The 53851-nt window shown below is 70.8% G+C and carries 61 protein-coding genes and 1 pseudogene (1 of these 62 cut by a window edge); 39 read left to right on the top strand and 23 right to left on the bottom strand.

The window, feature by feature from the left end:
* Window positions 1–24: 24 nt before the first annotated feature.
* The 3 genes from NBT67_RS06500 to pdhA all read left to right on the top strand — a co-directional run bounded on the left by NBT67_RS06500 (window position 25) and on the right by pdhA (window position 2569).
* Entirely contained in the window at window positions 25–630 is a 606-nt protein-coding gene (locus tag NBT67_RS06500; RefSeq protein ID WP_251344035.1) for a J domain-containing protein, read from the top strand.
* 37 nt (window positions 631–667) lie between these two features.
* A complete protein-coding gene (locus NBT67_RS06495; protein ID WP_251344034.1) occupies window positions 668–1369 on the top strand; it encodes a metallophosphoesterase in 702 nt (233 codons plus the stop codon).
* Window positions 1370–1468: 99 nt separating this feature from the next.
* Window positions 1469–2569, top strand: a complete 1101-nt coding sequence (pdhA, locus tag NBT67_RS06490; RefSeq protein ID WP_425498919.1) for a pyruvate dehydrogenase (acetyl-transferring) E1 component subunit alpha — start codon at window positions 1469–1471, stop codon at window positions 2567–2569.
* Here pdhA and NBT67_RS06485 read toward each other — a convergent pair.
* Both NBT67_RS06485 and NBT67_RS06480 read right to left on the bottom strand, forming a co-directional pair.
* Window positions 2539–3168 carry a PH domain-containing protein gene (locus NBT67_RS06485; RefSeq protein ID WP_251344032.1) on the bottom strand — a complete coding sequence of 210 codons (630 nt, stop codon included), beginning with the start codon at window positions 3166–3168 and terminating at the stop codon, window positions 2539–2541. The genes pdhA and NBT67_RS06485 overlap by 31 nt on opposite strands.
* Window positions 3165–3785: a PH domain-containing protein gene (locus NBT67_RS06480; protein ID WP_251344031.1), complete on the bottom strand. Its 621-nt coding sequence runs from the start codon at window positions 3783–3785 to the stop codon at window positions 3165–3167. Before NBT67_RS06480 ends, NBT67_RS06485 begins: the two co-directional genes overlap by 4 nt.
* Before the next feature lie 80 nt (window positions 3786–3865).
* Between NBT67_RS06480 and NBT67_RS06475 the strand changes: the two genes are divergently transcribed.
* Complete coding sequence (locus NBT67_RS06475; RefSeq protein ID WP_251344030.1) at window positions 3866–4540, top strand: ribonuclease H-like domain-containing protein; 675 nt, start codon at window positions 3866–3868, stop codon at window positions 4538–4540.
* Here NBT67_RS06475 and NBT67_RS06470 read toward each other — a convergent pair whose 3' ends face one another.
* Complete coding sequence (locus tag NBT67_RS06470; protein WP_251344029.1) at window positions 4541–5818, bottom strand: NAD(P)/FAD-dependent oxidoreductase; 1278 nt, start codon at window positions 5816–5818, stop codon at window positions 4541–4543. It abuts the gene before it with no gap.
* Between the two features lie 70 nt (window positions 5819–5888).
* On the opposite strand from NBT67_RS06470, the gene NBT67_RS06465 reads away from it, so the two are divergent.
* The 13 genes from NBT67_RS06465 to NBT67_RS06405 all read left to right on the top strand — a co-directional run bounded on the left by NBT67_RS06465 (window position 5889) and on the right by NBT67_RS06405 (window position 17858).
* Window positions 5889–7061 carry a pyridoxal-phosphate dependent enzyme gene (locus NBT67_RS06465; protein ID WP_251344028.1) on the top strand — a complete coding sequence of 391 codons (1173 nt, stop codon included), beginning with the start codon at window positions 5889–5891 and terminating at the stop codon, window positions 7059–7061.
* Between the two features lie 80 nt (window positions 7062–7141).
* On the top strand, window positions 7142–7825 hold the full coding sequence (locus NBT67_RS06460) for a metal-dependent transcriptional regulator (RefSeq protein ID WP_251344027.1): 684 nt from the start codon (window positions 7142–7144) through the stop codon (window positions 7823–7825).
* On the top strand, window positions 7822–8532 hold the full coding sequence (locus NBT67_RS06455; protein WP_251344026.1) for a TMEM165/GDT1 family protein: 711 nt from the start codon (window positions 7822–7824) through the stop codon (window positions 8530–8532). The genes NBT67_RS06460 and NBT67_RS06455 overlap by 4 nt, the downstream gene beginning before the upstream one ends.
* A gap of 127 nt (window positions 8533–8659) precedes the next feature.
* Window positions 8660–9349: a LysE family translocator gene (locus NBT67_RS06450; protein ID WP_256474702.1), complete on the top strand. Its 690-nt coding sequence runs from the start codon at window positions 8660–8662 to the stop codon at window positions 9347–9349.
* 43 nt (window positions 9350–9392) lie between these two features.
* Complete coding sequence (locus NBT67_RS06445) at window positions 9393–10559, top strand: M24 family metallopeptidase (protein WP_251344025.1); 1167 nt, start codon at window positions 9393–9395, stop codon at window positions 10557–10559.
* 45 nt (window positions 10560–10604) lie between these two features.
* Entirely contained in the window at window positions 10605–11774 is a 1170-nt protein-coding gene (locus tag NBT67_RS06440; protein ID WP_251344024.1) for an MFS transporter, read from the top strand.
* Window positions 11775–11835: 61 nt separating this feature from the next.
* Entirely contained in the window at window positions 11836–12573 is a 738-nt protein-coding gene (locus NBT67_RS06435; RefSeq protein WP_251344023.1) for a prephenate dehydrogenase/arogenate dehydrogenase family protein, read from the top strand.
* Complete coding sequence (locus NBT67_RS06430; RefSeq protein WP_251344022.1) at window positions 12570–13961, top strand: small ribosomal subunit Rsm22 family protein; 1392 nt, start codon at window positions 12570–12572, stop codon at window positions 13959–13961. Before NBT67_RS06435 ends, NBT67_RS06430 begins: the two co-directional genes overlap by 4 nt.
* Before the next feature lie 39 nt (window positions 13962–14000).
* Window positions 14001–14789, top strand: coding sequence for a 5'/3'-nucleotidase SurE (gene surE, locus NBT67_RS06425; RefSeq protein ID WP_251344021.1), 789 nt, complete (start codon window positions 14001–14003; stop codon window positions 14787–14789).
* Window positions 14790–14827: 38 nt separating this feature from the next.
* Window positions 14828–15508, top strand: coding sequence for a carbonic anhydrase (locus NBT67_RS06420; protein ID WP_251344020.1), 681 nt, complete (start codon window positions 14828–14830; stop codon window positions 15506–15508).
* A 353-nt stretch (window positions 15509–15861) separates the two neighbouring features.
* Window positions 15862–16848, top strand: coding sequence for a calcium/sodium antiporter (locus NBT67_RS06415; protein WP_251344019.1), 987 nt, complete (start codon window positions 15862–15864; stop codon window positions 16846–16848).
* A gap of 384 nt (window positions 16849–17232) precedes the next feature.
* A complete protein-coding gene (locus NBT67_RS06410; RefSeq protein WP_251344018.1) occupies window positions 17233–17475 on the top strand; it encodes an AbrB/MazE/SpoVT family DNA-binding domain-containing protein in 243 nt (80 codons plus the stop codon).
* Complete coding sequence (locus NBT67_RS06405) at window positions 17472–17858, top strand: PIN domain-containing protein (protein WP_251344017.1); 387 nt, start codon at window positions 17472–17474, stop codon at window positions 17856–17858. The genes NBT67_RS06410 and NBT67_RS06405 overlap by 4 nt, the downstream gene beginning before the upstream one ends.
* A 55-nt stretch (window positions 17859–17913) precedes the next feature.
* Here NBT67_RS06405 and NBT67_RS06400 read toward each other — a convergent pair whose 3' ends face one another.
* Genes NBT67_RS06400 through NBT67_RS06385 form a run of 4 tightly spaced genes read right to left on the bottom strand, consistent with a single transcriptional unit; the run spans window position 17914 to window position 20843 of the window.
* Window positions 17914–18201 (bottom strand): chorismate mutase, encoded by a 288-nt coding sequence (locus NBT67_RS06400; protein ID WP_251344016.1) that lies wholly within the window; start codon window positions 18199–18201, stop codon window positions 17914–17916.
* On the bottom strand, window positions 18198–19094 hold the full coding sequence (locus tag NBT67_RS06395) for a shikimate kinase (protein ID WP_251344015.1): 897 nt from the start codon (window positions 19092–19094) through the stop codon (window positions 18198–18200). Before NBT67_RS06395 ends, NBT67_RS06400 begins: the two co-directional genes overlap by 4 nt.
* Before the next feature lie 38 nt (window positions 19095–19132).
* A complete protein-coding gene (locus tag NBT67_RS06390) occupies window positions 19133–19624 on the bottom strand; it encodes a hypothetical protein (RefSeq protein WP_251344014.1) in 492 nt (163 codons plus the stop codon).
* 1 nt (window position 19625) lies between these two features.
* Entirely contained in the window at window positions 19626–20843 is a 1218-nt protein-coding gene (locus NBT67_RS06385) for a hypothetical protein (RefSeq protein ID WP_251344013.1), read from the bottom strand.
* A 108-nt stretch (window positions 20844–20951) separates the two neighbouring features.
* Between NBT67_RS06385 and nth the strand changes: the two genes are divergently transcribed.
* Entirely contained in the window at window positions 20952–21638 is a 687-nt protein-coding gene (gene nth, locus NBT67_RS06380) for an endonuclease III (protein WP_251344012.1), read from the top strand.
* On the opposite strand, the gene NBT67_RS06375 is transcribed toward nth, so the two are convergent.
* On the bottom strand, window positions 21635–22114 hold the full coding sequence (locus NBT67_RS06375) for a DUF7321 family protein (protein WP_251344011.1): 480 nt from the start codon (window positions 22112–22114) through the stop codon (window positions 21635–21637). The two genes, nth and NBT67_RS06375, sit on opposite strands and share 4 nt — an antisense overlap.
* Window positions 22115–22203: 89 nt before the next feature.
* On the opposite strand from NBT67_RS06375, the gene NBT67_RS06370 reads away from it, so the two are divergent.
* From NBT67_RS06370 to NBT67_RS06340, 7 genes are read left to right on the top strand one after another with little or no spacing between them, the layout of a single operon-like run.
* Complete coding sequence (locus NBT67_RS06370; protein ID WP_251344010.1) at window positions 22204–23061, top strand: DUF7319 domain-containing protein; 858 nt, start codon at window positions 22204–22206, stop codon at window positions 23059–23061.
* A 54-nt stretch (window positions 23062–23115) separates the two neighbouring features.
* A complete protein-coding gene (locus NBT67_RS06365) occupies window positions 23116–23760 on the top strand; it encodes a halocyanin domain-containing protein (protein ID WP_251344009.1) in 645 nt (214 codons plus the stop codon).
* Entirely contained in the window at window positions 23761–24147 is a 387-nt protein-coding gene (locus tag NBT67_RS06360) for a DUF7318 family protein (RefSeq protein ID WP_251344008.1), read from the top strand.
* Between the two features lie 2 nt (window positions 24148–24149).
* Window positions 24150–24944 (top strand): cytochrome b, encoded by a 795-nt coding sequence (locus tag NBT67_RS06355; protein ID WP_251344007.1) that lies wholly within the window; start codon window positions 24150–24152, stop codon window positions 24942–24944.
* 2 nt (window positions 24945–24946) lie between these two features.
* Complete coding sequence (locus NBT67_RS06350; RefSeq protein ID WP_251344006.1) at window positions 24947–25720, top strand: cytochrome b family protein; 774 nt, start codon at window positions 24947–24949, stop codon at window positions 25718–25720.
* Window positions 25721–25732: 12 nt separating this feature from the next.
* The gene (locus tag NBT67_RS06345) at window positions 25733–26131 is read left to right on the top strand and encodes a DUF7315 family membrane protein (protein WP_251344005.1); all 399 of its coding nucleotides are present in this window, start codon (window positions 25733–25735) and stop codon (window positions 26129–26131) included.
* Window positions 26124–26405, top strand: coding sequence for a DUF7314 family protein (locus NBT67_RS06340; RefSeq protein WP_251344004.1), 282 nt, complete (start codon window positions 26124–26126; stop codon window positions 26403–26405). Before NBT67_RS06345 ends, NBT67_RS06340 begins: the two co-directional genes overlap by 8 nt.
* Window positions 26406–26512: 107 nt before the next feature.
* Here the strand turns inward: NBT67_RS06340 and NBT67_RS06335 are convergent, their stop codons facing one another.
* From NBT67_RS06335 to NBT67_RS06325, 3 genes are all read right to left on the bottom strand, one after another.
* Window positions 26513–26953 carry a DUF7313 family protein gene (locus NBT67_RS06335; RefSeq protein ID WP_251344003.1) on the bottom strand — a complete coding sequence of 147 codons (441 nt, stop codon included), beginning with the start codon at window positions 26951–26953 and terminating at the stop codon, window positions 26513–26515.
* Between the two features lie 41 nt (window positions 26954–26994).
* Window positions 26995–27732, bottom strand: a complete 738-nt coding sequence (locus NBT67_RS06330; protein WP_251344002.1) for an NAD(+)/NADH kinase — start codon at window positions 27730–27732, stop codon at window positions 26995–26997.
* A gap of 97 nt (window positions 27733–27829) precedes the next feature.
* Complete coding sequence (locus tag NBT67_RS06325) at window positions 27830–29125, bottom strand: M20/M25/M40 family metallo-hydrolase (protein ID WP_251344001.1); 1296 nt, start codon at window positions 29123–29125, stop codon at window positions 27830–27832.
* A 167-nt stretch (window positions 29126–29292) separates the two neighbouring features.
* Between NBT67_RS06325 and NBT67_RS06320 the strand changes: the two genes are divergently transcribed.
* Both NBT67_RS06320 and NBT67_RS06315 read left to right on the top strand, forming a co-directional pair.
* Window positions 29293–30459: a thiolase domain-containing protein gene (locus NBT67_RS06320; protein ID WP_251344000.1), complete on the top strand. Its 1167-nt coding sequence runs from the start codon at window positions 29293–29295 to the stop codon at window positions 30457–30459.
* Window positions 30456–30830 carry a Zn-ribbon domain-containing OB-fold protein gene (locus NBT67_RS06315; protein WP_251343999.1) on the top strand — a complete coding sequence of 125 codons (375 nt, stop codon included), beginning with the start codon at window positions 30456–30458 and terminating at the stop codon, window positions 30828–30830. Before NBT67_RS06320 ends, NBT67_RS06315 begins: the two co-directional genes overlap by 4 nt.
* Here the strand turns inward: NBT67_RS06315 and NBT67_RS06310 are convergent.
* Window positions 30823–31746: an alpha/beta fold hydrolase gene (locus tag NBT67_RS06310; RefSeq protein ID WP_251343998.1), complete on the bottom strand. Its 924-nt coding sequence runs from the start codon at window positions 31744–31746 to the stop codon at window positions 30823–30825. The two genes, NBT67_RS06315 and NBT67_RS06310, sit on opposite strands and share 8 nt — an antisense overlap.
* 106 nt (window positions 31747–31852) lie before the next feature.
* Here NBT67_RS06310 and NBT67_RS06305 point away from each other — a divergent pair, with 106 nt between their 5' ends.
* Both NBT67_RS06305 and NBT67_RS06300 read left to right on the top strand, forming a co-directional pair.
* Window positions 31853–33886 carry a hydantoinase/oxoprolinase family protein gene (locus NBT67_RS06305; RefSeq protein ID WP_251343997.1) on the top strand — a complete coding sequence of 678 codons (2034 nt, stop codon included), beginning with the start codon at window positions 31853–31855 and terminating at the stop codon, window positions 33884–33886.
* Window positions 33883–35571, top strand: a complete 1689-nt coding sequence (locus tag NBT67_RS06300) for a hydantoinase B/oxoprolinase family protein (RefSeq protein WP_251343996.1) — start codon at window positions 33883–33885, stop codon at window positions 35569–35571. The genes NBT67_RS06305 and NBT67_RS06300 overlap by 4 nt, the downstream gene beginning before the upstream one ends.
* Here the strand turns inward: NBT67_RS06300 and NBT67_RS06295 are convergent.
* Both NBT67_RS06295 and NBT67_RS06290 read right to left on the bottom strand, forming a co-directional pair.
* Window positions 35565–36230 (bottom strand): RAD55 family ATPase, encoded by a 666-nt coding sequence (locus NBT67_RS06295; protein WP_251343995.1) that lies wholly within the window; start codon window positions 36228–36230, stop codon window positions 35565–35567. The genes NBT67_RS06300 and NBT67_RS06295 overlap by 7 nt on opposite strands.
* Complete coding sequence (locus tag NBT67_RS06290) at window positions 36223–36825, bottom strand: response regulator (RefSeq protein ID WP_251343994.1); 603 nt, start codon at window positions 36823–36825, stop codon at window positions 36223–36225. Before NBT67_RS06290 ends, NBT67_RS06295 begins: the two co-directional genes overlap by 8 nt.
* 95 nt (window positions 36826–36920) lie before the next feature.
* Between NBT67_RS06290 and NBT67_RS06285 the strand changes: the two genes are divergently transcribed.
* Window positions 36921–37712 (top strand): BtpA/SgcQ family protein, encoded by a 792-nt coding sequence (locus NBT67_RS06285; RefSeq protein ID WP_251343993.1) that lies wholly within the window; start codon window positions 36921–36923, stop codon window positions 37710–37712.
* Here NBT67_RS06285 and NBT67_RS06280 read toward each other — a convergent pair.
* Window positions 37709–38893, bottom strand: a complete 1185-nt coding sequence (locus NBT67_RS06280; protein ID WP_251343992.1) for an NAD(P)/FAD-dependent oxidoreductase — start codon at window positions 38891–38893, stop codon at window positions 37709–37711. The two genes, NBT67_RS06285 and NBT67_RS06280, sit on opposite strands and share 4 nt — an antisense overlap.
* 81 nt (window positions 38894–38974) lie before the next feature.
* Here NBT67_RS06280 and NBT67_RS06275 point away from each other — a divergent pair, with 81 nt between their 5' ends.
* A complete protein-coding gene (locus tag NBT67_RS06275) occupies window positions 38975–39505 on the top strand; it encodes a hypothetical protein (RefSeq protein ID WP_251343990.1) in 531 nt (176 codons plus the stop codon).
* On the opposite strand, the gene mvaD is transcribed toward NBT67_RS06275, so the two are convergent.
* On the bottom strand, window positions 39502–40470 hold the full coding sequence (gene mvaD, locus NBT67_RS06270) for a phosphomevalonate decarboxylase MvaD (protein ID WP_251343988.1): 969 nt from the start codon (window positions 40468–40470) through the stop codon (window positions 39502–39504). The genes NBT67_RS06275 and mvaD overlap by 4 nt on opposite strands.
* 97 nt (window positions 40471–40567) lie before the next feature.
* On the opposite strand from mvaD, the gene NBT67_RS06265 reads away from it, so the two are divergent.
* From NBT67_RS06265 to NBT67_RS06235, 7 genes are all read left to right on the top strand, one after another.
* Window positions 40568–41467 carry a hypothetical protein gene (locus tag NBT67_RS06265; RefSeq protein ID WP_251343986.1) on the top strand — a complete coding sequence of 300 codons (900 nt, stop codon included), beginning with the start codon at window positions 40568–40570 and terminating at the stop codon, window positions 41465–41467.
* A 62-nt stretch (window positions 41468–41529) separates the two neighbouring features.
* Window positions 41530–42150 (top strand): DUF655 domain-containing protein, encoded by a 621-nt coding sequence (locus NBT67_RS06260; RefSeq protein ID WP_251343985.1) that lies wholly within the window; start codon window positions 41530–41532, stop codon window positions 42148–42150.
* 84 nt (window positions 42151–42234) lie between these two features.
* Window positions 42235–43083 carry a 16S ribosomal RNA methyltransferase A gene (locus NBT67_RS06255; RefSeq protein WP_251343984.1) on the top strand — a complete coding sequence of 283 codons (849 nt, stop codon included), beginning with the start codon at window positions 42235–42237 and terminating at the stop codon, window positions 43081–43083.
* Complete coding sequence (locus NBT67_RS06250; protein WP_251343983.1) at window positions 43076–44200, top strand: mechanosensitive ion channel family protein; 1125 nt, start codon at window positions 43076–43078, stop codon at window positions 44198–44200. The genes NBT67_RS06255 and NBT67_RS06250 overlap by 8 nt, the downstream gene beginning before the upstream one ends.
* Window positions 44197–44796 carry a HemK2/MTQ2 family protein methyltransferase gene (locus tag NBT67_RS06245; RefSeq protein ID WP_251343982.1) on the top strand — a complete coding sequence of 200 codons (600 nt, stop codon included), beginning with the start codon at window positions 44197–44199 and terminating at the stop codon, window positions 44794–44796. Before NBT67_RS06250 ends, NBT67_RS06245 begins: the two co-directional genes overlap by 4 nt.
* Before the next feature lie 59 nt (window positions 44797–44855).
* Complete coding sequence (locus NBT67_RS06240) at window positions 44856–45848, top strand: 5-methyltetrahydropteroyltriglutamate--homocysteine methyltransferase (RefSeq protein WP_251343981.1); 993 nt, start codon at window positions 44856–44858, stop codon at window positions 45846–45848.
* Window positions 45845–46903 carry a methionine synthase gene (locus tag NBT67_RS06235; protein ID WP_251343980.1) on the top strand — a complete coding sequence of 353 codons (1059 nt, stop codon included), beginning with the start codon at window positions 45845–45847 and terminating at the stop codon, window positions 46901–46903. Before NBT67_RS06240 ends, NBT67_RS06235 begins: the two co-directional genes overlap by 4 nt.
* Here the strand turns inward: NBT67_RS06235 and NBT67_RS06230 are convergent.
* The 4 genes and pseudogenes from NBT67_RS06230 to NBT67_RS06210 all read right to left on the bottom strand — a co-directional run bounded on the left by NBT67_RS06230 (window position 46900) and on the right by NBT67_RS06210 (window position 51553).
* Window positions 46900–47112 (bottom strand): TOBE domain-containing protein, encoded by a 213-nt coding sequence (locus NBT67_RS06230; RefSeq protein WP_251343979.1) that lies wholly within the window; start codon window positions 47110–47112, stop codon window positions 46900–46902. The two genes, NBT67_RS06235 and NBT67_RS06230, sit on opposite strands and share 4 nt — an antisense overlap.
* Window positions 47113–47175: 63 nt before the next feature.
* A complete protein-coding gene (locus NBT67_RS06225; RefSeq protein WP_251343969.1) occupies window positions 47176–47898 on the bottom strand; it encodes a hypothetical protein in 723 nt (240 codons plus the stop codon).
* A gap of 41 nt (window positions 47899–47939) precedes the next feature.
* A pseudogene (locus NBT67_RS06215) lies at window positions 47940–49608 on the bottom strand (ammonium transporter).
* 1 nt (window position 49609) lies between these two features.
* A complete protein-coding gene (locus NBT67_RS06210; RefSeq protein WP_251343966.1) occupies window positions 49610–51553 on the bottom strand; it encodes a primary-amine oxidase in 1944 nt (647 codons plus the stop codon).
* Window positions 51554–51783: 230 nt separating this feature from the next.
* Here NBT67_RS06210 and NBT67_RS06205 point away from each other — a divergent pair, with 230 nt between their 5' ends.
* Window positions 51784–52569: a TrmB family transcriptional regulator gene (locus NBT67_RS06205; RefSeq protein ID WP_251343965.1), complete on the top strand. Its 786-nt coding sequence runs from the start codon at window positions 51784–51786 to the stop codon at window positions 52567–52569.
* On the opposite strand, the gene NBT67_RS06200 is transcribed toward NBT67_RS06205, so the two are convergent.
* The 3 genes in view from NBT67_RS06200 to NBT67_RS06190 are tightly spaced (each overlapping or abutting the next) and all read right to left on the bottom strand, a layout consistent with a single transcriptional unit that may run on beyond the window.
* Window positions 52570–53301 carry a hypothetical protein gene (locus tag NBT67_RS06200; protein WP_251343964.1) on the bottom strand — a complete coding sequence of 244 codons (732 nt, stop codon included), beginning with the start codon at window positions 53299–53301 and terminating at the stop codon, window positions 52570–52572.
* The gene (locus NBT67_RS06195; protein WP_251343963.1) at window positions 53292–53612 is read right to left on the bottom strand and encodes a 2Fe-2S iron-sulfur cluster-binding protein; all 321 of its coding nucleotides are present in this window, start codon (window positions 53610–53612) and stop codon (window positions 53292–53294) included. The genes NBT67_RS06200 and NBT67_RS06195 overlap by 10 nt, the downstream gene beginning before the upstream one ends.
* Window positions 53609–53851, bottom strand: the end of a protein-coding gene (locus NBT67_RS06190) for a selenium-binding family protein (protein WP_251343962.1). Its footprint extends 1161 nt past the window's final position; only the last 243 of its 1404 coding nucleotides appear in the window; the start codon falls outside the window, past its right edge; it ends in the stop codon at window positions 53609–53611. Before NBT67_RS06190 ends, NBT67_RS06195 begins: the two co-directional genes overlap by 4 nt.

The raw sequence follows: 53851 nt of genomic DNA, 5'->3' as shown, positions 1-53851 counted from the left end.
ACCGCGGGCCGCCAACGGGGTCGCGTGGCGCTGGAGTGGCTTGAGCTGTTGCCCCCGTGGTTGCTCGCCGGGGCCGGGATGGGCGTCGTCCTCACGCTGCTGGTCGCGGGTATCTTCGTCGTCGGCGACCGCCTGTTTCCCGCCCCACCGACCGACCGCAGTCGGCGGATCGACGGGACCGACCGCCGCCGCGCCGAGATCCGGCAGTACCTCGGTGCCATCGGCGAGCGGTACGTCGAGGACGCGACGGTTCACGAGGAGTCGGTCGCCTTCTACCTGCCCGAACGGGACGTCGCGGTCACCTTCGACCCCCAGGCCTACTTCCGCATCGAGCGGGCGGGGACGGCGGCCGTCCTCTGCGAACACGAGATGCCCGGTTCGGCGCTCGGTCGTCGCCTCCCCTTCGACGTGCCGGGAGCCGGGACCGGATCGGGGCCGACCACGGCCGGCGGGCCGTCGGTCGGCGCGGCGTTCTCTCACCTCGGCCTCCAGCCGACCGCCGACGCCGACGAGGTGCGGGCGGCCTACCGCCGTCGCGTGAAGGACGTCCACCCCGACCAGGGCGGCGACAGCGAATCGTTCCGACGCCTCCGCGAGGCCTACGACACGGCGAAGGAGCACGCGGACTAGCGATACCGCTTAGTCCGTCCGGCCCCGTGAACGCCCCGTGCCGACGCCCCGAACCCACGGCCGGGCGGCCTACCTCCCGGCGACGGCGACGCTCGTCGTCGCCGACCCCCACGTCGGCCGGGCCGACGCCGCGAACGTCGGCCCGTTGCTGGACGAGCGTGCGGACCTCCGGACCCGACTGGCGGCGGCCATCTCGGCGACCGACCCCGCGACGGTGGTCTTCGCCGGCGACCTGCTCCATCGGTTCGGCGCGCCGACCGACCGGGCGGTCGACGCGCTTCGGGACCTGGCGGGCCTGGTGCGTACGGCGGGGGCGCGCCCCGTCGCGGTCGCCGGCAACCACGACGGCGGCCTCCACGACGCCTGGCCGGGCCCCGTCCACGACGCCCACCGTCTCCCGGACGGGACCGTCGTCTGTCACGGGCACGAGGTCCCCGGAACGGACGCGGAACGGTACGTCTGCGGACACGTCCACCCCGCGATCACCGTCGCGGGGCGCAAGCGCGACTGCTTCCTGCGGACTGGGGCGTCCCGCGACCGGCCGACCCTGGTGGTGCCGGCGTTCTCGACGGTCGCCGCGGGGGTCCGGATCGAACGGCTGGAGCGCGTCGACTCGCCGCTGGTGCCCGACCTCGATGCGGTTCGGCCGGGCGTGGTCGAGGCGGGGGCGGGCGAGGAGGGCGCGGACGGGGCGTTGTGGTTCCCACCCCTCGACGACCTGCGGCCCCACCTCCGGTAAGATTTACTCGGCGGAGGTTCTCGACCGACGTATGCAGGGACGGCCAGGACCACGGCGGAGTCACCGACACCGGAACGGTCGACGGCGCGCGCGGGGTGACTGACCGTGGACTACGAGGAAGGGGAGTTCGTCCGGGTGCTTGACGAGGACGGCGTCCCCGTCGACGAGGACGCGGTACCGGACCTCGACGACGAGACGCTCCTCGGGATGTACCGCGACATGCGCCTGACCCGTCACTTCGATCAGCGGGCGATCAACATTCAGCGACAGGGTCGCCTCGGCACCTTCGCCTCCGGCGCGGGCCAGGAGGGCGCGCAGGTGGGGTCGACGTACGCCCTGGCCGACGACGACTGGATCCTCTATCAGTACCGCGAACACGGGGCGGTCGTGGTCCGCGACCTGGACGCCGGCTACCTGTCGTACTGGATGGGCCACGAGGCGGGGAACGCGACGCTCGCGGACAAGCACGTCTTCCCGCTCAACATCACCATCGCGGACCACCTGCCCCACGCCGTCGGGATGTCGTGGGCGTCGAAGCTGAAAGGCGACGACCGCGCGACGGTCGTCCACTTCGGCGACGGCGCGACCAGCGAGGGCGACTTCCACGAGGCGATGAACTTCGCGGGCGTGTTCGACACGCCGACGGTCTTTTTCTGCAACAACAACGGCTGGGCCATCTCGGTGCCCGTGGAGCGACAGACCGCGAGCGACACCATCGCGGTGAAGGCGGACGCGTACGGCATGGCGGGGGTCCGCGTCGACGGGATGGACCCCCTCGCCTGTTACAAGGTGACGAAGGAGGCCGTCGACCGGGCGCGCGACCCCGACGAGGACGAGGACCGACCGACGCTGATCGAGGCGGTCACGTACCGCTACGGCGCCCACACCACCGCCGACGACCCCAGCGTCTACCGGGACGAGGAGGAAGTGGAGAAGTGGCGGGACCGCGACCCGCTGGACCGGTTCGAGTCGTTCCTCCGGCGGACCGACCGACTGGACGACGAGCGCGACGCGGAGATCCGTGCGGCGGTCGAGGATCACGTCGCCGCGGTCGTCGAGGCCGCCGCCGAGGTGGAGGCCGACCCGGCCTCGATGTTCGATCACGCCTACGCGGACCTGCCGCCGGAACTCCGGCAGCAACGCGCCGGCTTCCTCGACATCCTCGACCGCTACGGCGACGAGGCGTTCGTCCGGGACTGATCGTCGTCGTCGTCGGCCGTCCCGTCGGTGAGGTGGTCTTCGATCCGTTCGAACGCCTCGCGGGTGGCGCGGACCTCCTCGATCAGTTCGGCCAACTGGTCGGCGCTCGCGGGCGCGTCGCCGCCCTCGCCGTCCTCGTCCCGTCCGCCGTGCCGGCGCTGGAGTTCGGTGATGCGGTCGCGCACGGCCGGGGCGTCCGGGATGCCGTCGAAGGAGATCTCGGCGCCGCTGCTGCCGGCGGTGCTGATCGAGATGGTGCCGTAGTCGAACTGCTTGCCCCAGAAGCTCCGCGTGAACTCCGTGTTCTGGATGCGGTCGAGGTCGACCGTCTCGATGTTGGTCGAGAGGATCCCCGTCTTGACGTACAGCGACTTCGTCGTCACGACGTACTCCGTGTTCTCGATCCGGTAGTAGGCGAAGGGCACCCCCAGCAGGATCAGGAAGCCGATCAACACGACCGTCAGGACGAGGCCGGTCGCGATGGTGCCGTAGAGGGTCTCGAACGCCGGCTGTCCGGTCCAGACGATCTCCTCGTCGGGATCGAGAGTGAGCCAGTCCGGGTTCGCGGCGTCGTCGGCCGGCGCCTCGGTCCCGCTCATCCGTCGCTCACCTCCCGGTCGAGGCGGTCGGCGGCCGAGCGCAACGCGCCGACCTCCGCCAGGAGCGCGTCGGCCGTCGCGGCGTCCAGTCCGGCGGGGCGGCGTTCCCGCCGTTCGCTCCCGTCGGCGCCCGCCAGCCGGCGGAGTTCGTCGCGGGCCGCCTCGGGGTCGTCGAGGTCCGTCAGGCGCAGGTCGACGCCGTCGGAGCCGGCGGTGCTGATCGAGACGGTGCCGTAGTCGAAGAGGGTTCCCCAGACGGACTTGTCGAGGGCGGTCCGCTGGACGTTCGCGAGGCCGATCCGCGTCACGCGCGTCGAGAGGACGCCGCGCTTGCGGTAGCAGTTCCGGTCCGTGAGGACGTACTCGACGTTCACGGTCCGGAGGTACGACGCCGCGGCCGCGCCGACCGCCGGGAGGGCGAGGAGGGCGGCGCCGGCGACCGGAATCGGTGTCGGGAACATGCGCGTCCGTAGGGCGACGGCGGCGCCGACGGCGAGGACGACGATCCAGAGCGCGGCCGCGACGACCGTCGGCAGGACGCGACGCACGCGGGGTGCGCCCCGCCAGACGACCGTCTCGTCGGTGTCGAGCGAGAGCCAGTCGGAGGTGGGGACCATACCCCCGATTCGCCCGGCCGGCTTGTAAACGTTGACGGGAGACGCCAACTTCTTGAGGGATCGAGGTGCCATCGCTACCGATGCGATTCCCCCGCGACCCCCCGGACGCCGAGACGGTGGCGACGGTGGACATCGAGACCACGGCCACGAACCCGCAGGACGGCGAACTCGTCTCCGTCGGCGTCGGCGTCCACGAGCGAGCGGCGCCGCTGACCGACGCGACCTACGAGACGTTCCACCGGGACGGCGACGGCGAGGTGTCGCTGATCCGAAGAGCGATGGATCGCCTCGACCGGAGCGACGCCGACGCGCTCGTCACCTACAACGGGATCGAGTTCGACCTGCCGTTCGTCGAGGGGCGACTGGCGCGTCACGGCGCGTCGCTCGACCTGCCGGCGATCACGGCCGCGGAGACGCACGTCGACCTGTTTCCGGACCGCCGGGATCGCGCCGAGGAGCGCGACGAGCCGTGGCCCAGCCTGGAGGCGTGTCTGGAGTCGTACGGCTACGCGCCCGCGAAGACGGTCTGGCGTGGCGACCCGGTCACGAACGGCGTGTTCGGCGACGAACTCGGCCCGGCCTACCTCCGGACGCTCGGCACGGAGACGGGCGACCGGTTCCGGGAGACGCTCGCCGCGGTCATCGATCACTACCTGCGCACCGACCTCGAGGCGAACCTGGCGCTGTTCTACGCCGACGTCGGGGAGCCGTTCGAGTCGGCCTATCTGGGCACCGAAAGTCGATTCGACGGGTAGTCACAGGTCCGCGAGCACCGCCTCGGCGGCCTCGCGGCCGCTCCGCATCGCCCCCTGGATGGAGGACCACGCCGTGTAGTCGCCGGCGAGGTAGACACGACCGTTCGGGTCGTGGGCGTCGGGCAGGTCGTCGTGGACGCCGGGGGGCTGGGCGAACTGCGCGAACTCGATCCGGTCGGTGTGGACGTGTTCGAGCCCCCCGAAGCGGCGTTCGGGGAACCAGTCCGCGAGCGCCTCGCGCGTCGCGTCGCGGAGGGCCGCGTCGTCGGCGTCGAGCGCGTCGTCGCCGAGGAAGGTGGCCGCGAGCAGCCGCCGGTCGTCGGGGGCGTACGTCGGCGCGACGGCCGAGAGCGGCACGACGGCGTTCGGTCGGTCGTCAGCGGCGTTCAGGTGGATCTTCCGGGCCTCGTCCAGCGAGGGGCCGTCCGGCAGGGAGCAGTACGCGGTGACGGAGGGGCGGGCCGCCGTCGGAATCGACGCGACGCCGGTCAGCCGTCGCGCGGTGCGCGGGTCGGTGGCGACGACCGCCGCGTCGGCGTCGAGGGTCCGGCTCTCGGCCTCGACGGTCGCGCCGTCGTCGTCGCCGGAGACGGCAGCGACCGGGTCGTCGAGGCCGATACTCGCGCCCGCCTCGCGGGCGCGCTCGGCCAGTTGTGCGGGGACGGCGGCCATCCCCGCCGCGGGCAGGGCGATCAGCCCCTCGCTCATCGCCTTGAACGTGTACTCGAAGACCCGCTTCGACGTGGACAGGGAGCGATCGAGGGTGATGCCGCCGTAGAAGGGGGCGACGAAGTGGTCGACGTAGGACTCGGAGAACCCCCAGTCGCGGAGGTACTCGTCGATGGGGGCGTCCGAACCCTCGAAGACGGTCGCCTCGTCGCGACTCCCGACGTGCTGACGGAGCGCGAGCGTCCGGAGTTTGTCGGTCGTGGTCACCTCGCGGTTGAACAGGGTCTGTGTGAGCGACAGGGGGTCACGGAGAGGGTCGGAGAGCACCGATCGCTCGCCCGGGCGACAGATCACCGCGCCCGGGGAGAAGGACTGCAGGTCGAGCGCCCGGAGGTCGAGTTCCTCGCGGACGGCCGGGTAGGCGGTGAAGAGCACCTGAAAGCCTCGATCGAGGGTGAAGCCGTCCCGGCGGCGGGTTCGCACCCGGCCGCCGACCTCGTCGCGGCGTTCGAAGACGGTGACCTCGGCGCCGGCCTCGGCGAGGCGTCGCGCGGCGACCAGCCCCGCCAACCCGGCGCCGGCGACGGCGACCGTCGGTGTGTCGTCCATACCCGGCGGTCGGTCGCGTGGCTAAAGAATCCATGGACAGGGATTTGCCCCTCCGGTCGCAACCGCCGGCATGGACACCTCCGAGACCCTCCTCGGCCTCGACTGCACGGCGACCGGCGAGCGGTACGCCCCGGACCACGTCGGCCGGAGCGACGTCGGCGCACCGCTCACCCCGGCGTACGACCTCGACGCCGTCGACCCGGCGGCGCTACCGGCCGATCCGGACTCGCTGTGGGCGTACGACGCCCTGTTGCCCGTCCCCGCGACCGACGCCGTCTCGGCGGGCGAGGGGGCGACGCCGCTGCTCGACGCCGACGGCCTCGCCGCCGACCTCGGCGTCGGGTCGGTCCTCCTCAAGGACGAGGGGCGGAACCCCACGGGGACGATACTCGACCGTGGCCTCTCGGTCGCGGTGACGATGGCCGCGGCGAGTGGTGCGGACCTGCTGGCGCTCGCGGCGCCGGGGAACGCCGGCCAGTCGGCGGCGGCCTACGCCGGCCGGATCGGGACCGACTGCTACGCGTACCTCCCCTCCCGCGCCCCCTTCCCGAACAAGGCGATGGTGAACGTCCACGGCGCGGACATGCGCGTGATCGGCGGGCGGTATCCGGACGCCCTCGACGCCCTCGACTCCGATCTGGTCGCCGACTGGCACTCGCTCCAGGAGTTCACGACCCCGTACCGCCACGACGGCTACCGGACGCTGGCCTACGAGGTGGCCGGCGCGCGCGACTGGACGGCGCCGGACGCCGTCGTCGTCGCCGTCGGCACCGGCGAGACGCTGGTGGGGATCGAACGCGGGTTCCGCGACCTGATGGAACTCGGCCTGACCGACCGGGTGCCGCGCGTCCACGCCGTCCAGGCCGAGGGCTGTGCGCCGGTGGTCGAGGCTCACGACGCGGGCGCGGACGCCGTCGACCCGGTGGCGTACCCCGACACCATCTGTGGCGAACTGGAGATTCCCGACCCGGCGGGCGGGTCGCTCGCCCTCGACGCACTCGACGGGAGCGGCGGCGACGCGGTGGCCGTCGCCGACGAGGACCTGCTGGAGAGCGCGGTGGCCCTGACCCAGCGACTCGGCACCGAGGTGGGCGCGACTGGCGGCGCCGCCGCGGCGGGGGCCTGGGAACTCGCGGAGCGGGGCGCCCTCGACGACGACGGGACGGTCGTGCTGATCAACGCCGACGCCGGGGTCAAGACGGCCGACCTGCTTCGGAGCCACCTGATGGGACAGGGCGTCTGACGGGGTCGCGCGGCCCCCACCCCGCAGTTCGACACGACACCCTTATTGATTAGACGGGGCTAAATCCGACAGACAGAGCGATGCTCAGCGACGCGATGGAGGATTACCTCAAGGCGATCTATCGGCTCCAGTCCGAGGAGGGCGCGCCGGTGTCCACCTCCGCCATCGCCGACGAAGTCGGCAAGACGGCGCCGACGGTGACCAGCATGGTCCAGAAACTCGCGGACCGGGGCCTGCTGGAGCGCGAGAAGTACAAGGGCGTCGAGCTGACCCCGGAGGGTGAGACGGTGGCGCTGGAGGTGCTCCGCCACCACCGGCTGCTGGAGGCGTACCTCGCCGAACACCTCGACTACTCGTGGACCGACGTCCACGAGGAGGCCGACGCCCTCGAACACCACATCTCCGAGGAGTTCGAGCGGCGGGTGGCCGAGGCCCTCGGCGACCCCGAGGTGGATCCACACGGCGATCCGATCCCCAACGCGGACCTCCACCCCCTCGAGGGCGACGAGACGACGCCCCTGAGCGACCACGAGTCGGGCGACCGGGTCGTCGTCGGTCGGGTGCGCGACCGCGACGAGGAGGAACTCGCCTACCTCGACGACGCGGGCATCCGCCCGGGGACGGAACTGGTCGTCGTCGACGTGGCGCCGTTCGGCATGGTGACCGTCCGGATCGGCGACGACGAACAGAGCCTCCCCGAGTCGGTCGCGCGGACGATCCGCGTCCGGCCCGCCGACGCCCCCGAGGAAGTGAGCGACGCGTGACGGGGTGGCTCGAAATCCTCACCGTCGCCTTCGTCGCCCAACTCGTCGTGTTGCCCGGCGAGAAGGTGCAGTTCATCATCGCTGGGCTCTCGACCCGCTACAACCCGCTGGTGGTCGTGAGCGCCGCGGGGACGGCCTTCGCCGGGTGGACCGCGATCGAAATCGTGGTCGGCGAGGCGCTCCAGCGTGCGCTCCCGGCGGTCGTCCTCGACGCGTTCACGGCCGCCCTGTTTCTGGTCTTCGCCGTCCTGCTCTACCGCTCCGCGCCGTCGAGCGGCGACGCGGAGGGCGTCGACCCGGCGGCGACCGACGGCGGCGTGACCTCGCTGTCCGAGGACTTCGAACCCCAGGTGTTCGGCCGGGAACTCCCCGACAGCCTCGGCGGCTTCGTCCCCATCTTCGCGATGATGGCGGCCGGGGAGTTCGGCGACAAGACCCAACTCGTCACCATCGGGCTGGCCGCCCAGTACGGCGCCCACCCCGCCATCTGGGTCGGCGAGATGCTCGCCATCATCCCCGTGAGCCTCGCCAACGCCTTCTTCTTCCACAAGTTCTCCCACCGCCTGGACCTCCGGAAGGCTCACCTCTTCTCCGCGGGGCTTTTCGCCTTCTTCGCGGCCGACACCGTGCTGAGCATCCTCACCGGGTTCTCCGTCTGGGAGACGGTCGTCTCGACGGTGTCGACGGCCGTGCTGACGCTGCTCTGACACGATTGTTGTAACTGTTCACCGGTGGTTCGCCGTGACGATCCGGCGAACCACTGGTACTGACGTACAGTAAACCGTATGAGACGAGTTCGGAAGCGTTTTTCTCGCCGACGGCGTGGTGTGGTCCGTGCCGAGCCCCCTCCCGTCGCTGCTGGCAGGCGTCGTCTTCGGCCTCGCCCTCGCCGCCCCGCCAGGGCCGATGAACGCCGTCATCGCCGAGGAGTCCGTCAACAACGGCTGGCTGGCCGGCGCCCGGACCGGCCTCGGGGCGATGACCGCCGACGCCGTCTTCTTCGTCTGCTCGCTGCTCGGCGTCGTCACCTTCGTCGAGCGCTTCCCGAGCGTCCGCGCGGCGATGGTCGGCGCCGGTGGGCTGCTCATGCTCTACTTCGCCTACGGGGCCGCGTCGGAGGCGCGGCGCGACGCGGACGCCGTCCCGACGGACGGCCCGGCCGTCCGGGCGGCCACCGGCTTCCGCAAGGCGTTCGTCCTGGCGCTCACCAACCCCTACCAGATCCTCTTCTGGCTGACCATCGGCGTCGGCCTCCTCGAGCCCGGGGAACTCGACGTGCTCTCGTATACGCCCTACCTGGGCGCCGACCTCGCGGGACTGCTGGTGGTCCGGACGGGGAGTCCGGCCCTCATCGTCGGCTTCTTCCTCGGCATCGGCCTGTGGATCACCGGCTTCCCCGCGGCGCTCCGGGCGGCCCAGCGACGCGTCGCGCGGTTCGCCCCCGTCGTCGCCGGCGTCAGCGCCCTCGTCCTCGCCGGGTTCGGCGTCGTCTTCCTCGTCGACGCCGTGCGGACGCTGACGTAGCGCCGACCAAGCGTATTTGCCGCCCCGACTCCGACGGAGGGGTATGGATCCGGATCTCTCCGCGCTCGACGCCGCACTCGGCGACCTCGACGGCTACCTCGTCGACGCCGACGGCACCGACTCGACCCAGCGCTACCTCTCGGGGTTCGACGCCCCCGATCCCTTCGTCACCTGCTACACGCCCGACGGGATCCACGTCCTCGTCTCGGGGCTGGAGTACGGCCGCGCGCGAAAGGACTCCCGAGCGGACACCGTCTCCCGCCTCTCGACGTACGACTACCGCGACCGGGTGAGCGAGGCGGGCCCCGTCGCCGGCAGGGCGGCCGCCGTCGCCGACTTCCTCGACGACGTCGGGGTGGGGTCGGTGGCCGTCCCCGCGCGCTTCCCCCTCGGCACCGCCGACGGCCTGCGCGAGGCGGGCGTGACCGTCGACGTCGACGACGCGGACGCGGTGACGCGGATCCGCGCCGTCAAGACGCCCGCGGAGGTCGACCACGTCCGTCGGGCCCAGCGGGCCAACGAGCGGGCGATGGCGACCGCCGAGTCGCTGATCGAGTCCGCGACGGTCGTCGAGGGCGTCCTCCACCGCGACGGCGACCCGCTGACGAGCGAGGCGGTGCGCCGGGAGATCGAGCGGACGCTGCTGGAGGAGGGGTGCGCGCTCGACGAGACCATCGTCGCCTGCGGCAGCGACGCGGCCGACCCACACGACCGGGGGTCGGGCCCCCTGCGCGCCGACGAACCGATCGTCGTCGACATCTTCCCCCGCGACAAGGAGACGCGGTACCACGCGGACATGACGCGGACCTTCCTGCGGGGCGAGCCGAGTCCGACGCTGCGGGAGTGGTTCGACCTGACCGACGAGGCGCGGCGGGCCGCCCTCGACGCCGTCGAACCCGGCGTCACGGGTGCGGCGGTCCACGACGCCGCCTGTGACGTCTTCGAGGCGGCCGGGGTGCCGACGCTGCGCAGCGATCCGGACGCGGAGACGGGGTTCATCCACAGCACCGGCCACGGCGTCGGCCTCGACGTCCACGAACTGCCGCGGGTCGCCCCCGACGGCGACGAACTCGACCCCGGGAACGTGATCACGGTCGAACCGGGGCTGTACGACCCCGACGTCGGCGGCGTGCGCATCGAGGACCTGGTCGTCGTCACCGAGGACGGCCACGAGAACCTGACGGAGTACCCGGTCGAACTGGTCGTGTAGCGCCGGTACCGCAAAGCACTTCGCCGCGGTCGATCCAGACCCGGTGTGAACTGGCGGTATCGCCACACGGTCCTCGGCCTCTGTACGCTCGCGTTCGCCGCCACGATGCTGGCGCGACTGGTCATCAGCCCCGTCGTGCCCGACGTGACCGACCACTTCTCCGTCTCGACGGGTGCCGTCGGCCTCGCGCTCTCGGGCATGTGGGCCGCCTACGCGCTCACGCAGTTCCCGTCCGGCATCCTCGGCGACCGCTTCGGCGAGCGACGGGTGATCCTCGCGTCCGTCGGCGTGACGGCGGCCGCCAGCCTGTCGCTCGCGCTCGCACCCACCTTCGCGGTCTTCGCCGTCCTGACGGTCGTCCTCGGCGCGGGCGCCGGCCTCCACTACAGCGTCGCCACCTCGCTGCTCACCAAGGAGTTCGACGACATCGGCCGCGCCATCGGCATCCACGTCGGGGGCGGCCCGCTGGCGGGCCTGATCGCGCCCGTCGTCGCCACCGCCGTCGCCGTCCGCTTCGGGTGGCGGGCCGCCATCGGCGTCGGCGCCGCCGTCGCCGTCCCCATCTTCGTCACCTTCGCCTGGCGGATCGAGCGGACGCCGCCGGAGCGTCCCGACGAGTCGATGCGCGACCGCATGGCGATCCGCCCGCTGATCGGCCTGCTCACCCGCCCGCCCATCGCCTTCACGACCCTCGTGGCCTTCCTCGGGGCGTTCGCGTGGCAGGCGACCGCCTCCTTTCTCCCCACTTTCCTCGTCGCCTTCCGCGACCTGTCCGGGACGAGCGCCGGCCTGCTGTTCTCGGCGTACTTCGTCGTCAACGGCCTCGGGACGCCCACCATCGGGTGGGTCTCCGACCGGATCGGGCGCGACGGCGCCTCGATCGCGACGATGGCCTGCGGCGTCGTCGGCTACGCGCTCCTGGTCGTCGGCCCACGGATCGCGCTCCTGCCCGCCATCGTCTTCGTCGGCGTCGCGATGACCTGGGGCGCCCCGCTCCAGTCCCGCTATTTCGACAAGTTCCGCGCGGACGAGCGCGGCGCCGCCTTCGGCCTCGTCCGCACCGCGTACATGGTGCTCGGGGCGACGGGAAGCGTCGTCGTCGGCGCCCTCTCGGACGTCGCGGGGTGGGCGGCAGCCTACGGCCTCCTCGTGGGCGTGACGGGCGTGGCGCTCGCGCTCCTGGTCGGCAATCGCGTCCTCCGACTCGACCTCTGAGCCGACCACCGACGCCACCCGCACCGAACCCCTTTTGAGCGGTCGGGAGGAAGCCACGCGCATGGATCTGCTGGTGGTCGGCGCGGGCGAGATGGGCCGCTGGGTCGCCCGGACCGTCGACCGACCCGTCGCCCTCGCCGACGTCGACGCCGCGGCCGCGGAGCGGGCCGCCGCCGACGTCGGGACCGACGTGCGGGCGGTGCCGACGGACACGACCGAGACGTTCGACGCGGTCTGTCTGGCCGTCCCCATCTCCGCCGTCGCCGCGGCCGTCGAGCGGTACGCGCCCAACGCCGAGCGGGCGATGTGCGACGTGAGCGGCGTGATGCGGGGGCCGGTCGAGTCGATGCGCGAACACCTGCCGGACCGCGAGCGCGCGTCGATGCACCCCCTGTTCGCCGCGTCGAACGCCCCGGGCAACGTGGCCGTCGTCGCCGACGCCCCCGGCCCGGTCACCGACGCCGTCCGCGCGGACGTCGCCGCCGCCGGCAACCACACCTTCGAGACGACCGTCGAGGAACACGACGCCGCCATGGAGACGGTGCAGGCCGGTGCCCACACCGCCGTCCTCGCGTACGCCCTCGCGGCCGCCGACGTCCGCGAGGAGTTCGCGACCCCCGTCTCGGCCGGGCTGGACGACCTCGTGGCGACGGTGACCGGGGGGACGCCGCACGTGTACCGCGAGATTCAGGAGACCTTCGACGGCGCCGACGCCGTCGCCGAGGCCGCCCGCCGGGTCGCCGACGCCGAGGGCGAGGCCTTCGAGGACCTCTACCGGGAGGCGGGTGGCGAGGGATGATCGACCGCGAGGCCGTCCGGTCGAACGCCAAGTACCTCCGGCAGGTGCGGCCGATCGACCCCGAGGAGGTCGCCGAGTACGTCGACGGCCACCCGCATCCGGCGGTCGTCCGGCGGGTGCTCCGCGAGGAGGCCGCCGACCTCGGCCTGTTCGAGCGCGACGACGGCACCTTCGTCCCCGCCGCCGAGGACCCCGTCTCGCCGGCCGACTGGTCGCCCACGCGCCTCCCCGACCGCTACGTCGACGCGGTCGAGGACCTCCTCGTCGCCCGCTACGGCGCGAACTGGCACCGCGGCGACGCCGGGGACCGCCTTCGAGAGGTGATCCGGCGGCTGAAGGCCGACTACTACCACCAGAATCCGGTCGAGTACGACGAGGAGGTGGCGCTCGGCTACGCCATCTACCACCTCCCCGACTACTACGCGGCCGTCGGCTACCCCCTCGACGACCTGGTCGAGCGGTCGCTCCTGCCCCGCCGACTCCGCGTCCTCGACGTCGGCGCGGGCGTCGGCGGTCCCGCCCTCGGCCTCTTCGACTACCTGCCCGAGGACGCCGTCGTCGACTACCACGCCGTCGAGCCCAGCGCCGCGGCGGACGTCCTCGACTCCCTGCTCGCGACGACGCGCCGGAACGTCCGCACGACGGTCCACCGCGAACGGATCGAGGAGTTCGAACTCGACGGGGCGTACGACCTGATCCTGGCGGCGAACGTCCTGAGCGAACTCGACGACCCCGTGTCGGTCGTCGAGCGGGGGCTGGACGCCCTCGCCGACGACGGGACGCTCCTCGCGCTCTCGCCCGCCGACCTCGAAACCAGCACCGGACTGCGGCGGATCGAACGCGCCGTCGCCGCCGACCCGGACGTGACCGTCTACGCGCCCACGCTCCGCCTGTGGCCGGGCACGGCCCCCGAGGACCGCGGCTGGTCGTTCGACGAGCGCCCGCGGATCGAGGCGCCGCGACTCCAGCGCCGCCTCGACGACGCGGGCGACGACCCCGGCACCTTCCGCAACGAGACGGTGAAGTTCTCCTACTCGCTCCTCCGGACGGACGGGACGCGGCGGGTCGACGTCCGCGCCGACCCGTCGCGGCACGCCCGGATGGCCGACATGGAGCGCCACGTCACGGAACGGATCGACCTGCTGGCGGTGAAACTCAGTCGGAACCTGGCGGACGGCGGCAACCCCCTGTTCAAGGTGGGCGACGGGAGCGAGCGCCTGGAGCACTACGCGGTGGTGACCCGGGAGTCGGCGCTGAACCGAGCCCTCGCGGCGGCGGAGTACGGGGCGGTCCTCCGGTTCGAGAACGCCCTCGCGCTCTGGAACGACGACGAGGGGGCGTACAACCTCGTCGTCGACGACGAGGCGGTCGTCGACCGCGTCGCGTGAAGCGGAGCGCCTAACTCGGCGGCCGCCCGAGGGGCGGGCATGGACCAGCCACACGTCCTCCTGACGAACGACGACGGAATCGACTCCGTCGGGTTTCGGGCGCTCTACGACGCACTCTCGGCGTTCACGGAGGTGACGGCCGTCGCCCCCAACGGCGACCGGAGCGCCGTCGGGCGCGCGATGTCTCGGGAGGTCGACGTCGAGGAACACGAGTTGGGGTACGCGATTCACGGCACGCCCGCGGACTGCACCGTCGTCGGTCTGGAGGCGCTCTGTCCCGACGTGGACATGGTGATCGCGGGCTGTAACCGCGGCGCCAACCTCGGGGCCTACGTCCTCGGGCGCTCGGGCACCGTCAGCGCCGCCGTCGAGGCCGCCTTCTTCGACGTGCCCGCCATCGCCGTCTCGCTGTACGTCCCCGGCGACGACGGCGAGTGGGAACACGCCGCCGACCGGCGGCGGGACTACCGCAACGCCACCGAGGCGACGGCCTACCTCGTCGAACACGCCGTCGGCGCCGGCGTCTTCGATCAGGCCGAGTACCTGAACGTCAACGCTCCCATCCACCACCCGGGCGAGGACCTCGCACCCCTCGAAATCACGGAACCCTCGACGCTGTACGACATGCGCGCCGAACGCGACGGCGAGCGGATCAGCCTCACCGACAACGTCTGGGCGCGGATGCGCGAGGGGAACCTGCCCGATCCGCAGGGGACCGACCGCCGGGCCATCGTCGAGGGCCGCGTCAGCGTCTCGCCGCTCACGGCACCCCACTCCACCCAGCACCACGAGGCGCTCGACGCCCTCGCGGAGACCTATCGGAGTTAGCGGAAACACCTTTGACCGACGGTTCGTACCCGAGAGCAATGCATCGAACGTTCGTCGACCTCCTCGACCGGAACCTCGATCACGCCGACGCGTTCGCGGATCGATTCGACGACGTCCAGACGGCTCAACGCCCGCCGGTCGTGACCGTCTGCTGTTCGGACTCGCGCGTCCTGCAGGACCACATCTGGGGGAACGACACGCCCGGCCACCTCTTCACCTGTGGCAACATCGGCAACCGCGTCGTCGAGCGGACGGCCGCGGGCGACGTCGTCTCGGGCGACGTGCTCTACCCGATCGCACACACGGGCACCGAAACCGTCGTCGTCGTCGGCCACACGGGCTGTGGCGCGGTGACCGCGGCGTACGAGGACCTGACCGGCGGCGTCGACGAACCGCCGGGCATCGAGCGGTGTCTCGGCCTGCTGGAGCCACCGCTGGAGGCGGGGGTGGCGGCGCTCCCGGGCGGACTCGACAGGGCCACCGCGGTCAACTACCTGGTGGAGTACAACGTCGACCGGCAGGTCGACTTCCTCGTCGGGAGCGACGAAATCCCCGACCGGGTCGACGTGATCGGCGTCGTCTACGATTTCCAGGACGTCTACTCGGGGCGGCGCGGCGAGGTCCACGTCATAAACGTCGACGGCGAACGCGACGCCGACGACCTGCGGGCGGCCCACCCCGATATCGCGTCGCGGATCGAGCGGCTGTGGGCGTACTGAGCGCGACCCCGTCCCCCGACCCGCCCGGACGTCCCCCGCGGCGGTTCGTCGGTGTCCGCTCGGAAGACGCCGACGACCCCGACGAGTGAGGCCAACGCGACGACGGGCGCTCGTCGAGAAGCGCGGGCATCGACTTCGAGACTGCCGACGCTCTCGTCCCTCCACTCCGTTCAGGTGGCGACCGGTGTCGCCGAGACGGCAGGAATCGCCGCTCTTTCGACGAACCCCCCGATACCGACGCCGGTCCGTCACCTCGGCTAGTTGGACGGCACCGTGGTTCAGTAGTCCGCCGTCGAACGTGACCCACACTGGCTACCCAACTTTGATTGACGGACCCGCAGTAGACTGGTGTGATGGTCCGGGTCGGTCCGATCGTTCAACTCGGCGTGATTCTTCTCTCGGTACTTGGTCTGTGGATCGGCGCACGCCTCCTGGTCGATGCGGTCGTGCGGTTGGCCCGACGGTTCGGACTCTCGGATCTCACGATCGGGCTGACGATCGTCGCGATGGGAACGTCGACACCGGAGCTCGCGGTTTCGGTCGACGCTGCGCTCAAAGGGGCGGGCGATATCGCGGTCGCAAACGTCCTCGGATCGAACATCTACAATCTGGCGTTTATCCTGGGCGTGATCTCCCTGTTGAAGGTGATCCCGATCGCCGAATCCCTCGTCCATCGCGACGGCATCGCTCTACTGGGGAGCACGCTCGCCGGTGGAATCGCGGTTTTCGATCTTCGGGTTACGCGGCTCGAAGGCGTCCTCCTGACGGGAGTGTTCGTCGCCTATACGGGCTATCTACTCCGCGCCAGCCAGTCGACGTCGACGGGATCCACCACGCAGGCATCGGGGGACGGCGGGGTGGACAGCTCCGTGACCGAACGTATCCCTTTCCGTGGGCGTGATTTCGGACTGCTCCTGGGTGGCTTAGCGCTGGTGCTGGTGAGTGGCGACTACATGGTGGTTGCTGCTTCGGGGTTGGCCCGCGGCGTCGGTATCTCCGAGTGGGTGATCGGCGGGACGATCGTCGCAGCGGGAACGTCGACACCGGAGTTCGCCGTCTCGCTGGTGGCGATCCAGCGGGGGAGCCGCGGCGTCTCGGTCGGCAACATCGTCGGCAGCAACATATACAACCTCACGGGAATCCTGGGCGTCGCAGCGGTGATTCGTCCGCTCGTAGCAAGGGGGCTGGCGCTGGAGACGTTGGCGTGGGTGGCTGGAGTTTCCCTCCTGATGGTGGCCGCCCTGTGGACGAAACGGGAACTCTCCCGGACGGAAGGAGCCCTGTTTACCGCCTCCGAAATTGTTCGGTGGATTCTGGGTATCCTTGGACTGGTCGGATAGCCTCCTCCCGTGGACTCACCCTCGGTGAGGGAACACGGCCTTCGTCGGGGGAGGATGTCAGATACGGGCAATACCGACCGAGTAGCGGTTCCCCACTCGGAAGCGGATTCTCGGACTGGACCGGGCGTCGAGCGAAGCGACTTCCGGAACACGTCCGTAGGCGAGACGGTGACTGAGGCTGCCGATTTTCCCTTGTTCCACCTCGTTCAGGTGAATAACTCCATCATACGATCCTCTGAATCAAACTATAACGTGGTACCGAAATCTAATCGAACGCCAGGCGGCGTCGATATCGCCCGTACCGCGAAGTCGAACAAACTGTAGCGTGGTGCCGATTCCTGATTGGTGGAAAGATTTTTCGACTGTGCCACTGAACACTCGTCTATGTCAGCAGAGACGGACAAGCAGGGTCGCCTCTACATCCCCAAAGAGGTACGAGAAAAGTACGGGGAACGGTACCACATCGTGACCTACGAGGATAGAATCGAACTCATTCCGGTCGCAGACGACCCGCTCGCGGCTGTCCGCGCAGCGGCAGGCGAACTCCGGGATGCCTCCGTCGAGGAGATACGAGAGGACATCGAGGACGAGGCGAAGGCGGAAGCGCGTAGTGAGGGCGGTAGATGACGGTGTACGTCGAGACGGACTTTCTTCTCGCCCTCGCGAAAGACACCGATTGGCTACAGGAGTCGGCGGAAGCCGCGCTCGACGAACACGAGGTCGAAACGTCGGCGCTCTCGTATCTCGAACTCGTCCTTGCCCGAGAACGCTACGAGTTCGATTACGTTCCGCTCGTGGCCAATTTGCTCGAACTCGTCCCCGTCCGTGACGAGGAGGAGAAGCAAGTGGTGCTGAAAGCTATCAACTACTACGAGGAAGGAATGACGCCGTTCGACGCGTTTCACGCGGCGACCGCGGAGACGCGAGGGATGGACGCACTCTCGTCGGAGAAAGATTACGACGGCATCGAGGTCGAACGGGTCCCCCTCGAACCGACCGACGAGGAGTGACGTTCACGTGCGCTGGATCCAGTCTTCTAAATACGTTCCGAAGGCGTGTTTCATGCTACCTCTTGTCACGCTGCTCGACCTTGTTCAACTCGATGAGCAGGCGGAAGATGGCCTTCACCAGGTTCGCGTCCACGTCGAAGGTCTCGGCGTTCTCGCCGGCGCGCTCCATCACGCGGTCCTCCTGTGACTCGTCGGTCGTCGGGAGGCCCCGCTGTTCTTTCACCTCGGCGACCGTGCCCGCGACGTAGGTCCGGCGGGCGATGAGTTCGACGAGTTCGCGGTCGATCTCCTCGATCTCCTCGCGGAGTTCCTCCAGCGACATCTCCTCGGTCGCGTCGCTCATTCGATCACCCGTGCGCCGTCCGTTCGTGTCGTCGTCATCCATGTGTCACCCTCCCGTTGACTCCAGCGTTCGCGAACCCGCTCCAGTTCGGCCCGCTCGCCGACGGCGACGACGCTCGGGCCGGTCCCCGAGAGCGAGACGCCGGCGGCGTGAGGCATCGCCTCCACCGCCGGATCGGTCGGGAAGCCGAGGGCGGCGGAGAAGGCCAGTCCGTTGACGGTCATGGCCGCGCCGTAGCGACCGTCGAGCGCCAGGTCGGCGACGAGACGTGCCATCGGCGCCACCCGCGCACAGCGCTCGACGTCGGCGTCGGCGCTGAACGCCCGCTCCGCGGGCGTCCAGACGAGGACGTCCCACTCGACGGCCTCGCGTGCGAGGAGGTCGTCCGCCTCGTTGTCGGTGACGGTGACGCCGCCGAGCATGCTCGCGCTCGCGTCGTCGAACGCGCCGGTGACGGTGACGCCGGCGTCGCGGGCCGCCCGGACGCCGATCCGGCAGGCCTCCTCGCGACCGATGCCGTCGGGCTCCTCGCCGTCATCTTCCGAGGAGCGTGGCTCCGCGACAGTCACGTCCAGCGCCGACAGCGTCGCGAGCACCGTCGCGTTCGCGGCGGCGCTCGAACTCTTCAGGCCCGCGGCCATCGGCACCTCGCTCTCGGTGCGGACGTGTCCGCCCTGTCCGTCGCCGAACCGCTCGACGACGCGCTCGACGCAGCGACGGATCAGCCGGGTGTCGCCGTCCGGCGCGCCAGCGATGTCGCCGGTGACGTCGCCGGTGTCGTCGAGTTCGATCCGGGCGGTCGTCTCCGCATCGATGGCAAAGGCCGACCCCACGCCCGTCGCCAGGGCGTTGAGGACCGTGCCCGCCCCGAGTGCGGCGGCCTCGCCGTACATATCGAACTCCGCGCGGAGCGGACAGTTATGCCTGCCGGTTACCGGACGAACCGGGAGCCGAGGAGGCCCGCGACGCCGCCCGTGGCCGCGGTGGCGACCCCCGAGAGCAGGAGGGGTCCGACGGCGCCGGCGAGCGCGTAGGTCTGACCGGTCCCCGGCCCGGACAGGAGGGAGATGCCGGCGAGGCCCGCCCCCGCCATGACGAAGAAGCCGACGAGGGCGCCGGCGGCGGCGACGAGGCCGCCGGTGCCGGCGTCGGCGAAGCGCGACCCCGAGAGGAGACCGAGGGCCGCGGCGACGACGGGGCCGGCGAAAAACAGCGTCACCGTGGTCTGGAACGTCGAGAGCGCGAGGAAGACGGGGCCGAACGTCGTCGGGTCGGCGCCGGTCGCCGCGGTGACGAACTGCGTCCGTGCCCACCTGGAGACGACGAACCCGACGACGCCGAGGGCGACGCCCACCGCGGCGAACGCGCCGACGATCAGGCCGACCTGCCGGCGCGCCGAGGGCAGGGCCGAGTGTCGGGACACGTCAGGGTCTCCACAGCCACAGCCGATCCAGGGGATCGGTCCAGTCGACGCGCTCCTCCCACGCGACTTCCGAGGGGGCGGCGACGAGGACGTACGGCCCTGCCTGGATCAGGAAGGCGTAGGTGACGTCGCCGCCGGCCTCGTAGTACACCCGGTGCCATCGGTCGCGGCCGAAGGAGTAGGCCCCCTCCCTGCTCACCGCCGTGTCGAACAGGGCGTCGACGGCCGCCCCCGCCGCCGACACGTCGGCGTAGCGCTGGACGAACAGCGGCGTGCGGTCGTACTCGAGGGGGTCGAAGTCCGTCGGCTGATCCGCCACCTCCGGAATCGCGTAGCTCACCACGTACGCGAACCCGGTTCGGCCGGTCGCCTCGCCGACGGCGTCGAAGTGGGTGCGCTGGCGAGCCAGCAGTTCTCGCCCCTCGTTCTCGTCGCCGCCGGCGTCGTCGCCGAACGGCTCGCGCTCGATGTACCGCGGGCCGCTGTAGGCGTAGCCCGCGTACCCGGTCGAGTGATGGAGTTCGAACAGTCCCGGGTCCGCTTCCTCGTCGTCCCCGTTCTCGTCCTCGTCTTCCGGGTCGAGCGTGTCGTCGTGGAGGTGCCGGTAGAGTCGGGCGTCGATCTGTCGGTCCGAGAGGACGCGGCGGACGAACAGGTCGCTCCGGATCCCGCGGAGGTACTCGTAGAGCCGTTCGAGTTCCACGTCGATGCGGTCCAGGTCCCCCCGCCTGCCGAACCGGCGAACCGTCGCGATGTGGGCGTCGATCTCCTCGCGCATCTGTCCGGGGATCCCGAAGTGCCCGCCGAGTTCCTCCCGCGCCGTCGCGACTGCCCGGTCGGTCGCCCGGCGGACGAGTTGGAGGCTGCCGGCGTCGAACTCGGCGGCGTCCCGCACCCGCTGGACGGTCGCCATGGCGTTACCGAGGACGCGCTGGTAGGTCGCTATCGAGGCGTCGTAGTCGGTCGCGAACCACTCGATGCCGCCGTACACCCGCTCGACCTCGGTCGCCAACTGCCGGTTCGGCACCGTCGGTTCGGCCTGCTGTGGCGCCTCCTCCCCCTCGTCGACCGCCGGCGTCGTCTCGGCGTCGACGAGCGGTTCGTCCGCGGCCGTCCCGGTCGACGTCTCGGGGTAGGCGACGTTCGAGCGGCCGGTCGACAGGCACCCACTGAGCCCGACCGCCGTCCCGGCCAGTAGTGCCCGACGCGTCCACTGCATGGGCGCGTCAATGGACCCACCCGGTAAATAATGTGCGGCCCGGGAATCAGCCGTGAGAAGGCGGCGCGGGCCGACACACTCAACCGGGACCGCTCCCGAGCGCGAGTCATGGGTACGCCACTGGAGTCACGCGAGGCGCAGGCCGCCGAGGTGCTGGATCGGCTGTACGACGAGTATCCCGACGCGACCATCTCGCTTTCCTACTCGAACCGGCTGGAACTGCTCGTCGCGGTCGTCCTCTCGGCGCAGTGTACGGACGAGCGGGTCAACGAGGTCACGGCCGACCTCTTCGAGAAGTACACCTCGGCCGCCGACTACGCCGCGGCCGACGAGTCGGAACTCGCCGACGACATCTACGGCATCACCTTCCACAACAACAAGGCCGGCTACCTGACGTCCATCGGCGAGACCCTCGTCGCGGAACACGACGGCGAGGTGCCCGACACGATGGAGGAGTTGACGGCGCTCTCGGGGGTCGGCCGGAAGACGGCGAACGTGGTCCTCCAGCACGGACACGACGTGGTCGAGGGCATCGTCGTCGACACGCACGTGAAGCGTCTCTCCCGTCGCCTCGGGCTCACGACCGAGGAGACGCCCGAGCGGATCGAGGCGGACCTGATGGACCTCGTGCCCGAATCCGACTGGCAACAGCTCACCCACCTGCTCATCAGCCACGGGCGGGCGACCTGCGACGCGCGGAATCCGGACTGCGACGACTGTGTCCTCGAGGACGTCTGTCCCTCCTCGAAGCTGGATTCGGCGGTCGACCGCGCGAGCGGCGAGGCGTGGAACTAGAGGACGTGTAACTGGACGTAGCGGACGACGCCGACGAGGTAGGCACCCAGCCAGAAGAGCACGTAGCCGAAGACGCCGATGCGCAGGCGCCCGCGCCACGCGCTCATGTTCTCGTGGAGGTCGTTCAGGTCGACGTCGGGGTCGGGGTCGCGATAGAGGTCCGCCGCGTACTTCGCCTGGAAGATGCGGACGATGCCCGTCAGGGCGAACGCGAGCATCGCGTAGGCCTGGAGGCCCAGCACCGCGTGGAGGACCGCGAGGCCGCCGAACTGGTCGGGGAGTCGCGGCGCCATCCACCCCACCACGGGGACCGTCGTCAGCACCAGGCCGACGACGATGTACTTCAGGTGGCGGGTCAACACGTCCCACGTCACCGTCTCGTTGTCGAGGATGATCCAGGCGCCGTAGAGGTAGAACGGGAGGCTCGCGGTCACCGCGAGGCCGGCCAGCGTCGCCACCGTCGCGTCGCGTACCATCGTCGAGGGTTGGGATGCGGCCGTTAAAACGGACCCGACTCGGGGGCGAGGTCGGAAAGCGTATGCCGCTGTGGGTCCAATTCGACCCGATGGCTGAACCGTCACCGTCGTCGACCGACGGGAGGGAGGACGCGTCGGCCACGCCCCCGGCCGACGCGGCCGAATCGGACGCCGATACCGACGTCGAGGCCCTCCGTCGCGAAGTCGAGGAGAAGTACGACTTCGAGGACTTCGGCCCGAGCGACATGGCGGAGATGAGCGCCGAGGAGTGGGAGGCGGCGTTCGATCCCGAGACGTGGATCGTCGGCCCGGAACTGCTCGACCGGGTGGAGGCCGACCTCAAGAGCCGGATCGCCACCCGCGAGGTGTTCGCGGTCCTCGAACGCTTCGAGGACGGGGGCGAGGAGAAACTGGTCGCCTACTCCGACGAGGGGTACGCCATCGTCGGCCCCGACGGGAGCGTCGAGGGGCGCGGAACGGTGGTTCGGGACGTGAAGCCGACCGTGGCCCTGTGTTCGATGGACTCCTACGAGGTGCCCGACGCCCCCGAGGACGTCTCCCTGCCGGCGCCGGAGGAGGTGCCGGAGGGGACCGGCCAACTCGGGAACAACCTCCTCCAGGTGGTCGCGCTCGCCCAGCTCCTGACCGGGGTCGGGCTGATCGGCGTCTGGCTGCTCACCGATCGCATCCCCACGCCGGGCGGGTACGTCAACCTCGTTCCGCCCGTCGTCGGGCTCGTCTTCGTCGCCCTCGGGGTCTTCCTCTTCGCCGTCGTCGCCAACGCCCGGCTCTCGGATCGCTTCCGGGCCGAGGAGTTCCGGGGCCGGCTGCGTGCCGCGGGCGTCGAGGACGGCGAGCGCCCCGACTTCCTGCCGCCGCTGGAGGGGGACGACGCGTCCGAACCGGCGTCCCCCGAGGCGGACGAATCGCGCGACGATCCGGACTGACGGGCGGTGGGGAGTCGGTGGGTTTAAGCGCGTTCCATCCTCAGCTTCGACCGTATGAAGAGGCGGGACTTCCTGAGAGTGGCCGGTGGGTCCGCCGCCGTCGGAACGGCCGCCGCCACGGCGACGCCGGCCGCCGCGCAGCCGTCGTTCGACGGCTGGATGAGCGACGTGGGCAACTACAGCGAGGTTGCCGACGCGACCGGACAGGACGAGGTGACGGTTTCGGTGGGTGCACAGGGCAACGGCGGTGCCTACGCGTTCGAGCCCGCGGCCGTCCAGGTCGACCCCGGGACGACGGTCGTCTGGGAGTGGACGGGCGAGGGCCAGTCGCACAACGTCGTCGCCGAGGAGGGCGGTGACTTCGAGAGCGAACTCACCGCCGATGCCGGCTTCACGTTCGAACACACCTTCGAATCCGAGGGCGTCGCAAAGTACTTCTGTCAGCCCCACCGCGCGCTCGGGATGAAAGGCGTAGTCGTCGTCGGCTCCCTCCCCGATTCGGGCGGTGGCGGCGGTGGCGGTGGCGGCGGCGGTGGCGGTGGTGGTGGCGAAGTCGACCTCCACACGCTCGGCGTCCCGATTCAGGCCCACTGGGTGGGCGGCGCGACGATACTCGGCATCATCGTCTCGCTCGTCTTCACCTTCTACGTCCTGAAGTACGGCGAGTCACCGAACACAGGTACCGGGAGAGGAGAGTAAATGTCATCGAGTGGAAGCACTTACGGCGACATTCACCGATACGAACCGGCCCGCGAGAGCACTGCCGCGGCCATCGCCATCGTCCTCCTGACGGTCATCGAGGTGGTGTTCGTGTTCATGTTCGCCTACGGCCTCGTGAGCGGGTGGGGCCTGAGCGAGACGGGCAACATGTTCCTGGGTGCCATCCTGGCCGTCATCTTCGTCGACCTCGCGTTCGTCCTCGCGCTGTACCGCAAGGAGTTCCTCCCCGACGTCGTCATCGTCAAGAAGCGGCGTCGCAAGTGGGAGGACCTCTACATCCGTGAGGAGGACGTGGACGGCGAGACGCTCGGCGACGGGGCGTGGGACACCGTCAAACGCGCAGTGTACCCGTACTACAAGCGATAAGCATGAGTCTGGAAAAGAAAGACGAGATGGACCACAAGGGGTGGATGAAGCGGAAGGATCTGACGCCCGTGGAGACCACCTTCCTGACGGCACTCATCTGGATGGACAAGCGGATCCGGCTCGTCGACTATCTGGAGCTGCTGGAGAACCTGTACTACAAGGTCAACCTCCAGATGCCGAAGAGCCACACGGAACAGTACGATCTGGACAACAAGTTCTGGTACTGGTACCCGCTGTACGCGCTGGGGTCGTTCTCGACGCTGGCGTACGTCGTCGCGGCGGTGTCCGGCGCCCTGCTGGGCTTCTACTACGCCCCGGCGCAGACCGGCGATCCGAGTACGGCGTACAACTCGATCACGTTCATCATGACCGACCTCCAGTTCGGGTTCATGCTGCGATCCATCCACCGGTGGTCCGCACAGGTGATGGTCGCGGCCGTGTTCCTCCACATGCTCCGCGTCTACTTCACGGGCGCGTACAAGGAACCGCGCGAACTCAACTGGCTGCTGGGCATCGTCCTCATCAGCCTGACGATGGTGTTCGGGTACACGGGCTACCTGCTCCCGTGGGACCAACTGGCCTTCTGGGCCGGCCAGATCGGGGTCGAGATGTCGCTCTCGATCCCGTTGGCCGGTGAGTGGATCGCCCAACTGCTGTTCGGCGGGTTCACACTCAGCCAGGCGACGCTCCAGCGGATGTACATCCTGCACGTGTTCCTGCTCCCGTTCGTCGTGACGGCGCTGATCGCCATCCACATCGGCATCGTCTGGGTGCAGGGCATCGCGGAACCCCACTAACCATGAGCGAGACAGACACCGACACGGACGACGAGACGCGAACCGACGGCGGCAGTCCGGGCATCGTCGCCCCGGACGACGAGACGCCGACGTGGCGCGAGCGCAAGGAACGGACGACGGGCCTCTCGCGGCTCACCTACGAGTACTTCGAGCGCGCGCGGCGCGAGGACCAGGACCTGCGCACGGAGTCGGATTACGTCGAACGCGACGTGCTCGCCTTCCCGACCTGGCCCCACGAGACGGTGCGGAACCTCTCCATCGCGGCCTTCTTCACCGGGATGATCTTCTTCCTCTCCGCGATGATGCCGCCGCACATCGGCGCGCCCGCGAACCCGAGTTCGACGCCGGCGATCATCCTGCCCGACTGGTATCTCTACTGGTCGTTCGGCCTGCTGAAACTCGGTCCGCTGAACCCCGATCTCGCCATCCTCGGCGGGTCGAAGCTCACCGCCGACCGCACCTACGGCGTGCTGGCGAACGTCGTCGTCGTGGGCGTCATCGCCATCGTCCCCTTCCTGAACAAGGGGTCGGCGCGGCGCCCGGTCGAGCAGCCGTTCTGGTCGGCCGTCGGCGTCGGCGGCGTCGTCTTCGCGCTGACCATCAGCCTGCTGGCGGTCAAGAACCTGATGCCGATGGACGTCAACCTGCTGTTCGACCTGACGTTCCTCCTCCCCATCGTCGCGGCGACGGTCACCTACGCCGTCCTCAAGACGATGCGCGAGGGGTACATGTACGACCTCAACCGTCGGTACTACCGGCTCCGGCCGCCGAAGTAACGCCGACGGCCGATGACCCCTCCTCCGGACGACGCCGACGACGCGAGCCGTGATTCCGTCGAGAGCGACGGCTCGACCGCGGACGGCCACCGCGACGTGGTCGTCCCGATGCGTCTCTACAAGACGATCACGGTCTTCTCGACGCTGATCGCCGTCGTCGGCGTCGTCGTCGGCTTCGTGTTGCTGGACGCCGCGACCATCCGCCTCAGCCTCCTGCGTCGCCTCGTGGTCGGACTGTTCCGGGCCGTCGGCGTCGTCCCCCCGTCGACGCTCCTGAGTGGGGCTCTCGCCGTCGCCGGCCTCGCGTCCATCGCGTTCGGCGCGGGCGTGTACGTCCTCGGGACGCGCTTTCGCGCCCGCGGAATGGGAAACCCTCAAGAGGACGCCGACGAATCGTCGAACGATGGCTGACGAATTCATCAAGGGGCTCGGCATCTTCACCGGGGCCGGCCTCGGCTGGCTCGTGCTCGCGGGCTGGTACCGCACGCCGAGTTTCGAGAGTACCCGACAGCTCGTGAGTCCGGTGTCGCCGAATCCGGCGAACGCGGACCTGTTCAACCTGCTGGCCATCGGCCTGATGGACGTGTTGTTCTGGTTCGCGCTCCTCGGGCCGCTGGCGTTCTGGGTGCTGCTCCCGGCAGCCAGACAGGCACGCAAGGCCGTCGACGACCGCCGCAACGCCTGAAGAACCGTCCCTTCTCCGCGCCGCTCCCGGTTCGTCGAACCGCCGGCGTTCCCCTTCGCCCTCACCCGTCGCTGACGGGGCCGTCCTGACCGAGAACGAGCGTCGGGCTAGACGATGGCGTTCCAGAGGGGCTCGACGAAGACGAACAGGCTCTGGTAGCCCGCGTACAGGAGGGCGAGCACCGACGCCGCGACGGCGCCTTTGGGCCGCTCGAACGTCATGTCGTTCCGGGCCTCGACCTGCCGGGACTCGAACTCGAAGAAGTCCGTCAGGAACAGGCCGACGGCGATGACCGACATGACCATCCCGCCGTGGGGTTCGACGATCAGGAACGCGAGCGAGGCGAGGACGAGCGCGACCGTCGACAGCGAGTGCGGCAGGTACCGACTCAGTTCATCGGCGCCGTCCTCGACCTGTTCGGCGTGGACGGAGTGCGCTCGAATCCGCGTGAGCATGTTCACCACCACCAGCGCCAGCACCACGTGCGCGATGTACGGTTCGAGCGCGTCGAGGGCGCCGACCGGGACGACGAACTGTAGCGGTTGCATACTTCGAACTGGGCCGGTGACTCATTAGAAGTTTTCCGTTCCTACCGGCGGCCGGGAGTCAGCACGTCGAGCGACCCGACGCGCTCGACCCGGAGGTCGGTCCCGGCGTCGACGGTGGCTCGCCGGACCCCGTCGGCGAACAGCGCTACCGCCCCCTCGCGCTCCACGGAGAGGCCGAGTCCCGCCGCCGCGTCGACCACGTGTCGGTCGGGCGACGTCGAGAACGGCGCGATCGGGGCGACGGCGAGGCCGGTGCCGGCTTCGAGGACGGCCCCGCCCGCGGCGGCGGCGTAGCCGTCGCTTCCCATCGGCGTCGCGACGACGACGCCGTCGGCCCGGATCGACCCGAGGTCGGTCCCGCCCGCCGCGAGGCCGTACTCGGAGATGCTCGCGGGAGCGGCGGTCACGAGAGCGACGTCGCGAACCGCGCGGGCGACGACGCGGCCGTCGCGGTGGACGCCGACGACGGGGTGTGCCTCGCGGCCGCCGTCGCCCGCGACGAGCGACGCGAGGGCACCGTCCAGTTCCGCCCGTGCGACGAGGTGTCGCCCGCCCTCGGCGGTCACGGGCAGGACGGGCGCCGCGGGCGGGTCGGTGACGGTCGACCGGATGGCGTCGTCACCGACGGCGACGACGGCGTCGACCGGTCGGTCGCCGTCCTCGGCGACGGCCGAGGCACCGGCGACGCCGACCGACCCCGCGGCAGTCTCGTCCGCCCCTCTGACGGCGACGTTCACCGTCGCCTCCCGGCCCGGTGGGGGTGTGGTCCCTCCCGGCATCGCGTCCGCTCCATGCGACGTACGTCGATCCACGACGGTAAAAAGCCCCCACGCTTCGTGGCGACTGTCGTACCCCCGCGACGAGCGAGGCGCCCCGTCAGAACGGCCAGTCGCCGGTCGCCCGCATGCCCGCGGCCAGGTTCTCGGCCTCGAGGGCGGCGGCGACGGCCTCGGGGTCCCGGCGGTCGATCCGGTCGGCGTCCGCGAGTTCGGCGACGACGCCCGTCACGATGATCGCCCCCTCGCGGAGCGTCCGGCGTTCGAGCTTGTCGAGCGTGTCGGCGGCGGTGTGACCCCAGCCACGCCCCCGGTCGCCGTCGTCGCTCGACACCAGCAGCCCGGGCATTCCGCGGGCGACGAAGGGCCAGTGGTCGCTGTGGGGATGCTGTGTCGGGCGGACGGAGATGGGGTGGCCGAAGCGGTCGGCGACCCCCTCGACCGCCGCGTCGAGGGCGTCGACGCCGCCCGTGTACCACTGGAGGGTCCGGCCGCGACAGACGCCGTCGCAGTTGACGACCGCCTGCACGGTTTCGGGGTCGACGCGCTCGGCCTCCCGCTTCGACCCCCGGAGGCCGACCTCCTCGGCGCCGAAGCAGACGATCCGGACCCGGCGAGAGAGGTCGCCCCGGTCGACGAGTGCGCGCGCGACTTCGAGGACGGTGGCCGTCCCGGCGGCGTTGTCGACGGCGCCCTCGGCGATGTCGTGGGCGTCGACGTGGCTGGTGAGGTAGACGGCACGGTCGGTGGCCGGCCCCACGTCGGCGCGGACGACGCCGCTCTCGGCCGCGGGCGTCTCGCAGTCGACCCGGACGGTGACCGCCTCGCCCTCGTGGCGGCGGACGAGCCGCAGCCCCGCCTCGCGGCTGACGCCGACGGCGGGGACGGGACCGATCGGCGACGCGTCGGTGCCGACGCTGCCCGTCGGCGCGAGACAGCCCGGGGTGTGGTTGCGGAAGACGAAGGCGGCGGCTCCGGCCTCGACGGCGCGGTAGTACTTCTCCCGCCGGTGGACGAAGCGGTCGTAGTGGTCGGGGACCGTCGCCGAGACGACGACCACCGCACCCTCCAGGTCGGCCTCGAAGTCGGCGGGCAGGCCGTCGCCGCAGTCGACGAGGCGGCCGGTCGCCGCCCCGGCGGGACTCCGGGGCAGGGCGATGGGGTCGACGTCGCCCGACGGCGTCTCGATCCGGCTCGACCCCCGGACCCACCCCTGCACGTCGAAGGGCTCGACGCTCGCGTTCCGGGCGCCGACGTCCGCGAGGGCGTCGCGGGTGGCGTCCAGTGCCTCGCGCTCGCCGGGGCTCCCGGCCATCCGATTCCCGATGTCGACCAGTCGCTCCAGGTGCGACCACCCGACGTCGCTCGTGAACGTCTCGCCGATCCAGCCGTTCATGGCCCCTCCTGTCCGCCCGAGCGACTAACGGTTTCGGTCGGCGACCCGGGGACACGTCGAACGTCGATCGGATTGGTGACAGTCGTCGAACCTCAAACCGCCGATTCCGGGGGGTAGAAGCGCCGCATCCGGCAGGTCTTTATCCGCTCGTCCGCCTATAACACGCCATGACTGGCGTTCGAGTCGCCGGCGTCGGATTGACGCAGTTTGGGCGACAGCCCGAGCGCACGGGCCGCGACCTGTTCGCGGAGGCGGCGCTCGCGGCCCGCGAGGAGTCCGGGGTCCCCAGCGACGACATCGAGGAACTCAACTACGGGAACTTCATGGGCTCGCTCGCCGAGCGACAGGGCCACCAGGCGCCGCTCATGGCGGAGATGGTCGGGCTGGACTGTCCGGCGACCCGGTACGAGGAGGCGTGTGCCTCCGCCGGGGTGGCGGTGCGTGAGGCCGTCCGGAGCGTCCGCTCCGGCGAAAACGACGTGGTGCTCGCCGGCGGCTGTGAGCGCATGACGAACCTCTCGACGGCCGACGTGACCGAGGGACTGGCGACCGCCGCCGACGAACTGTACGAGATCAGGGCGGGGATCACCTTCCCCGGCGCGTACGCGCTGATGGCGCGGGCGTACTTCGAGCAGTACGGCGGCGACCGGGAGGACCTCGCCCACGTCGCGGTGAAGAACCACGACAACGCCCTCCCCAACGAGTACGCCCAGTTCCACCGCGCGATCACCGTCGACGAGGTGCTGGACGCGCCGATGGTGTCCGATCCGGTCGGCCTGCTGGACGCCTGTCCGGTGACCGACGGCGCGAGCGCGCTCGTCCTCGTCAGCGACGAGTACGCCGCCGACCACGACCTCGACGCGCCCGTGTCGATCACGGGGACCGGCCAGGGCGGCGACAACCTCGCCCTGCAGGACCGCGAGGACCTCGCGGTCACGCCGGCGACGGAGCGCGCGGCGACGGAGGCCTACGCCGACGCCGGCCGCGATCCGGACGACGTGGACGTCGTCGAGGTGCACGACTGCTTCACCATCGCCGAGGTGCTGGCCCTGGAGGGGCTGGGCTTCTACGAGGCGGGCGAGGGCATCGGCGCGGCGCGACGCGGCGAGACGACCGCGACGGGCGAGCGCCCGGTGAACCTCTCGGGCGGCCTGAAGGCCAAGGGCCACCCGGTCGGCGCCACCGGCGGCAGTCAGGTCGTCGAGATGACGCGTCTCCTCCGTGGCGACCACCCGAACAGCGACCACGTCGAGGACGCGACGGTCGGCCTGACGCACAACGCGGGTGGGACCGTCGCCTCCGCCGTGGTTCACGTTCTGGAGGTGGACCGATGACCGACGCGGGTTACGACGAGTGGCTCGACGCCGTCGACGACGGCGAGGGCTACTACCTCCGCTGTCCGGAGGGTCACGGCTCGCTCCCCCCGCGGCGGGTCTGTCCCCACTGCGGGTCGACCGACCTCGGCCGCGAGTCGCTGCCCACGACCGGGACGGTCGAGACGTACACCGTCTGTTACGTCGGCGGTCCGGACTTCGAGGACGAGGAGCCCTACGCGACGGCCATCGCGGACTTCGGCGACGTCCGCCTCACGGGCGTCGTCCGCGGCGTCGACCCCGAGGACGTCGCCGTCGGGACGGTGGTCGAACCGACCGTCGGCACCAACCGGACGACCGGCGACGACCTGCTGGTGTTGCGGGCTAGATAGCCCCGCGAACCGTCTCGACGAACGCGGCCGGATACTCGACGTGGGGCAGGAGTTTGGCGTGATCGAACACGACGAGCCGCGCGTCGGCCTCGTCGGCCAGGTCGCGCCCCCGGGAGAGCGGCGGCAGCGTCGCGTCCCGGCCCCAGACGATCGTCACGGGGACCTCGGCCTCGCGGAGCGCAGCCCCGAGGTCGATCGTCGAGTTGCAGTGGCCGGCGACGAAGGAGGCGACGGCGAAGCGGGCGTTCTCCTGGTGGGTGGTGCGCCACTGGTAGTCGGTCCACGCCGCGGAGGCCGCGTCGGGGTCGGCGTAGGCGTGATCGGCGTTGAAGTAGCGGATCGACGGCCTGGACACCAGGGCGTCGAAGAGGGCGGTCCCCACGACCGGCGCGCGGAGGAGTTCCCGAAGCCACGCCTTCGGCGGGTCGGGGCCGGCGACGGTCGTCGGACAGATCAGGACGAGCGAGTCGGCGTCGGCGCCCCGGTTCAGGGCGCGGGCGACGTACGCCCCCGAGAGCGACGAGGCGACGACGGCGGGGGCGTCGAACTCGCCGAGGAAGTCGGCGACGAAGTCCTCGTAGAGCGCCGCGGAGTAGCGAAGCGGGGGGCGGTCCGAGCGGCCGAACCCCGGGAGGTCGGGCGCGACCACGTGGTGGATCTCCGCGAGCGTGCCGAAGATCTCGCGGAACTCGCCGCTCGATCCGGCGGCGTTGATGCCGTGCAGGAGGAGGAGGTCGGGGTCGTCCGGGTCGCCCGCCTCCGCGTAGGCGACGTCCATCCCGCGCCAGCGATACGTCCGCTCGGTCGCGTCGAGGGCGGGTTCGAGTTCGCCCGCCGCGTCCCGGAGGAGGCGGTCGGCCACGGCGGCCGCGGCACCCAGCCCCGCGACGGCGGTTCCGAGGCGTCTGAGCTTCATACTCGACCCTGGGGCGCCGTGGCCTTATACCCCGGCCGCGTCCCGGAGTTCCCCGGCCGTCCCGACCGGGACGTGGGTTTATGAATCGCCCTTCCCTGCTCCCGGTATGGAAACCGACGTCCGTGTCGGCGTCGACGTCGGCGGCACGTTCACCGACGTGGTCGTCGCCGACGCCGACGGGATCACGATGCTGAAGGTACCGTCGACGCCGGACGCGCCGGATCGGGGCGTCCTCGACGGACTCGACGCCGCGGGCGAGGACGCCGGCCTCGATCCCGAGGCCGTCGACTTCTTCGCCCACGGGACGACCGTCGCCACGAACGCCCTCCTCGAACGCGAGTGGGCGGCGACGGCGCTGGTGACGACCGCGGGCTTCCGGGACGCGGTCGAGATCGGCCGGCAGACCCGGCCGAGCCTGTACGACCTGGGCGCGGAGAAACCCTCGCCGGTCGTCCCCCGCGACCGTCGGTTCGAGGTGCCGGAGCGCCTCGACCGCCGGGGCGACGTCGTCGAACCGCTCGACGAGGCGGCCGCCCGCGAGGTGGCCCGGGCCGTCGCCGACGCCGACGTCGAGAGCGTCGCCGTCTGCTTTCTCTTCGCCTTCGAGGACGCGTCCCACGAGCGCCGGATGGCCGAGATCCTCCGCGAGGAGGGCGTCGACTGCGAGTGTTCGCTGTCGAGCGACGTGCTGCCGGAGATCCGGGAGTACGAGCGCACGCTGGCGACGACGATCAACGCCGCGCTCAAGCCGGTGATGAACCGGTATCTGGGTCGACTGGCGGCGGGCATCGACGACGCCGGCGTCCCCGCGGCGATGCGAGTGATGCAGTCGAACGGCGGCGTCGCCTCCGCGAGCGCCGCGCGCGAGCGCCCGGTGAACACGCTGCTCTCGGGGCCGGCGGCGGGCGTCCGGGGCGCGTCCCACGTCGCCGGCGAGGCGGGCTTCGACGACGTGCTCACGATGGACATGGGCGGCACCTCGTGTGACGTGTCGCTGGTGCGGGACGGCGACCCCGTCGTCACGACGGAGGGGACGGTCGGCGAGTATCCGGTCACCGTCCCCATGGTCGACGTCCACACCATCGGCGCGGGCGGGGGCTCCATCGCGTGGGTCGACGAGGGCGGGAGCCTCCGGGTCGGTCCGCGGTCGGCCGGCGCCGACCCCGGGCCGATCTGTTACGGCCGCGGCGGGACCGAGCCGACGGTCACGGACGCCCACCTGTTGCTCGGGCGGATCGACCCCGGCGTCTTCTTCGAGGGGAGCGCCGACGAGTCGACCGTCCGCGAGGCGGTCCGGGAGCGCCTGGCCGAGCCGCTGGATCTGAGCGTCGAGGCGGCCGCACAGGGGATCCTCGAGGTCGCCAACGCGAACATGGAGCGCGCCCTGCGCGTGGTGTCGGTCGAGCGGGGGCACGACCCCCGGGACTTCTCGCTTGTCGCCTACGGCGGCGCCGGGCCGCTCCACGCCGCGGAACTCGCCGCCGAACTCGACGTGCCACGCGTGGTGGTCCCGCGGTCGGCCGGCGTCCTCTCGGCGCTCGGCCTCCTCATCAGCGACGTGGTGTACGAGGACGGCGTCTCGACGGTGCGGCCCTGGGCCGAGGTGGAGCCCGCGACCCTGACCGAGCGATTCGAGGCGCTGGCCGCTGACCGTCGGGCGCGCCTCGCTGACGAGGGCTACCCGCCCGAGCGCCGGCGGTTCGAGCGCGCGGTCGACCTGCGCTACCGCGGCCAGTCCTTCGACCTCCGGATCCCGCTGCCGGACGGGGACCTCGACGGCGACGACCTCTCGGCCGTCGCCGACCGCTTCCACGAGCGCCACGAGCGACGGTACGGCCACGCCTCGCCGGACGAACCGGTCGAACTCGTCACGGTCCGCCTGCGCTCGCGCGGCGTCGTCGACCCGCCGGCGCTGTCGATGGCGGAGGGGGGGACGGCCGACCCCGACCCTCGGACGACGCGGCGGGCGTCGTTCGCCGACGACCGCCACGAGACGCCGGTCTACGACCGCTCGACGCTCGCCACGGGGGCGGCGTTCGACGGCCCGGCGATCGTCGAGGGCGTCGAGAGCACGGCCGTCGTCCCGCCGGGAGCGGAAGCGAGCGTCGACGACCTTGGCAACGTGGTGATCGAGCCATGACCGACGTCGATCCGGTCACCCTGGAGGTCCTCCGCAACGCCTGCGTCGCCGTCGCCGAGGAGATGAACGCGACGCTCGTCCGGACCAGTTACTCCCCGAACATCAAGGACCGCCGGGACTGCTCGTGTGCCCTGTTCGACGTCGGTGGCGAGGACGCGACCGCCGAGATGATCAGCCAGGCCGAGAACATCCCGGTCCACCTGGGCGCGATGCCGTACTCCGTGGCGGCGGCCATCGAGGCGTTCCCGCCCGCGGACCTGGCGGACGGCGACGCCATCCTGCTCAACGATCCGTTCCACGGCGGCGCCCACCTGCCGGACATGACGCTCGTGACGCCCGTCTTCGTCGAGGGCGACCTCGTCGCCGTCGCGGCCAACCGCGCCCACCACGCCGACGTGGGCGGTGGACGGGCGGGGAGCGTCGCCGCCGATTCGACCGAGATCTACCAGGAGGGGCTGCGGGTCCCGCCGGTGAAACTCTACGACGGCGGCGATCCCGTCGAGGACACCTTCGACCTCCTCCTGACGAACGTGCGAACGCCGGACGAGCGCCGCGGCGACTTCCGCGCCCAGCGGGCGGCCAACCGGACGGCCGTCGAACGGGTCCGGGACCTGGCCGCGCGCCACGGCCTCGACACCCTGCGCGCGGCGACGACGGAGATCAAGGCCTACGCCGAGCGCCGGATGCGGAGCGAGATCGCGGACCTGCCGGACGGCACCGTCGAGTTCGAGGACTACCTCGACGACGACGGCCAGGGCCACGAGGACCTCCTGATCGCCGTCTCGGTGACGGTCGACGGCGACGAACTCGTCGTCGACTTCGAGGGGACGAGCGAGCAGGTCGCGGGCGCGATCAACGCCCCCCTCGCGGTGACCGCGTCCGCGACGTACTACGCGGTGCGCTGCGTGACCGACCCGGACGTGCCGCCGAACGCGGGGACCTACCGGCCCATCGACATCCGGGCGCCCGAGGGGACGGTCGTCAACGCCCGCCCCCCGGCGGCCGTGGTCGGCGGCAACCTCGAAATCTCCCAGCGGGTGACTGACGCCCTCCTCGGGGCGTTCGGCTCCGAGGCGCCCGAACGCTCCGTCGCGGCCGCCCAGGGGACGATGAACAGCGTCACCTTCGGCGGCACGGATCGGGCCGGCGAGCCCTTCGCCTTCTACGAGACGGTCGGCGGCGGCTACGGCGGCCGGGCCGGCGCCGACGGGATGGACGGCGTCCACGCCCACATGAGCAACACGCTCAACACTCCGGCGGAGGTGCTGGAGACGGTCTATCCCCTCCGCGTCCGGCGCTACGAGTACCGCCCGGACTCGGGCGGCGCGGGCGAGTTCCGCGGCGGCCTCGGCCTCCGTCGCGACATCGAGGTGTTGACCGACGACGTCGCCTTCAGCCTGCTCGCGGACCGGCGTCGTCACCCGCCGTACGGCCTCGCCGGCGGCGGTTCCGGGGCGACCGGCGAGGACTACCTGCTCCGCGACGGCGAGACGGAGCCCATCCCGGGGAAGTCGACCCACGACCTCGACGCCGGCGACGTGGTGAGCGTCCGGACGCCCGGCGGCGGCGGGTACGGCGACCCGGCGGCGCGCGACCCCGAGGCCGTCGCTCGCGACCTGCGTCTCGGAACGCTGTCGGCGGCGGCGGCCCGCGAGGCGTACGGCCTCGACCCCGAGGATCAGTAGGGGAACGCCGTCCACTCGGGGGCGACGTCCGGGAGGCCGCGCGCCCGGACCTCTCGGTCGCCGTCCTCCTCGCGGAGTTCGATGGCGGCGTCGAAGATGGAGGTGACGACGTTGACGAAGCGATCCTCGTGTGTCGTGGGGTCGATGCTGTAGACGCCGAGGTAGCCGGCCGCGCTCGTCCGTCGGGAGAGGACGTGGAGAAAGGAGAAGGCGCGCTCGGCGTCGACGTACTGGAGGAGCGTCGAGATGGAGAGAAAGCCAAGACGGAGGCGGGGCGGGCTCCCCATCTCCTCGACGGCCTTCGTGAACGCGACGCCCATGCCGGTGAGGTCGGCCGGCGAGGAGACCCGGTGGACGTCGGCTTCGTCGTCGCCGGGCGCCCCGGAAGCGTCGACGACGCGGAACGTCGACGGGTCGAACTCGACGCCGCGGTCCGCGAACTGCGTGTGGATGCGCGGCGCCGGGTCGTCGGTCGTCATCACGACGATGGGGTCGGCCGCCGTCGCGTCGGGGGCGAGGAGGTCGAACACCAGCTGGCGCTTGCCCGACATCGCGGGGCCGGAGACCAGGAGGTTCGTTCCCGGATCCAGGTCGTCGATGCCGAGCGGCAGGCCACCGGTCAGCGGATACCCGTCCGCCCGGGCGTCGCCCTCAGCCATCGGAGCCCTCCTCGACGGGCACCGATTCGTCGATGGCTCGCAGCGTGGCGACGAAGCGGGCGTCGTCCGTGTACCCCTCGGCCTCGGACTCGATCGTCCGCTCGAGCGTCTCGATTCGGGCCTCCAGGTCGGCGTACGCCTCGCTCCGGTCGAGTTCGTACGTCGCCTTGCTCTCCCGAAGGGCCTCGCGTTTCGCCAGCAGAGTGTGATACTCCCGGACGTGCTCGGCGTGTCGGTTCAGCGCGATCAGGTCGTCGATGGTCGACCGGAGTTCGTCGTAGCTCGTCGGTTTGGTGATGTAGTCGTCGAACCCCATATCGAGGATGTCGAAATCGGGATCGACCGCGGTCACCATCGCCACGCGAACCCCGACGTCACGCTGCCGGATGCGGTCGAGCACCTCCCCACCGGAGACGCCGGGCATCAACCGGTCGAGCAACACGACGTCGACCGATTCGTCGAGTTCGTCGAGTGCCTCCTCGCCGTCGTACGCCTCGCGGGTGTCGTACGCCTCCTCGAGATATCGACGGTACGTGCGGACGACGTCCCGGTCGTCGTCGACGATGAGCACCGTTCCCCCCTCGGTCGTGGTCATGCTCCGATCTACCTCTAGTCCCGCGTCGACGACAATTAAACCCCCCTGTCGCAGGAGGCGGAAGGTTTTGCATCGGCGGCGCCCACTCCCCTCCGATGACCGACCTTCCACGGATCGTCGGCATGGTTCACCTGCCGTCCCTGCCGGGCGCGCCGGGATTCGACGGGGATCGCGGGGCGATTCGCCGCCGCGTCCGCGCCGACGCGCGGGCCCTCGCCGACGGCGGCGTCGACGGCCTGATCGTCGAGAACTTCGGCGACGCTCCCTTCCACCCCGACGACGTCCCCGAACACGTCGTGGCCTCGATGACCGACCTGACGGGGCTCGTCCGCCGCGAGGTGGACTGCCGGGTCGGCGTGAACGTCCTCCGGAACGACGCGACGGCGGCGGTGTCGGTGGCGGCCGCGGCCGGCGCCGACTTCGTCCGCGTCAACGTCCACACCGGCGCGCGCGTCACGGACCAGGGAGTGATCGAGGGGCGCGCCAACGAGACGCTGCGCCTGCGTGACCGCCTCGACGCCGACGTGTCGATCCTCGCCGACACGGGGGTGAAACACTCGGCGCCGCTCGGCGGAGCGAGCGGGGAGCGCGGTGTCGCGGGCGACGGCGTCGACGACCTGGTCGACCGCGGCCTCGCCGACGGCGTGATCGTCAGCGGCCCCCGGACCGGCGAGGCGGTCGAGACGGATCGCCTCGAGGCGGTCGCCGAGCGGTGTGCCGAGCGCGGCGTGCCGCTGTACGTGGGCAGCGGCGTCACGCCCGAGACGGCCCCGGAACTGCTCTCCGTGGCCGACGGCGTGATCGTCGGGACGGCGCTGAAACGCGGCGGCGAGACGACCGCGCCGGTCGAGGAGGCGCGGGTCAGACGCCTCGTCGACGCCGCCTAACGCAGTTCCTCCCGGGCGAGTTCGACCGCCCGGGTGACCGCGCCGACCGAGGAGAGGTGACCGGCGCCCACGGTGGCCTTCATCGCCCGCGCGGGCGCCCCCCGGAGCACCTTCGGCCCGACCTTCGCGACGGCGTCGTCGCCGACGGAGACGATCCAGCCGGGAACCTCGAAGCGGAACGGCTCCAGACGGGGGGCGAAGTCGTCGGCGCCGTCGCGGGCGGCCCGCACGAGGCGGTCGAGGTTGGTCGCGACCGTTCGGGCCTCGCGGATGGCTGCCGCCGCGCTCGCGGGGACGGCCTCCCCGTCGGCGTCGACCACCTTCGCGGCGTCGCCGACGGCGAACGTGCGCGCGTCGAGTCTGAGGTCGCCACGCACCGTCGGCCGGTCGCCGTCCAGGGCCTCCGGGCCGCGGATGCCGCCGGTCCAGACGAACGTGTCGTAGGGCACCGTCCGGTCGTCGAGTTCCACCGCGTCGCCCGTCGCGCCCGTCACCTGCGCACCGGTGTGGACCGTCACGCCGGCCGATTCGAGGGCGTCGCGAACGGCCGACCGGAACGCCGCGGGGAAGGCGGGCGCGACCGACTCCAGCCGTTCGAGGACGGTCACCTCGACGTCGGCGCCCCGCTCGTCGGCGAGCGCAGCCAGTTCGCCCGCGACCTGGACGCCCGAGAGGCCGGCGCCGCCGACGACCGCTCGCCCGCCCGCCTCGCAGGTGTCGAGGAAGTCCTCACGGAGCCGGCGGGCGTGGGCCAGTCGCTTGAGCGGGAGCCCGTGGTCCCGGACGCCCGGGAGGTCGTAGAAGGCCGTCTCGGCGCCGAGACAGACCGCCGCGTAGTCGTAGTCGAGGGCGCCCGTCCGGCTCCCCGCGGCCCGTGGCTCCTCGCTGTCTTCCGCGGAGCGCGGCTCCCCGCCCTCCCCCAGGTGGATCCGCCGGGCGTCGCGGTCGATCCGCTCGACCCGGCCCCGCCGAACGGTCGCCCGGGAGAGGGCGTCGTCGAGGGGGACGGTGATGGCGTCGGCCACCGCGGGCCGGCGGACGACCCGGTGGAGTTCGTGCTGGACGAGGTGGGTGTCGGACTCGTCGACGACGACGATGTCGGCCGCGTCCGGGAGCGTGGATTCGAGGCGGCGAGCGAGTGTCAGGCCGGCGTACCCGGCACCGAGAACGGCGACGCGCATACCCGGGGGTTGGACCCCACGGCAAAGAAGGGTCGCCCGGCGAGCCGAGAGTTAAGTGCGAGCGTGCCGACGGCCGAACGGATGGGTGTCGAAGGGTTCGTCTGCTGGACGGCACGCACGATCGAGGACCGAACCGAGTTGCGACGCGTCCTGACCGCGCAGTTGCCCTCGGGGCTCGGTGCGCTTCGGGACGCCCGCGAGGCGGGACTGCTGGACGGGACGACCCCGACGGCGGCGGGGCTGGCCGCGGCCCAGGAGTTCGCCGACCGGAGCGGCCTACCGATGGCCGGGCCGACGGACGCCATCGCGGACTTCGGGGTGTTGCTCGAGGGCCTGCTGGCGGCCGAAGACGAGCGACGGGCCTTCGTCGCCGACGCGGTTCCGGAGGGGTTCGACCGCGTCACACCCTCGATCGACCGCTTCGATCGGGAGTACCACACGGTCAACGTGGCCCGGGAGTACCCCTCCGGTGCCGAGGTGGAACTCAACTACCGGTCGCGCGACCCGAGCCACCCGGGGGAGGAGAAACCCAACCGGTCGAGTGCGATCCTGTGGCTGCGCGGGGGAACCGATCGGACCTACGAACACCGAGCCGAGTGGACCGAGGGCTAGAACAGCGCGTCTGACTCCGGACGCACCTCGGCGGGGCCGCCGACCTCCCACACCTCGGTCTCGACGCCGCAGTCGGCGACGGCCGACTCGACGCGGTCGACGTGGTCGACCGTCGTGTTGACGTAGACGCTCGCGCCGGTGTCCGTCGAGAAGAAGACCGGCACGTCCTCCTTGCGGAGCGCCCGAACCGCGTTGAAGACGGCGATCGTCCGGGGTTGCCAGTACACCCAGCCGGCGGGGCCGGTCATCGTCGTCGCCGCGAGCGAGAGCGAGTCGTGTTCCGCGAGTTCGAACGCGCGCTCGAAGTCGGCGGTGCGGAGCGCGTCGCGCATCTCGACGATCTGTTCGTGGATGTGAGCCAGCCGCGCCTGGAACATGTGGCTGTCGGCGGCCTCCTCGTGGGCCTGTTCGGTCTCCTTGTAGGAGGGGACGAGCGCGGCGACGATCCGCAGGTCGTCCTCGAGGTCGGTCTCGATGCGCTCGGAGCGGCAGTCGTCGTCGTTGAGGCCGGCGTGGAGCTGGGAGAAGGCGCCGGTGACCGCCCGGGCCGCGGAGGAGGACCCGCGGCGGGCGATGGTCGAGATCTCGGGCCGCGAGAGGTCGAGCCCCGCGGCGGCCGAGAGCGCCGTGGCGGCCGCCGCGAAGCCGGAGGACGAGGACCCGAAGCCGACGTTCGACTGGAAGGAGTTCTCGCTCTCCAGGCGGACGGGAGCGTCGATGCCGGCGCGCTCGCGGACCTCGTCGACGACGGCGTCGATGCGCTCGGCGCCGCGCCCCCCGACGCGGTCGCCGTCGACGACGTACACGTCCTCGTCGGTCGCGCCGAACTCGGCGGTCGTGAGCGTCCGACTGGGCGCCGTACAGACGCTGATGCTGTCGTGATACGGGAGCCGCAGTTCGGGGTCGCGCATCCCGTGGTACTTCACGAGCCCCTGGATGGGGTGGGCCGTGGCGGTCGCCTTCATGCCCGAATGGGGGACGGACGGGCGGATAAACGTCCCGAAACGGGCGGCTGCACCCGGGCCGGGGCAAGTATAAGGCTCGCCGGTCCGACCGGTGGGTATGTCGCGGCTCTCCCGACGGCGACTGCTGGAGGCGGCGGGAGCGGCGGGCGTCCTGGCGCTGTCGGGGTGTGCCGCCGACGCCGACGACGAGGGGACGCCGACGCGAACGGCGACGGCCACCCCGACGCCCGAGCCGACGGTCACGCCCACGCCCACGCCCACGCCCACGCCCCGCCCCGCGCCGGACGAGACGCTCGGCTTCGAGGCGATGCTCGCGCGGACGCCCACCCACCCGGAGATGCCCGACGCGGCCTACGTGTGGGCGCGCCACCTGGACGCGGCGGACCTGCTCGGGAGCGTCGACGACGACACCGTCGGCCGCCGACTCCGCGAGGGGTGGCTCGGATCGGGGCCGCCGAAGTACACGGACTCCGACGCGTTCGAACTCGTCCACGTCCAGCCGGGCGGCCGCTCGAACGTGACGTTCGGCCGCGGCGACTTCTCCGCCGGGAGGGCGGTCGAGGGGATGGTCGACGACGGCTGGCGGCGACTGTCCGGCGGCGCCGAGGGCTACGACCTCCTCGAGTACGGGGGGTACGCGGCCGCCGTCGGTGAGCGCCGCTGGATCGTCGTGAGCGCGGCCGACGCCGCGCTGATCGCGTCGCTCACCGAGGCCGTCGCGGACGACCCGCTCGTCGACCACCTCGACGGCGTCGACCTGGCGGCGGTGCGGCGGGCGAGCGGGGAGCGCGGGAGCTACCACGTCGTCCAGCGGTCGGTGCCGGGCGACTACGCGGCCGGCATCGCCGTCGACTACGCGCCGTATCGGTATCCGATCGGCGTGTTACACCACGCGACCGGGCGGGACTCGCCGTCGTGGGAGCGGGTGGAGCGCCGCTTCGAGACGCGGATCGCGGGCGAACTCCGGGCCGCGGATTTCGGTGACGACTACGGATAGCCCCCGACGCCGGCGCCGTCTCGGCCGACGGTTTAAATAGTCGGTCGCCGTACAGTTCCCCTATGACGACCTCCGAGAGCGGAGAGACTGGCGTCGACGACGGCGCCGAAACCGCAGAGGAGGCGGAGCGGACCTTCGCGGTGGTCCTCGATCACCTGCCCCACGGGCGGCCCGACGACGACCGCCCCCAGTACAAGAAATCGCCGCTGGCGTACGCCCTCGGGGAGTCGGCGTTCCGGCTCCTCGAACTCACCCTCGGCGACGACGCGGACGTGAGCATCGGCGACCGTCTCGTGATCGATCCCGCCGAGGAGCGCGACCCCGTCGAGAGCGTGCGCGAGGTGGAGTACGACGACCTGTCGAACGCCGCTCACTCGGAACTGGAGTACGTCGTCGAGGAGATCGTCGACCGCCACGAGCGGCGGTTCGTCGACTTCTACAACGACGCCCAGCCGATCACCCTCCGACTGCACCAGCTGAACCTGCTGCCCGGCATCGGGAAGAAACTGCGCAACGACGTGCTCGACGAGCGCAAGCGTGCGCCGTTCGAGAGCTTCGCGGACCTGGAGGAGCGGATCGCCGGCCTCCACGATCCGAAGGGCGTCCTCGTCGACCGGATCCTGGAGGAGCTCCGGGACGAGGACCTCAAGTACCGGACGTTCGTGGGTGGGGAACCGGACTGACCGGCGAGACGGGGTCGTCAGCGCCGCCCTGGTCCCGGCCGGCGAAACGGGGAATTTACCCGGCCCCGTGCGCTATCGTGGACGATGACAGGGTCGCGTTCACCGGATCGACTGCTCGGGCGGGCCGGCGTGAGCGGCAACCCCGACCGCGATCAGCACTTCCTCGTCGACGAGCGCGTCCTCGACCGGCTGCCGACGTACCTGCCGGACGACGCGGATCGGAGTCACGTCCTCGAAATCGGCGGGGGGACGGGGGCGCTCACCGACCGCCTGCTGGCGACGAGCGAGCGCGTGACGACCGTCGAGCGCGATCCGGACCTCGCGGCCTTTCTCCGCCGGGAGTTCGCCGACGAGGTCGACGCGGGTCGGCTGACGGTGATCGAGGGCGACGCCCTCGAGGTGGACCTGCCGGACGTCACCGCGAGCGTCTCGAACCTGCCGTACGGCGTCTCTAGCGAGATCACCTTCCGTCTCCTGCCGCTCGGCGTGCCGACCGTCCTCACCTTCCAGCGGGAGTTCGCGGAGCGCATGGCCGCCGACGCGGGGACCGAGGAGTACGGCCGCCTGTCGGTGAGCGCGGGCCACTACGCCGACGTGACGGTCGTCGAACCGGTGCCGCCGACGGCCTTCTCCCCGCCGCCGGCCGTCGACAGCGCCGTCGTGCGGACGACGCCGCGCGACCCCGACTACGAGGTCGACGACGAGGCCTTCTTCCTGCGGTTCGTGAAGGCGCTGTTCACGCAGCGACGGAAGACGCTGCGAAACGCCGTCCGCAACACCGCTCACATCTCGGGCCTCGACGACCCGGACGCGGTCGTCGAAGCCGCCGACGAGGACCTCATGTCGCGGCGGGCGGGCGACGTGGCGCCGGACGAGTTCGCCGCGCTCGCGGGGCTCGCGGCCGAGTACGGCCGGAGGGATCCGGATGGCTGACGCGCTCGCGACCGTCGAGTCGACGCTGCCGAACCGCCTGCTGGCGACGACGCTCGTGGTGGCCGTCGTCCTCGGTATCAGGTACGGGGCGCGGCGGTGGCTCGTGGGCCGGGAGGGGGCGAGCGACCGGTCGCTCCCCAAACTCGCGGTGTCGGCGGCGATCACGCTGGTGACCGGCGGCGGCATCGTCGCGGTGGTGCTCCTGTGGGATCTGATCGGGCCGCTGGAGCGCTCGTACCGCAGCCTCGGGTTACAGGACGTCGCCGGGCGGGTGTTGCTCGCCGTGGTCGTGCTGGCGGCGACGTACGCGCTCACGGGCTTCGTCGGGCGCGTCATCGGCGAGTTCACGGGCAACCAGGCGAGCATCAGCGAACACCAGCGGGAGATCGTCTACCGGCTGACGCAGGTGTCGCTCTACACGCTCGCCTTCATGGTGGTCATCGGCCTGTTCACTCAGGACCTCGGCAACCTGCTGGTCGGGGCGGGCTTTCTCGGCATCGTCGTCGGGATGGCCGCGCGCCAGACCCTCGGCGCGATGCTCGCCGGGTTCGTCCTCATGTTCTCCCGGCCGTTCGAGATCGGCGACTGGATCGAGGTCGGCGACCGCGAGGGAATCGTGACCGACATCACCATCGTGACGACGCGACTCCAGACCTTCGACGGCGAGTACGTGATGCTTCCGAACGACGAGGTGAGCAGCAAGCCGATCACCAACCGCACGCGCAAGGGCCGCCTCCGCATCGAGGTGGAGGTGGGCGTCGACTACGACCACGATCCGAGCCACGCGGCCGAAGTCGCCCGCGAGACGGTCAAGGAGTTGGATCAAGTCCTCAACGTCCCGACGCCGCAGGTGGTCGGCAAGCGCTTCGGCGACTCCGCCATCGTCCTCGGCGTCCGGGTGTGGATCGACAACCCCAGCGCCCGACGGATGTGGCGGGCGCGCACGGCGGTCATCGAGGCGGTCACCGACGCCTACGCCGATGAGGGGATCAAGATCCCGTTCCCGCAGCGCGAACTCATGGGCCGGGCCGAGGAGGGCGGCCTCGCCATCGCCGAGGGTCGGGAGGCACAGGCGGCCACGCCGGACGGCGGGCCGGAGGACGGGACGGGGGAATGACCGACGCCGACGGATCGGACACCCGCTCGGACCTCGCGGACCGGCGCGGGGCGGAACGGGTGGTGTACCAGCCGGCGGAGGACTCCCGGTTGCTCGCCGAGGCGGCCGTCGAACACGCCTGCGGCCGGACCCTGGAGGTGGGCACGGGGTCGGGGTGGGTCGCCGAGCGGATCGCGACGGAGACGGACTGTGCGGTGATCGCGAGCGACCTCAACCCCGAGGCCTGCCGACAGGCCCGCGACCGGGGAGTCCCGGCCGTCCGCGCCGACCTGGTCGAACCCTTCCGACCGAGCAGTTTCGACACGGTGGCCTTCAACCCGCCGTACCTCCCCACCGACCCGGACAACGAGTGGGACGACCCGATGGAACGGGCGCTCTCGGGCGGGGAGTCGGGACGGGCCGTCGTCGATCCCTTCCTCGACGCCGTGGGGCGCGTCCTCCGGCCCGGCGGGGTGGTCCTCCTCCTCGTCAGCAGTCTCACGGGGTTCGAGGCGGTCGTCGACCGCGCGGAGCGCAACGGCTTCGCGGCGTCGACGGTGCGCCAGGAGTCGTACCCCTTCGAGACGCTGTCGGTCCTCCGCCTCGACGGGAAATAACCTATGGGAATATTTTGGTTTAGCAAATATTAAGCGACGGCATCACTTAGCCGCTCGTGATGACCGAACTGGTCGCCACGACGCCGGGACTGTATCCGCTTCCGGACTGGGCGAAGGAGGAACTATCGGAGCTGAAGGGTCACCAGAAGGGCGACCTCATCGGCGGCGACGAGGGCGCGGAGATCGTCGACGCCTACGGGCGCGCTCGGAGCGACGTCGTCGACGCGCAGGTCGACGCCGGCCTCGACCGGATCGTCGAGGGGCAGTTGCGCTGGGACGACATGCTCGCCCATCCGCTGACGATCCACGAGAACGTCGAGACGGGCGGGATCGTCCGCTACTACGACAACAACAACTTCTACCGCGACCCGCAGGTGGAGGGCGAACTCACGCCGTCGGGCGACGTGGCCGCGGAACTCGCGGCCGTCGACGCCGACGCCGGGGGCCTGCAGGCGGTCCTCCCCGGTCCGTACTCGCTCGCCGACCTGGCGACCGACGAGTACTACGGCGACGAAGCCGACTTTTTGGACGCCGTCGCCGACTACCTCGCCGGCGAAATCGAGGGGTTCACGCCCCACGAGACGCTGTTCCTGCTGGAACCGTCGCTGGTCGAGTCGCCGCCGGGCGAGGACGCCGACGAGCACGCGAGCGAGGCCATCGACCGCGTCGCCGCCGCCACCGAGGCCGAGGTGGTCGTCCACACCTACTGGGGGGCGGTGCCGGAGAAGACCTACGCGCACCTGATGGACGCCGACGTCGACGCCATCGGCTTCGACTTCGTGACCGACGCCGACGCGTCGCTCTACAACATCAACGAGTACGGCACCACGGATCGGGTGGCGCTGGGGCTGGTCGACGGGCAGAACACGCTCGTGGAGTCCCCCGAGACGGTCCGTGACCGCGTCGAGTGGATCGAGGAGCGGACCCACGCCGACTTCGAGCGGGCCTACCTCACCTCGAACACCGAACTGTTCTACCTGCCGGTCAACAAGTTCGAGGAGAAACTCGCGGCGCTCGGCGACGCCGCCGCGCTCGCGGAGGTGGACGCATGAACAACCGCGAGCAGTTCCGCCCCGCGGACCACCCGAACGACCACTTCCTGCTCACCTCCATCGTGGGCTCCTACCCGAAGCCGAAGTGGCTCAACCGGGTGTCGGACCTCGCCGAGGACCCCGACTCGAAGTTCACCGAGGACCACCTCCACGAGGCCCACGACGACGCCTGTCGCGTCATCGTCGACGAACACGAGCGGGCGGGACTCGACACCGTCTCGGACGGCGAGATGCGCCGCAACGAGATGGTCGAGTTCTTCGCCGACCGCATCGACGGCTACGAGTTCAACGGCCCCGTGAAGGTCTGGGGCCACAACTACTTCGACAAGCCCTCGGTCGTCGACGACGTCGAGTACGACGAGTCGTGGCTGGTCGACGAGTTCGAGTTCACCCAGTCGGCCGCGAGCAAGCCGGTGAAGGTGCCGATCACCGGCCCCTACACGCTGGCGGCGTGGTCGTTCAACGAGGCCTACGAGACGGACGCCGACCTCGCCTACGCGCTCGCGGACCTCGTGAACGAGGAGATCGAGGCACTCGTCGAGGCCGGCGCGCGCTACATCCAGATCGACGAGCCCGCGCTCGCGACGACGCCCGACGACCACGCCATCGTCGGCGAGTGTCTCGAACGCATCGTCGCCGGCGTGCCCGACGAGGTGCGCATCGGCCTCCACGTCTGTTACGGCGACTACTCCCGCATCTACCCCGAACTGCTGGAGTATCCCATCGACGAGTTCGACGTCGAGCTGTGTAACGGCGACTACGAACAGATCGACGTGTTCACCGACCCCGAGTTCACGACCGACCTCGCGCTCGGCGTCGTCGACGTCCACACCACGGAGGTCGAGAGCGTCGAGGAGATCAAGGAGAACATCTTGGAGGGCTTCACGGTCGTCCCGCCGGAGAACCTGACCGTCAGCCCCGACTGCGGCGTGAAGCTCCTGCCCCGCGAGGTCGCGTATCAGAAGATCGAGAACATGGTCACGGCCACCCGCGAGATCGAGGCCGAACTCGACGCCGGCGAGATCGATCTCGGGCCGGAAGTCCGCGCGGATTAGTCCTCGCTTTCGACCATCACTTCCGTCGCCTTCACGACGGCGTTGACCGTCGCTCCCTCCTCGATCCCGAGCCGCTCGACCGATCCCGCGGTGATGACGGCGGTCACGACCTGTCCGCCGTCGAGTTCGACCGCGACTTCGGCCATCAGGCCGTCGGTCTCGACGCTGCGTACGGTGCCGTTCAGCCGGTTGCGTGCACTGAGTGACATCGGTCGGGAGGACGCTCGCCGACGGCTTAAATACGCCGTGAGTGACACGTTCTCGCTCGGCGGTCAGGCCGGCGCCGGCGTCGCTGGCGCGACGTGTCGGGCGTAGGTCTCGCGGGCACCGACGGCGAGGAGGACGCCCCCGACGAGCGCCAGGACGCCCGCCTCGACGACCGTCGGGACGGCGTCGACGACGCCCCACCCCGCGACGACGCCGAGGACGAAGCCCGCCTGGATGGCCAGCACGGCACCGAGGGCGTGGCGGCGCGTGGCGGCGTACAGCGACCCGACGGCGGCCGTCTCGGCCGCGGCGTGGACCGCGAGGACGGCCGCGCCGAGCAGGCCGAGGGCGGCGTCGGCGGCGTAGACCGTCGCGAGGACGACGCCCTCGAAGCCCCGGTGGAGGGTCACGGCGCCCAGCGCCGCGTCCGCGCAGGCACCGCAGTCGGTGAGGGCGTTGCCGCGGGCGAGGGCGACGGCGCCCACGCCGGCGACGACGCCAGGAACCGCGCCGGTCGGCGCCTCACCGGCGGCGAGGAGGACCGAGAGGCCGCCGAGCGCGAGCAACAGGAGGGGAATCCCACCGCGCGAGTGGGGGAGGCGGTCGACGGCCGCGAGGACGAGGCCGCCGCCGAGCAGACTCGCGCCGACGGAGGCGGCGACCACGACCGGGAAGTCGAGGCCGACCGCACGGCCGCCCGTGCCGTGGGCGGCCGCTGGCGCCGCGAGCAGCGCCGTACCGAGGGCGGCGGTCGTCAACACGCGGGTGCGGAGTGCGTCCGAAAACATGGCTGGAGGGCTGACGATGGTGTGACGGGGCGAGCGCGGCGTCAGACCGCCTCGGGTCCCTCCTTGCCGGTGCGGACCTGGATGGCGTTCTCGACGGGCAGGATGAAGATCTTCCCGTCGCCGGGTTCGCCCGTGTGGGCGGCCTCGCGGATGGCGTCGGCGACGGCCGACCCCTCGACGTCCGCGACCACGCACTCGACTTTCGTCTTCTGGTGGAGGTCGACGGTGTACTCCTCGCCGCGCCACTGGCCCTTTTTGGCCGGTTGGGACCCGCGGCCGGAGACGTTCGACACCGTGATCGAGGGCGCGCCGGCCTCGGCGACGGCCTGTTTCACCGCGCCGAGTTTGTCCGGGCGGATGTAGGCGACCACCATCTCGATCTCAGTCATCGTCGGCCACCCCACTGCCGTCGGTCGTGGCCGGGTTCGGCGTCCCCGCGCTGCCGACGGAGTTGTCGCCGAACTCGGGGTAGGTCACGATGCCGTGCTCCGAGGAGTCGAGCCCCTCGCGTTCGTGTTCCTCGCTGACCCGGGCCCAGCCGAGGGCCTTGAGGGCGCCGTAGACGACGCCGGTGGCGACGGCCGCCCAGGCGGCCAGGACGACGATGCCGACGACCTGGACGCCGAGGTCGGCCACGGAGAACGCGGCGGTGGTGTTGACGAAGGGGTAGGCCAGCGCGCTGAGCGCGCCAGCCGAGCCGTGGACCGGGAACACCGCACAGACGTCGTCGATGCCGACCTTCTCCAGCAGGTCGAAGACGAGGACGACCTGGATGCCGGCGATGAAGCCGACGACGAGCGTCGCGGGCCAGCTCGCAACCGCCGCGATGGAGCAGACGGAGACGAGGCCGGCCAGCAGGCCGTTCGCGGTCATGAGGCTGTCGACCTTCCCGCTGCGGACGACGCTGATCAGCGCGGCGCCGATGCTGCCGGCGCCCATGACGAGCGCGGTGTTGATCGCGACCCGGCCGGCGTAGGCGTAGTCGGCGAGGGCGAGTTCGCCGGCCTCGGTCACCTGGAACACGTTGACGGCGGTGCCGACGTTGAAGCCGTACCAGCCGAAGGCGAGGATGAGCGTCCCGAGGATGGCGTAGGGGAGCGAGTGGCCGGGGATGACGTTCGGGGAACCGTCCGCGTCGAACTTGTCGACCCGCGGTCCCACGAGGTAGGCGGCCACGAGGCCACAGACCCCGCCGGTCATGTGGACGATGGCGGCGCCGGCGAAGTCGCTGAAGCCGAGCGTGGAGAGGAAGCCGCCGCCCCAGGTCAGTCCCGTCGCGACGGGGTAGATGAGCGCCCCGACGACGACGGTGAAGACGAGGTAGCCGCGAAGCTGGGCGCGCTCGGCCACGGCGCCGGAGACGATGGAGGCCGCGACCATCGAGAACGCGGCGCCGAAGAGGATGCTCGCCCACGCCGTCGAGCCGCCGGCGTAGTAGGCGAACGGCGACGAGAACCCGCTGCCGGAGGTGACGCCGGCGACGATGGCCGAGACGGCCACGCCGACGACGAAGTACGCGATGACGCCAACGCCCCACGTGAGGACGTTCTTCGTCAGCTGGTTGGCGACGTTCTTCGAGCGCACCTGCCCGGATTCGAGCATCCCGAAGCCGGCGTGCATGAAGAACACGAGGAACGTGGCGACCATCACCCAGAGGAGGTTGACCCCCTCGGCGATGACCGCCGGATCGGCCTGGAGGAGGACGTCCATCTCAGTCGTCCCCCACGGACGTCAGGTCGTGTTCGGTGTGGCAGGGTTCCGGCGGGAGCGAGATGGCGGGGTTGCTGTCGAGGAAGCCCTCGGGCTTGAGGGAGAAGCTCGCGACCTCGACGGGGAGGACCGGCCAGTCCTCCGCACGGGTGACGTGGTTGACGCCGAGCGTGTACCAGCAGACCACGTCCTCGCCGTCGAGGTCGCGGTCCTTCTCGGTCCACTCGGCCAGTCCCGTCGTGTCGTCGTTCTGGTTGGGGTAGTCGCCGGCCGCGAACCGCTCGTCGGGGTCGTACTGTGTCGTCCAGAAGTTGTTCTGGATGAATCCGGCCCGCTTTTTCGTGCTGGAGGTGGGCCTCGCCGGCGAGTTGACGTTGGTGTGGGGCTCCAGCTTGTAGCCGCAGGGCCGGCCGTAGGAGTTCGTCGTCTCCGTGCTCTCGACCCGCCAGTACTTGCCGTTCAGGGGGTCGATGTCGTCGCGGGCCTCCATCTCGGACTCCAGGACCGTCTCCTTCGCCTTGAACCCCTTCTTGCGATCGCTCCCGACGGGTTCGTTGTGGACCTCCTTCACCCGGTTGGGCGTGTCGTCGATGTCGAAGTCCAGGCGGAAGTTGAAGTGGTGCTGGTGGATCGAGGTCTTGACCTGCGGCGCGACGAGTTCGTACTCGCCGTTGGTGTCGGTGGCGTCCTCGTCGGCGGGCACCATCCCGTTGGAGTCGATGCCCGTCAGCCGGACCTCGCCCTCGATGGAGCCGTCGGGGTAGAAGTACCAGTAGAACCCGTAGTCGTAGTTGTAGACGGTGGCGATGAAGGAGACGACGAGGCGGCGACGACGCCGGACCTCGGTGTGCTCTTTCCGCCACTCCGTGTGCTTCCAGAGGACGCCGTCGTCCTCCTCGTGCATGCAGATGGCGTTCGGGAGCGTCTTGGGGTCGCCGTTGGTGTCGTTCATCGCCACGTCGAAGTAGTGCATCTCGCCGAGGCAGTCACAGCCCTCGGTCAGCACGTTCGCCATCCGACCGACGTGGAACTCGCCGATGTCGAACGCCTCCTTCCAGGAGTGGTTGGGGTCGCTGTCGCCGTACGGGACGGCCATCTCGGAGGCCGAGGCGCGGTGGAGCACCTTCCGCTGTTCGCCCTCGTCCTCGAAGGTCACGTCGTGGAAGACGAGGCCCTCCCGGGGCGTCCAGCCGACCTGGAACTCCCAGTCCAGCCACTCGACGGTCTGGCCGTCGACCTCGAAGCTCGGCCCCTCGGGCTGGACCACGTCGAGGTGTTTGAAGTCGTCGCGAGTCGCCACCCTGTCGGCCCGGAAGTCGGCGTCCTCGGGCGGGAGCGGGCTGTCCTCGTCGACGACGCCGTTGTCCTCGATTTTCACGACCTCCATCTCGTCCAGGTCGACGAAGGCGAACAGGCCCTCGATGGGGCGGGCGTAGCCGTTGTCCTCCTCCTCGGTCCGGATCCAGGAGATGGCGCGGACGAGGCGGCGGTCGGCGTGCGAGTCCGGTTCGAAGCCGCTCGCCGGCCACGGATCGACGATGGCGAGGTCGAAGTTCTCGACGCCCCGCTTCGCCGCCGCCTCCTGCCACTCGGGGTCGTTGATGACGACCTGCTCGGCCTGGTCGACCTCCGGCGGCGTGATCGCCGGCTGGACGTCCTCGACGTGTTCGACGCCGAGCAGCTCCTCGCCCGTGATCGAGACAGTCGCCTCGTAGGTCTCCCCGCCCTGTCGGACGACGATGAAGGCCTCGCGGTCGAAGTGATCGCCCTCCTCGTAGGCCCGGACGAACTCCTTCTCGGGTTCGTCGAGAACGACGTTGTGATACACCGCGTCCTCGGCGACGTCCCACTCCGATTCGAGGACGTCGGTCGCGGCGGCGATCTCGTCGGTCGTCAGCGGGTCCAGCGGGTGCGTGACGCTCGTCTCGTCGAGGTCTACTGCCATTGCGAATCACCTGCACCTATTTCGATCTTTGGTGTTCGTTCGTTCTCCTTTTCTCTGTCTTGGTAGCCGAACATTGTCTTCTCCACGGATAAAGTCAGACGTTCTGGGGATATTATATCTACTTCACCACCGACGAGTTGTAAATATATGGTGTATTAACGCATATTCATTCTTCAAATCGGGCACCGAGCGGGGCAACTGGCAAGTGGATCGGGCGGCGAGAGGGTGGTGTGAGTTCCCAGCCGGAGATTTACCTACAGGAGATGGGGCTGTCGGAGTACGAGGCGGCGACGTACGTCGGCCTGTTGCAGGGGGGGACGTCGACGGCCAAGGAGGTCGCCTCGCGCGCCGGCGTCCCCCAGTCGCGCGTGTACGACGTCCTCGATTCCCTGAACACCAAGGGGTTCGTCGTCGTACAGGAGGGCCGTCCCAAGAAGTTCGGCCCGGTGGAGCCGAACCAGGCGGTGTCACAGTTTCGCGACTTCAAGCGCCGCGAACACGTCCGGAGACTCGACGAGATTCAGGGGCTCGGCGAACACTTCCTCGACGCCGTCGACGAGGCGGACTACGGCGACGAGGGCGACGACGAGGTGGATATCAGCTGGTCGTATCCGAACCGCCACCACATCCTCGAGAAACTGGAGCGACTCGCCGAGGACGCCACCGAGGAGATTCTCATGATCACGACCCCCGAGAGCTTCGAACGGATCGCCAACCACCACGCCGAACTCCTGGCGGCCAAGGCCGACGCCGGCGTGGAGATCAGGGCGCTCATCTCGGACGACCGGGACCTCGACCCCGCGGTCCGTGACCGGGCGACCGAGCTGATGACGATTCGGTTCGTCCAGGACATCCGGGGGCGGCTCTACACCTACGACGGCGAGAACGTCCTCCTCGCGTTCCGGGCGCCGAACGACGACGGCTACGTGGGCATCTCGACGACCAGTCCGCACCTCTACGCGACGCTCTCACAGCTCTTCGAGTTGCTGTGGGAAGACGGGGTCCCGGTGTCGTAGCTACGCCGGGACGGCCGCCACCCGTCGGCGACGCACCTCGTGGCCGCCCGCGGCCAGCAGGACGCCACCGACGACCGCGAGCAACGCCGCCTGAACGACCGCGGGAACGGCGTCGATAACGTCCCAGCCGACGCCGACGCCGACGACGAACCCCAACTGAACGACGAGGACGGCACCGACCGCGTAGCGGCGGCCCGCAGACGCGTACAACGAGCCGACGGCGGCCGTCTCCGCCGCTGCGTGGCCGGCCACCAGGATGGCGCCAGCGGTCCCGACGGCGGCGTCCGCGGCGTAGACAGTCGCGAGGACGGCGCCTTCGAGGCTGCGGTGGAGCGTCACGGCACCGAGGGTCGCGTCCGCACAGCCGCCACAGGCCGTGACGGCCGCGTCACGGCCCACGTAGACGATGCCGATTCCCAGCGCGGTGCCGGCGAGCGTCACCGCCGCTGCCCGGGTGACCGCGAGCGCGGCGGCGGCACCGCCGAGTGCGAGCACCAACAGTGGAACGACTGCTCGATGCGTGGCGCCCTCGGCCCGGTCGAATCGACCGTACGCCAGGAGGACGCCCCCGCCACCGAGCAGGCTGGTGCCGACGACGGCCGCGACGACGAGCGGGAAGGCGAGTCCCGTCCCCGTCGCGGTACCGCCCGCGCCGTGGGCGGCCGCGGGCGTCGACAGGAGCGTGCTCGCGGCGACGGCGGCGAGGCGCCGGGACGACGGCGTCACTTCCACGGGTTCGGCACGAGGTCGGCCTGCACCTGCGCGCCGACCTCGACGCGGCAGTCGGAGCGCGGTGCGGCCACACAGAGCAGGACGTAGCCCTCCCGCCGGTGGTGGGGTTTCAGGCCCCGCGGACGCTCGACGTGGACGAGGTCACCCTCCAGCAGGCGCCCGGTACAGGTGCCACAGGCACCGTACAGGCAGCCGTAGGGGACGCCGAGGTTCTCGCGCTCCGTGGCGTCGATGACGGTTTCGTCCGCGGCGACGGAGACGGTGTCCCTGCGGCCGTCGCGCCACTCCAACCGGACCTCGTGGGTCGTCACTGCCAGACGTCGCTGGTGCAGTCACCACCGGGCCAGCGAATCTCGTGGGCGCGCGCGGGTCCGCCGGGGGCGTCGCCGAAGTCGACGACGAAGTCCTCGTCGAGTTCCATCCGTCCCTCCTCGGGGTACACGTCGGCTTTCAGCATCAGCGACCCCTCCTCGCCGATTTCGGGGTAGAACTGGTTGTCCCACGACGAGAACAGCGAGGTGGTCCAGTAGAGCCGCCGGCCGTCGCGGGA

Source organism: Haloplanus sp. GDY1, from assembly GCF_023703775.1.
Classification (GTDB): domain Archaea; phylum Halobacteriota; class Halobacteria; order Halobacteriales; family Haloferacaceae; genus Haloplanus; species Haloplanus halophilus.
Note: the sequence above shows the minus strand (reverse complement) of the source record. Positions and strands in the feature narration are given on the sequence as shown.

Coding starts and splice junctions, on each gene's coding strand:
- NBT67_RS06485 (WP_251344032.1), bottom strand. CDS start 3,168: ATGAGCGGGACCGAGGCGCCGGCCGACGACGCCGCGAACCCGGACTGG.
- NBT67_RS06480 (WP_251344031.1), bottom strand. CDS start 3,785: ATGGTCCCCACCTCCGACTGGCTCTCGCTCGACACCGACGAGACGGTC.
- NBT67_RS06475 (WP_251344030.1), top strand. CDS start 3,866: ATGCGATTCCCCCGCGACCCCCCGGACGCCGAGACGGTGGCGACGGTG.
- NBT67_RS06470 (WP_251344029.1), bottom strand. CDS start 5,818: ATGGACGACACACCGACGGTCGCCGTCGCCGGCGCCGGGTTGGCGGGG.
- NBT67_RS06465 (WP_251344028.1), top strand. CDS start 5,889: ATGGACACCTCCGAGACCCTCCTCGGCCTCGACTGCACGGCGACCGGC.
- NBT67_RS06460 (WP_251344027.1), top strand. CDS start 7,142: ATGCTCAGCGACGCGATGGAGGATTACCTCAAGGCGATCTATCGGCTC.
- NBT67_RS06445 (WP_251344025.1), top strand. CDS start 9,393: ATGGATCCGGATCTCTCCGCGCTCGACGCCGCACTCGGCGACCTCGAC.
- NBT67_RS06435 (WP_251344023.1), top strand. CDS start 11,836: ATGGATCTGCTGGTGGTCGGCGCGGGCGAGATGGGCCGCTGGGTCGCC.
- NBT67_RS06430 (WP_251344022.1), top strand. CDS start 12,570: ATGATCGACCGCGAGGCCGTCCGGTCGAACGCCAAGTACCTCCGGCAG.
- surE (WP_251344021.1), top strand. CDS start 14,001: ATGGACCAGCCACACGTCCTCCTGACGAACGACGACGGAATCGACTCC.
- NBT67_RS06420 (WP_251344020.1), top strand. CDS start 14,828: ATGCATCGAACGTTCGTCGACCTCCTCGACCGGAACCTCGATCACGCC.
- NBT67_RS06415 (WP_251344019.1), top strand. CDS start 15,862: ATGGTCCGGGTCGGTCCGATCGTTCAACTCGGCGTGATTCTTCTCTCG.
- NBT67_RS06410 (WP_251344018.1), top strand. CDS start 17,233: ATGTCAGCAGAGACGGACAAGCAGGGTCGCCTCTACATCCCCAAAGAG.
- NBT67_RS06405 (WP_251344017.1), top strand. CDS start 17,472: ATGACGGTGTACGTCGAGACGGACTTTCTTCTCGCCCTCGCGAAAGAC.
- NBT67_RS06400 (WP_251344016.1), bottom strand. CDS start 18,201: ATGAGCGACGCGACCGAGGAGATGTCGCTGGAGGAACTCCGCGAGGAG.
- NBT67_RS06395 (WP_251344015.1), bottom strand. CDS start 19,094: ATGTACGGCGAGGCCGCCGCACTCGGGGCGGGCACGGTCCTCAACGCC.
- NBT67_RS06385 (WP_251344013.1), bottom strand. CDS start 20,843: ATGCAGTGGACGCGTCGGGCACTACTGGCCGGGACGGCGGTCGGGCTC.
- nth (WP_251344012.1), top strand. CDS start 20,952: ATGGGTACGCCACTGGAGTCACGCGAGGCGCAGGCCGCCGAGGTGCTG.
- NBT67_RS06375 (WP_251344011.1), bottom strand. CDS start 22,114: ATGGTACGCGACGCGACGGTGGCGACGCTGGCCGGCCTCGCGGTGACC.
- NBT67_RS06370 (WP_251344010.1), top strand. CDS start 22,204: ATGGCTGAACCGTCACCGTCGTCGACCGACGGGAGGGAGGACGCGTCG.
- NBT67_RS06365 (WP_251344009.1), top strand. CDS start 23,116: ATGAAGAGGCGGGACTTCCTGAGAGTGGCCGGTGGGTCCGCCGCCGTC.
- NBT67_RS06360 (WP_251344008.1), top strand. CDS start 23,761: ATGTCATCGAGTGGAAGCACTTACGGCGACATTCACCGATACGAACCG.
- NBT67_RS06355 (WP_251344007.1), top strand. CDS start 24,150: ATGAGTCTGGAAAAGAAAGACGAGATGGACCACAAGGGGTGGATGAAG.
- NBT67_RS06350 (WP_251344006.1), top strand. CDS start 24,947: ATGAGCGAGACAGACACCGACACGGACGACGAGACGCGAACCGACGGC.
- NBT67_RS06345 (WP_251344005.1), top strand. CDS start 25,733: ATGACCCCTCCTCCGGACGACGCCGACGACGCGAGCCGTGATTCCGTC.
- NBT67_RS06340 (WP_251344004.1), top strand. CDS start 26,124: ATGGCTGACGAATTCATCAAGGGGCTCGGCATCTTCACCGGGGCCGGC.
- NBT67_RS06335 (WP_251344003.1), bottom strand. CDS start 26,953: ATGCAACCGCTACAGTTCGTCGTCCCGGTCGGCGCCCTCGACGCGCTC.
- NBT67_RS06330 (WP_251344002.1), bottom strand. CDS start 27,732: ATGCCGGGAGGGACCACACCCCCACCGGGCCGGGAGGCGACGGTGAAC.
- NBT67_RS06325 (WP_251344001.1), bottom strand. CDS start 29,125: ATGAACGGCTGGATCGGCGAGACGTTCACGAGCGACGTCGGGTGGTCG.
- NBT67_RS06320 (WP_251344000.1), top strand. CDS start 29,293: ATGACTGGCGTTCGAGTCGCCGGCGTCGGATTGACGCAGTTTGGGCGA.
- NBT67_RS06315 (WP_251343999.1), top strand. CDS start 30,456: ATGACCGACGCGGGTTACGACGAGTGGCTCGACGCCGTCGACGACGGC.
- NBT67_RS06310 (WP_251343998.1), bottom strand. CDS start 31,746: ATGAAGCTCAGACGCCTCGGAACCGCCGTCGCGGGGCTGGGTGCCGCG.
- NBT67_RS06305 (WP_251343997.1), top strand. CDS start 31,853: ATGGAAACCGACGTCCGTGTCGGCGTCGACGTCGGCGGCACGTTCACC.
- NBT67_RS06300 (WP_251343996.1), top strand. CDS start 33,883: ATGACCGACGTCGATCCGGTCACCCTGGAGGTCCTCCGCAACGCCTGC.
- NBT67_RS06295 (WP_251343995.1), bottom strand. CDS start 36,230: ATGGCTGAGGGCGACGCCCGGGCGGACGGGTATCCGCTGACCGGTGGC.
- NBT67_RS06290 (WP_251343994.1), bottom strand. CDS start 36,825: ATGACCACGACCGAGGGGGGAACGGTGCTCATCGTCGACGACGACCGG.
- NBT67_RS06285 (WP_251343993.1), top strand. CDS start 36,921: ATGACCGACCTTCCACGGATCGTCGGCATGGTTCACCTGCCGTCCCTG.
- NBT67_RS06280 (WP_251343992.1), bottom strand. CDS start 38,893: ATGCGCGTCGCCGTTCTCGGTGCCGGGTACGCCGGCCTGACACTCGCT.
- NBT67_RS06275 (WP_251343990.1), top strand. CDS start 38,975: ATGGGTGTCGAAGGGTTCGTCTGCTGGACGGCACGCACGATCGAGGAC.
- mvaD (WP_251343988.1), bottom strand. CDS start 40,470: ATGAAGGCGACCGCCACGGCCCACCCCATCCAGGGGCTCGTGAAGTAC.
- NBT67_RS06265 (WP_251343986.1), top strand. CDS start 40,568: ATGTCGCGGCTCTCCCGACGGCGACTGCTGGAGGCGGCGGGAGCGGCG.
- NBT67_RS06260 (WP_251343985.1), top strand. CDS start 41,530: ATGACGACCTCCGAGAGCGGAGAGACTGGCGTCGACGACGGCGCCGAA.
- NBT67_RS06255 (WP_251343984.1), top strand. CDS start 42,235: ATGACAGGGTCGCGTTCACCGGATCGACTGCTCGGGCGGGCCGGCGTG.
- NBT67_RS06250 (WP_251343983.1), top strand. CDS start 43,076: ATGGCTGACGCGCTCGCGACCGTCGAGTCGACGCTGCCGAACCGCCTG.
- NBT67_RS06245 (WP_251343982.1), top strand. CDS start 44,197: ATGACCGACGCCGACGGATCGGACACCCGCTCGGACCTCGCGGACCGG.
- NBT67_RS06240 (WP_251343981.1), top strand. CDS start 44,856: ATGACCGAACTGGTCGCCACGACGCCGGGACTGTATCCGCTTCCGGAC.
- NBT67_RS06235 (WP_251343980.1), top strand. CDS start 45,845: ATGAACAACCGCGAGCAGTTCCGCCCCGCGGACCACCCGAACGACCAC.
- NBT67_RS06230 (WP_251343979.1), bottom strand. CDS start 47,112: ATGTCACTCAGTGCACGCAACCGGCTGAACGGCACCGTACGCAGCGTC.
- NBT67_RS06225 (WP_251343969.1), bottom strand. CDS start 47,898: ATGTTTTCGGACGCACTCCGCACCCGCGTGTTGACGACCGCCGCCCTC.
- NBT67_RS06210 (WP_251343966.1), bottom strand. CDS start 51,553: ATGGCAGTAGACCTCGACGAGACGAGCGTCACGCACCCGCTGGACCCG.